Source organism: Winogradskyella jejuensis, assembly GCF_900129745.1.
GTDB classification, from domain to species: Bacteria; Bacteroidota; Bacteroidia; order Flavobacteriales; family Flavobacteriaceae; genus Winogradskyella; species Winogradskyella jejuensis.
This window is the reverse complement of the sequence record NZ_FQWS01000002.1, coordinates 115344-173014: the sequence shown is the minus strand read 5'-3', so window position 1 is coordinate 173014 and position 57671 is coordinate 115344. Positions and strand designations below refer to the sequence as shown.

47 protein-coding genes (2 of these 47 cut by a window edge) are annotated in these 57671 nt (G+C 34.7%); 26 read left to right on the top strand and 21 right to left on the bottom strand.

Annotation, left to right across the window (positions count from 1 at the left end; all coding sequences use genetic code 11):
* Positions 1-345, top strand: the 3' portion of a protein-coding gene (locus BUB95_RS08545) for a DUF3667 domain-containing protein (protein WP_073085509.1). The gene continues 480 nt to the left of window position 1, outside the view; only the last 345 of its 825 coding nucleotides appear in the window; its start codon lies beyond the left edge, outside the window; its stop codon occupies positions 343-345.
* Here the strand turns inward: BUB95_RS08545 and BUB95_RS08540 are convergent.
* On the bottom strand, positions 342-2111 hold the full coding sequence (locus BUB95_RS08540; protein WP_073085507.1) for an ABC transporter ATP-binding protein: 1770 nt from the start codon (positions 2109-2111) through the stop codon (positions 342-344). The genes BUB95_RS08545 and BUB95_RS08540 overlap by 4 nt on opposite strands.
* Before the next feature lie 51 nt (positions 2112-2162).
* Entirely contained in the window at positions 2163-2906 is a 744-nt protein-coding gene (gene truA / locus BUB95_RS08535; RefSeq protein ID WP_073085505.1) for a tRNA pseudouridine(38-40) synthase TruA, read from the bottom strand.
* Positions 2907-3030: 124 nt separating this feature from the next.
* Between truA and BUB95_RS08530 the strand changes: the two genes are divergently transcribed.
* A complete protein-coding gene (locus BUB95_RS08530; RefSeq protein ID WP_073085503.1) occupies positions 3031-3522 on the top strand; it encodes a metallophosphoesterase family protein in 492 nt (163 codons plus the stop codon).
* 179 nt (positions 3523-3701) lie between these two features.
* Here the strand turns inward: BUB95_RS08530 and BUB95_RS08525 are convergent, their stop codons facing one another.
* Positions 3702-4112, bottom strand: coding sequence for a DUF4293 domain-containing protein (locus tag BUB95_RS08525; RefSeq protein WP_073085501.1), 411 nt, complete (start codon positions 4110-4112; stop codon positions 3702-3704).
* A gap of 211 nt (positions 4113-4323) precedes the next feature.
* On the opposite strand from BUB95_RS08525, the gene rho reads away from it, so the two are divergent.
* The gene (gene rho / locus BUB95_RS08520) at positions 4324-5961 is read left to right on the top strand and encodes a transcription termination factor Rho (protein ID WP_073085499.1); all 1638 of its coding nucleotides are present in this window, start codon (positions 4324-4326) and stop codon (positions 5959-5961) included.
* Positions 5962-6033: 72 nt separating this feature from the next.
* On the opposite strand, the gene BUB95_RS08515 is transcribed toward rho, so the two are convergent.
* The 3 genes from BUB95_RS08515 to BUB95_RS08505 all read right to left on the bottom strand — a co-directional run bounded on the left by BUB95_RS08515 (position 6034) and on the right by BUB95_RS08505 (position 16262).
* Positions 6034-11232, bottom strand: coding sequence for a T9SS type B sorting domain-containing protein (locus BUB95_RS08515; RefSeq protein WP_083573354.1), 5199 nt, complete (start codon positions 11230-11232; stop codon positions 6034-6036).
* A gap of 10 nt (positions 11233-11242) precedes the next feature.
* A complete protein-coding gene (locus tag BUB95_RS08510) occupies positions 11243-11698 on the bottom strand; it encodes a hypothetical protein (RefSeq protein WP_073085495.1) in 456 nt (151 codons plus the stop codon).
* 190 nt (positions 11699-11888) lie between these two features.
* Entirely contained in the window at positions 11889-16262 is a 4374-nt protein-coding gene (locus BUB95_RS08505) for a T9SS type B sorting domain-containing protein (RefSeq protein ID WP_073085493.1), read from the bottom strand.
* A gap of 179 nt (positions 16263-16441) precedes the next feature.
* On the opposite strand from BUB95_RS08505, the gene folE reads away from it, so the two are divergent.
* From folE to BUB95_RS08475, 6 genes are all read left to right on the top strand, one after another.
* Positions 16442-17116 carry a GTP cyclohydrolase I FolE gene (folE, locus tag BUB95_RS08500; protein WP_073085491.1) on the top strand — a complete coding sequence of 225 codons (675 nt, stop codon included), beginning with the start codon at positions 16442-16444 and terminating at the stop codon, positions 17114-17116.
* A 45-nt stretch (positions 17117-17161) separates the two neighbouring features.
* The gene (gene cysS / locus BUB95_RS08495; protein ID WP_073085489.1) at positions 17162-18643 is read left to right on the top strand and encodes a cysteine--tRNA ligase; all 1482 of its coding nucleotides are present in this window, start codon (positions 17162-17164) and stop codon (positions 18641-18643) included.
* A 47-nt stretch (positions 18644-18690) separates the two neighbouring features.
* A complete protein-coding gene (yidD, locus tag BUB95_RS08490) occupies positions 18691-18924 on the top strand; it encodes a membrane protein insertion efficiency factor YidD (protein ID WP_073085487.1) in 234 nt (77 codons plus the stop codon).
* A 66-nt stretch (positions 18925-18990) separates the two neighbouring features.
* The gene (gene lgt, locus BUB95_RS08485; RefSeq protein WP_073085485.1) at positions 18991-19827 is read left to right on the top strand and encodes a prolipoprotein diacylglyceryl transferase; all 837 of its coding nucleotides are present in this window, start codon (positions 18991-18993) and stop codon (positions 19825-19827) included.
* Complete coding sequence (locus BUB95_RS08480) at positions 19827-20312, top strand: DUF192 domain-containing protein (protein ID WP_073085483.1); 486 nt, start codon at positions 19827-19829, stop codon at positions 20310-20312. The genes lgt and BUB95_RS08480 overlap by 1 nt, the downstream gene beginning before the upstream one ends.
* A 23-nt stretch (positions 20313-20335) precedes the next feature.
* Positions 20336-20773: a hypothetical protein gene (locus BUB95_RS08475; RefSeq protein WP_073085481.1), complete on the top strand. Its 438-nt coding sequence runs from the start codon at positions 20336-20338 to the stop codon at positions 20771-20773.
* A gap of 74 nt (positions 20774-20847) precedes the next feature.
* Here BUB95_RS08475 and secDF read toward each other — a convergent pair whose 3' ends face one another.
* From secDF to asnB, 5 genes are all read right to left on the bottom strand, one after another.
* Complete coding sequence (gene secDF, locus BUB95_RS08470) at positions 20848-23865, bottom strand: protein translocase subunit SecDF (RefSeq protein WP_073085479.1); 3018 nt, start codon at positions 23863-23865, stop codon at positions 20848-20850.
* 178 nt (positions 23866-24043) lie between these two features.
* Positions 24044-24583: a hypothetical protein gene (locus BUB95_RS08465; protein WP_073085477.1), complete on the bottom strand. Its 540-nt coding sequence runs from the start codon at positions 24581-24583 to the stop codon at positions 24044-24046.
* Positions 24584-24701: 118 nt separating this feature from the next.
* Positions 24702-25628, bottom strand: coding sequence for a malate dehydrogenase (locus BUB95_RS08460; RefSeq protein ID WP_073085475.1), 927 nt, complete (start codon positions 25626-25628; stop codon positions 24702-24704).
* A gap of 142 nt (positions 25629-25770) precedes the next feature.
* Positions 25771-27720: a DNA topoisomerase (ATP-hydrolyzing) subunit B gene (gyrB, locus tag BUB95_RS08455; RefSeq protein ID WP_073085473.1), complete on the bottom strand. Its 1950-nt coding sequence runs from the start codon at positions 27718-27720 to the stop codon at positions 25771-25773.
* A gap of 314 nt (positions 27721-28034) precedes the next feature.
* Positions 28035-29696 carry an asparagine synthase B gene (gene asnB, locus BUB95_RS08450; RefSeq protein WP_073085471.1) on the bottom strand — a complete coding sequence of 554 codons (1662 nt, stop codon included), beginning with the start codon at positions 29694-29696 and terminating at the stop codon, positions 28035-28037.
* Positions 29697-29934: 238 nt separating this feature from the next.
* On the opposite strand from asnB, the gene BUB95_RS08445 reads away from it, so the two are divergent.
* Positions 29935-30474 carry a DUF2911 domain-containing protein gene (locus BUB95_RS08445; RefSeq protein ID WP_073085469.1) on the top strand — a complete coding sequence of 180 codons (540 nt, stop codon included), beginning with the start codon at positions 29935-29937 and terminating at the stop codon, positions 30472-30474.
* A 49-nt stretch (positions 30475-30523) separates the two neighbouring features.
* Here BUB95_RS08445 and BUB95_RS08440 read toward each other — a convergent pair whose 3' ends face one another.
* Positions 30524-31156, bottom strand: a complete 633-nt coding sequence (locus BUB95_RS08440) for a 7-carboxy-7-deazaguanine synthase QueE (RefSeq protein ID WP_073085467.1) — start codon at positions 31154-31156, stop codon at positions 30524-30526.
* 43 nt (positions 31157-31199) lie between these two features.
* Positions 31200-31646: a Rid family detoxifying hydrolase gene (locus BUB95_RS08435; protein WP_073085465.1), complete on the bottom strand. Its 447-nt coding sequence runs from the start codon at positions 31644-31646 to the stop codon at positions 31200-31202.
* 58 nt (positions 31647-31704) lie between these two features.
* Here BUB95_RS08435 and BUB95_RS08430 point away from each other — a divergent pair, with 58 nt between their 5' ends.
* The 7 genes from BUB95_RS08430 (at position 31705) to BUB95_RS08400 (ending at position 37299) form a co-directional block, all read left to right on the top strand.
* Positions 31705-33243 carry a helicase HerA-like domain-containing protein gene (locus tag BUB95_RS08430; protein WP_073085463.1) on the top strand — a complete coding sequence of 513 codons (1539 nt, stop codon included), beginning with the start codon at positions 31705-31707 and terminating at the stop codon, positions 33241-33243.
* A gap of 10 nt (positions 33244-33253) precedes the next feature.
* Positions 33254-33814 carry a hypothetical protein gene (locus BUB95_RS08425; RefSeq protein ID WP_073085461.1) on the top strand — a complete coding sequence of 187 codons (561 nt, stop codon included), beginning with the start codon at positions 33254-33256 and terminating at the stop codon, positions 33812-33814.
* A gap of 10 nt (positions 33815-33824) precedes the next feature.
* The gene (locus tag BUB95_RS08420) at positions 33825-34199 is read left to right on the top strand and encodes a cupin domain-containing protein (protein WP_073085459.1); all 375 of its coding nucleotides are present in this window, start codon (positions 33825-33827) and stop codon (positions 34197-34199) included.
* A gap of 1 nt (position 34200) precedes the next feature.
* Positions 34201-35028: an alpha/beta fold hydrolase gene (locus tag BUB95_RS08415; protein ID WP_073085457.1), complete on the top strand. Its 828-nt coding sequence runs from the start codon at positions 34201-34203 to the stop codon at positions 35026-35028.
* Positions 35029-35049: 21 nt separating this feature from the next.
* Positions 35050-35817 carry a pseudouridine synthase gene (locus tag BUB95_RS08410; RefSeq protein WP_073085455.1) on the top strand — a complete coding sequence of 256 codons (768 nt, stop codon included), beginning with the start codon at positions 35050-35052 and terminating at the stop codon, positions 35815-35817.
* A 70-nt stretch (positions 35818-35887) separates the two neighbouring features.
* A complete protein-coding gene (locus tag BUB95_RS14250) occupies positions 35888-36841 on the top strand; it encodes a YybH family protein (protein ID WP_143185580.1) in 954 nt (317 codons plus the stop codon).
* Between the two features lie 35 nt (positions 36842-36876).
* Positions 36877-37299, top strand: coding sequence for a VOC family protein (locus BUB95_RS08400; RefSeq protein ID WP_073085453.1), 423 nt, complete (start codon positions 36877-36879; stop codon positions 37297-37299).
* Here BUB95_RS08400 and BUB95_RS08395 read toward each other — a convergent pair.
* The 4 genes from BUB95_RS08395 to BUB95_RS08380 form a co-directional block, all read right to left on the bottom strand.
* Positions 37285-38010: a YwaF family protein gene (locus BUB95_RS08395; RefSeq protein WP_073085451.1), complete on the bottom strand. Its 726-nt coding sequence runs from the start codon at positions 38008-38010 to the stop codon at positions 37285-37287. The two genes, BUB95_RS08400 and BUB95_RS08395, sit on opposite strands and share 15 nt — an antisense overlap.
* A gap of 10 nt (positions 38011-38020) precedes the next feature.
* A complete protein-coding gene (locus tag BUB95_RS08390) occupies positions 38021-38902 on the bottom strand; it encodes a bifunctional 5,10-methylenetetrahydrofolate dehydrogenase/5,10-methenyltetrahydrofolate cyclohydrolase (protein WP_073085449.1) in 882 nt (293 codons plus the stop codon).
* 36 nt (positions 38903-38938) lie between these two features.
* Complete coding sequence (gene ffh, locus BUB95_RS08385) at positions 38939-40270, bottom strand: signal recognition particle protein (protein ID WP_073085447.1); 1332 nt, start codon at positions 40268-40270, stop codon at positions 38939-38941.
* Between the two features lie 151 nt (positions 40271-40421).
* Entirely contained in the window at positions 40422-42695 is a 2274-nt protein-coding gene (locus tag BUB95_RS08380) for a hypothetical protein (protein WP_143185579.1), read from the bottom strand.
* Between the two features lie 98 nt (positions 42696-42793).
* Here BUB95_RS08380 and BUB95_RS08375 point away from each other — a divergent pair, with 98 nt between their 5' ends.
* From BUB95_RS08375 to BUB95_RS08365, 3 genes are read left to right on the top strand one after another with little or no spacing between them, the layout of a single operon-like run.
* Positions 42794-43309 (top strand): RNA polymerase sigma factor, encoded by a 516-nt coding sequence (locus tag BUB95_RS08375; protein ID WP_073085443.1) that lies wholly within the window; start codon positions 42794-42796, stop codon positions 43307-43309.
* Between the two features lie 46 nt (positions 43310-43355).
* Positions 43356-44243 carry a FecR family protein gene (locus BUB95_RS08370; protein ID WP_073085441.1) on the top strand — a complete coding sequence of 296 codons (888 nt, stop codon included), beginning with the start codon at positions 43356-43358 and terminating at the stop codon, positions 44241-44243.
* Positions 44236-46539 carry a TonB-dependent receptor domain-containing protein gene (locus BUB95_RS08365; RefSeq protein WP_073085438.1) on the top strand — a complete coding sequence of 768 codons (2304 nt, stop codon included), beginning with the start codon at positions 44236-44238 and terminating at the stop codon, positions 46537-46539. Before BUB95_RS08370 ends, BUB95_RS08365 begins: the two co-directional genes overlap by 8 nt.
* Here BUB95_RS08365 and BUB95_RS08360 read toward each other — a convergent pair.
* Positions 46536-47402, bottom strand: a complete 867-nt coding sequence (locus tag BUB95_RS08360; protein WP_073085436.1) for a Brp/Blh family beta-carotene 15,15'-dioxygenase — start codon at positions 47400-47402, stop codon at positions 46536-46538. The genes BUB95_RS08365 and BUB95_RS08360 overlap by 4 nt on opposite strands.
* Positions 47403-47511: 109 nt before the next feature.
* Here BUB95_RS08360 and BUB95_RS08355 point away from each other — a divergent pair, with 109 nt between their 5' ends.
* Both BUB95_RS08355 and BUB95_RS08350 read left to right on the top strand, forming a co-directional pair.
* Positions 47512-48246: a bacteriorhodopsin-like gene (locus BUB95_RS08355; protein ID WP_073085434.1), complete on the top strand. Its 735-nt coding sequence runs from the start codon at positions 47512-47514 to the stop codon at positions 48244-48246.
* A gap of 111 nt (positions 48247-48357) precedes the next feature.
* The gene (locus BUB95_RS08350; RefSeq protein WP_073085432.1) at positions 48358-48900 is read left to right on the top strand and encodes a YfiT family bacillithiol transferase; all 543 of its coding nucleotides are present in this window, start codon (positions 48358-48360) and stop codon (positions 48898-48900) included.
* Here the strand turns inward: BUB95_RS08350 and argS are convergent, their stop codons facing one another.
* Positions 48901-50679: an arginine--tRNA ligase gene (argS, locus tag BUB95_RS08345; protein ID WP_073085430.1), complete on the bottom strand. Its 1779-nt coding sequence runs from the start codon at positions 50677-50679 to the stop codon at positions 48901-48903.
* Between the two features lie 457 nt (positions 50680-51136).
* On the opposite strand from argS, the gene BUB95_RS08340 reads away from it, so the two are divergent.
* Entirely contained in the window at positions 51137-53188 is a 2052-nt protein-coding gene (locus BUB95_RS08340) for an ATP-binding protein (RefSeq protein ID WP_073085428.1), read from the top strand.
* 1 nt (position 53189) lies between these two features.
* Here the strand turns inward: BUB95_RS08340 and ctlX are convergent, their stop codons facing one another.
* Positions 53190-54122, bottom strand: a complete 933-nt coding sequence (gene ctlX / locus BUB95_RS08335; protein ID WP_073085426.1) for a citrulline utilization hydrolase CtlX — start codon at positions 54120-54122, stop codon at positions 53190-53192.
* 112 nt (positions 54123-54234) lie between these two features.
* Between ctlX and BUB95_RS08330 the strand changes: the two genes are divergently transcribed.
* Entirely contained in the window at positions 54235-55983 is a 1749-nt protein-coding gene (locus BUB95_RS08330; protein WP_073085424.1) for a M14 family metallopeptidase, read from the top strand.
* Here the strand turns inward: BUB95_RS08330 and BUB95_RS08325 are convergent.
* Complete coding sequence (locus BUB95_RS08325) at positions 55980-56561, bottom strand: NUDIX hydrolase (protein WP_073085422.1); 582 nt, start codon at positions 56559-56561, stop codon at positions 55980-55982. The two genes, BUB95_RS08330 and BUB95_RS08325, sit on opposite strands and share 4 nt — an antisense overlap.
* Positions 56562-56682: 121 nt before the next feature.
* Here BUB95_RS08325 and pyrE point away from each other — a divergent pair, with 121 nt between their 5' ends.
* A complete protein-coding gene (pyrE, locus tag BUB95_RS08320) occupies positions 56683-57327 on the top strand; it encodes an orotate phosphoribosyltransferase (protein ID WP_073085420.1) in 645 nt (214 codons plus the stop codon).
* 28 nt (positions 57328-57355) lie between these two features.
* Positions 57356-57671: the 5' portion of an orotate phosphoribosyltransferase gene (locus tag BUB95_RS08315; RefSeq protein WP_073085418.1), read on the top strand. 80 nt of this gene lie beyond the right edge of the window; the window shows 316 of its 396 coding nt (coding positions 1-316); its start codon is at positions 57356-57358; its stop codon lies beyond the right edge, outside the window.

The window sequence follows — 57671 nt, the reverse complement described above, 5'->3', positions numbered from 1 at the left end:
CATCTAGTTATATATATGTATTTGTTAGCCCAATTAAGCATTATAGGCTTTTTTATAGTAATCATTAGTGCTATGTGTGGTCTCTCTTTTGGGCAAGTATCATTTATTTCTGGACCGCTGCTATTAATCTATATAGGCTATTCTTTAAAACGAATTTTTAACCTCGATTGGTTAAATTTTATAATGCGTACTTTAATTTTTATCTGTGTTCTTATTGTATTTGGTATCATTGCATCAATAATAATGTTTGGTGTAATGTACTTCAATGGAGACTTCGAGAAAATGGTTGAAGCACAAAGAAAAGCTATTGAAGCTCAAAAAGTTCTAAAAGACACTATTAACTAAACCGCTTCGGCATTCAAAAACTGAACTTCGTAAAGGTTGCGGTAATATCCATCTTCTTTTTGCAATAAAGTTTGATGTGTACCAATTTCTACAACTTGTCCTGCATCCATAACAATAATCTTATCAGCCTGCTGTATTGTAGCTAAGCGATGCGCAATAATTATAGATGTTCTGCCTTCTGTAATTTTGTCCGTAGCATCTTGCATAAGTTGCTCTGAATACGAATCTACTGAAGAGGTGGCTTCATCTAAAATTAATATACTTGGATTAGTCATGTAAGCTCGTAAGAAAGAAATCAGTTGACGCTGACCAGAAGACAGCATAACACCACGCTCCTTTACGTTATAATGATAACCATTAGGTAAACTCGAAATAAAATCATGTATACCTATAGCTTTAGCTGCTTTTACAACATCTTCTTCAGATATATCTGGATTATTAAGCGTAATATTATTAAGAATCGTATCTGCAAATAAAAACACATCTTGTAATACAACAGCTATCTGCTCACGCAAGGAATTCAAAGAAAATTTCTGAATATTTGTGCCATCTATTTCTATGCTTCCAGATTTAATATCGTAAAACCGATTAAGAAGATTTATGATGGTTGATTTTCCTGCTCCTGTTGCTCCAACAATAGCTATGGTTTCACCTGCTTTAATATCTAGAGATACGCCTTTAAGTACTTCTTCACCTTCTACATAAGAAAAACGTACATCATTAAACTTAATATGTCCATTTAAGTGGCCAGCTTCAAGCTCACCTCTGTCATCTATCTGAGATTCTGTATCTAAAACTTTAAACACACGGTCTGCAGCAACCATACCCATTTGCAAGGTATTGAATTTGTTTGCTATTTGATTCAGTGGTCTAAAAAGCATTGGAATGAACATGGTAAATGACACCAAATCCCCAACAGTTGTATCTGGTACCTGGCTCACAATATCATAACCACCCACTAAAATAACCATAGCCATAGTAAGAGAAGATAAAAATTCTGCTATTGGAAAGAATATAGAATTATACCAAACCGTTTTTAACCAGCCTTTTTTATGACGCTCGTTTATTTTGGTGAAGTTCTTATACTCTGTTTTTTCACGTGTAAACAGTTGTAAAATCTTCATTCCCGTGACACGCTCTTGCACAAAAGAATTTAAATTAGATACTTCGGTACGTACATCCTCAAAAGCACGTTTCATGTACTTCTGAAAAATCTTGGTTGCAAAAACAATAAGCGGGAGCGTCACAAAGACAATTAAACTAATCTTCACATTAATATACAGCATCACACCAGCTACAACAGCCATTTTAAGAATATCACTAAAAATCATAAATAAGCCTTGACCAAATATGTCTGCAATGCGCTCCATATCTGTCACTGCTCGCGTAATTAAAACACCTACAGAAGACTTATCATAATAGGTCATTTTAAATTTAAGCATGTGCTTAAACAACTTAACTCTAATGTCTTTTACAACCGACTGCCCTAACCAGCTTGCATAATAAATGAAGAGTAACTGACAAATCACTTCTAAAATCAGAAGCCCAATCATAGCAACGATAAAAGGCATAAATCCTTCAAAAAGTCTAGGCTTAATGTTAGAGTCTATGGCCATTTTAAGTACATAAGGTCTAGCCGCGCTAAAAACAGCTAAACCAATAACGCACATTAAGGATACTATAAAAATAAGTCGATAAGGCCTTATATAATTTAGCAATCGCTTAAATAAGCTAACATCAAATATTTTTTTTTGCTTTTCTGCCATGCTTGTACCGAACTTATTTCGGTATCTTTTTAAATCTATTTCTATTTTTAATTATTCAAATATCTCATCAGGATAAAGAACCTGTGTCAAATATAAACCTTTTGCCGGGACAGAAAATCCTGCTTCTCCCCTATCTTTTGAAGCTATGATACTATGCATATCCTCAACTTCTAACTTATCCAATCCAATATTCACTAAAGTTCCCACAATGGCGCGTACCATATTACGTAAAAAACGGTCGGCACTAATTGTAAAAACAAGCATATCATAATCTTTGTTCCATCGTGCATATTCAATTTTACAATTGTAGGTTTTTACATCCGTATTACTTTTTGAAAAACACTGAAAATCTTCATATTGTAATAAAATTTCTGAAGCAGCATTCATTTTATCTACATCTAGTTTTTGATGCATGTAGTATGCATAGTCATACTGAAAAACATCTTTTTTCAAGGTAATTTTATAATCATAACTTCTTCTAATGGCATGAAAACGCGCATGCGCATCATCGGCTACTTGAAATATAGATTGAATAGCTATATCCTTTGGTAAAAACGAGTTGAGTTTATAAACTAAATTATCAGTGTCTATAATTTCATCGAAATCAAAATGAGCATACATCTGAGAGGCGTGAACGCCAGTATCCGTGCGTCCAGCGCCAGTAATACTCAGTGTTGTATTCAAAAGTTTTGAAAGTGCATCTTGAATGGTTTCTTGTACCGTTACAGCATTTGGCTGAATCTGCCAACCATGGTAAGCGGCGCCATTATATGACAACTGAATAAAATACCTCAAAAACCTTTACTTTTGCTATTAAAAGCCACAAAGATAGTGGTTTTTAATCCTAAAGAAATCTTAAATAAACTGTAAATAGATTTCCGCTTTCATGCAAATAGATACTGAAATAAATCCAGCATAAATGAAAAAAATCCTACTACTCTCCGATACGCATAGCTATATTGACGACACCATATTAAAGCATGTTAAGCAAGCGGATGAAGTTTGGCATGCTGGAGACATAGGAGATTTAGACGTTACAGATGCTATAAAAAAACTAAAACCGCTTAGAGCTGTTTTTGGCAATATAGATAATGCTGAAGCTAGAGCTGAATTCCCAGAACATAACCGTTTTATATGCGAGAGCGTAGATGTTTGGATAACGCATATTGGAGGCTATCCTCCTAATTACAATAACAGAGTACGAGAAGAAATAAGGTTGAATCCGCCTCGTTTATTTATATGCGGGCACTCACATATTCTAAAAGTAATGCCCGATAAAAAACTGAATGTACTACATATGAATCCTGGTGCTGTAGGCAAACATGGATTTCATAAAGTACGCACCATGCTTCGTTTTACTATTGATGGACGAAAAATTGATAATCTTGAAGTCATTGAGTTTCCGAGATAAGAGCCCATCCTAAATCCTTCTCAAAGGGTAGGGCTTTCACTGTTGTCTATAAATAAAAGGTTAAAACTTTGCGCCCGAGTAAGAGTTCCTTTCCTTGAAAAGGCTAGGGTAGGCAAATAAAAAACCCGAAGCTTTCACTTCGGGTCTTTTCGCACTAATACTACTAAGATTTTAGGTGTTTATCGTAATCTATCCACAGATTTTACAAGATCTTCATCCTTTTTAATTGCCTTATTTGCTAAGACTAAAAACACGATAGAAAAAATAGGAAGAATCATCCCAATACCTTTCTCAGAAACCGTAGCTTCTCCAGATAAATTTAGAGATTGATACACGAACACTCCTAGTAAAATAAAGTTTAATATTATATTAAGTCGTCCCAATACAAACTGAGACTTTCTATTTTTATAACTAAATATTGAAATCAAAGATAATAAAGCAGAACCTAAAAACAAGCCTAAATACAAGTAGTTATCTTTCGCAAACACAAGCGTCTGATTCTTATCTGTATACAAATCGAAAACAAATATTAATCCCGCAGAGATTGCAATGGCAACAAGTAAATAAAGGGTTTGTATGCGCTGAATCATAATATTAATTAAAATGAAAGCACAAAATTAGCAGTTTATTTTAAATGATATATTAAATTTTAAATAAAAATTGTATTATTGCAATAGAGATGTAGCAATCAAACCGTTGCATTTCTTTCTTCCGATTAAATTTCTCATTTTCTTTTATTGAATTTCATTAGAAAATTTTAATTAATCAAACCTTATACTATAATACTTTACACACATACTAATGTTCGAAATTTCACAGTTAAAAGCAAAAAAACTGCCTGAATTACAGGAAATTGCTAAACAACTAAAAGTTCCAAAGTACCGTTCTCTAAAAAAATTAGATTTAGTTTATCAAATCTTAGATTATCAGGCTGCAAATCCTAGTGCAGTAAAGGCAGTCGCTAAAGAAGATAATTCTTCATCAAAAGACAACACGCAAAATCAGGGACAACAACGCCAAAAAAGAGAGCGCGTGCAAAAACCTCAGCAAAACAAAGAAGAACAAAAAACTATTGACTTTGCTGAAGACAAAGAAAAAAAGGAAGCGCCTCAAAAACAGCAGCATTCTAAAGATTCTAGAAATGACCAAAAGCATTCTCAAAATAAGGATGATAATCGTCGTAACCAGAATCAAAAAAACGATAATAAGCGTGGTAAAGACAATAGCCACAATAAGGGAAGTCATAACAAAAATCAAAACCAGAATCAGAAAAACAACGGTAATAAGGATAACAGAAACCGTTACCGTGAGCCAGATTTTGAGTTTGATGCAATTATAGAAAGTGAAGGTGTCTTAGACATTATGCAAGACGGCTATGGTTTTTTAAGATCTTCGGATTATAATTATTTAACCTCACCTGATGATATCTATGTATCTCAGTCTCAAATTCGTTTATTTGGGTTAAAAACTGGTGATACCGTTTTAGGACATGTTCGCCCTCCAAAAGAAGGCGAAAAATATTTCCCTTTAATTAAAGTCAGTAAGATTAATGGTCAAAGTCCACAGGTTGTAAGAGACCGCGTTGCTTTTGAGCACTTAACACCACTTTTCCCAAAAGAAAAATTTAATATTGCCGAAAAGCAAAGCACCATTTCTACGCGTATTATGGACTTGTTCTCACCAATTGGTAAAGGACAACGTGGTATGATTGTATCGCAACCTAAAACGGGTAAAACCATGTTATTGAAGGATGTTGCCAACGCTATTGCTGCAAACCATCCAGAAGTTTATCAAATGATTTTATTAATTGATGAACGTCCTGAAGAAGTTACAGATATGCAACGTAATGTTCGTGGTGAAGTTATTGCTTCAACATTCGATAAAGAAGCGCATGAGCATGTAAAAATTGCAAATATTGTTTTAGAAAAAGCAAAACGTCTGGTAGAATGTGGACATGATGTGGTTATCTTACTTGACTCAATAACACGTCTAGCGAGAGCATACAATACGGTACAACCAGCTTCTGGTAAAATTTTATCTGGTGGTGTAGATGCCAATGCTCTTCATAAACCAAAGCGTTTCTTTGGTGCTGCGCGTAATATTGAAAATGGTGGTTCTTTGACTATCATTGCTACAGCATTAACAGAAACAGGATCAAAAATGGATGAAGTTATTTTTGAAGAATTCAAAGGTACTGGTAATATGGAGCTTCAGTTAGATCGTAAGATTGCTAACCGTCGTATTTTCCCAGCAATTGATTTAACGTCGTCTAGTACACGTCGTGATGATTTATTATTAGATGAAACAACGATTCAACGTATGTGGGTGATGCGCAAGTATCTTGCAGATATGAACCCTGTTGAAGCTATGGAGTTTATCAATGATAGATTTAAACAAACACGTAATAATGAAGAGTTTTTAATCTCAATGAATGGTTAAAAACTTCATTTAACAAAATAAAAAAAGGCTTAGAGTAGAAATTCTAAGCCTTTTTTAGTTATTAATTATAACTTATCGTTTTAAAGCAAAATGCGCACTGAATGATTTCATTTCTCCAGTTGTGGGCTCGCTATACTGTAGAGTAAACCAATAATCGCTACTCGGCATTAGATTACCATTATATGTTCCATCCCAACCTGGACTTGTAGGACTTAATTGTTTTAGCAACTTGCCATAACGGTCGTGAATATAAATTACAGCAGTAGGCTGTGTATCAATGCCTTTTACGGTCCAAGTATCATTATTTCCATCTCCATTTGGCGTAAAGAATTTTGGATAATCTATAACTGTGATATCTCTCGATAAAATACCACAACCGTTGACGTCTCTAACATAAACGGTATGCTCTCCACCAGTAACATTCTCAAATTCACCAACCAATTCCCATGGACCATTGTCTAGACTAAATTCATACGTGCTATTACCTGTTGCTGTAGCAATAATCATATTATTACTTGTAAAAGCTAGTGAAGTAACATTAACATCAAATCCATCTGGTATTCCACTTTCAATAACTTCTGCAGAATCAAAATTTTGGCACATCGTAACTGAAGATGTACTTATATCAGTCACCACGACATCATAAGTTCCTCCTTGTGTTGGTGTTAAACTAGAACCTGTTTCTGTTGGTAATACTGTTCCGTTTAGACTCCACTCAAACGTATAATCTGCATCTGATAATCCAGTATCTAAAACAGGTGGAATAGGCACTACAGCCTCATTATTACTCGTTAGACATAATATATACTCATCATCTAAATCGAATATTGGTAATAAGTTAGTTTGAAGGGTTAATTCAGCAACTACAAAACACTCATCAGGTCTAATATTACTACTTACACGTGCATAAATAGTTTGCGGATTTGTTAAGTTCTCGTATAAGAGAGGTAATGGGTCTTCATTATCAAAAGCATCATTAAAACTAAAATGATAACTTATACTAAACTCCGTTGGGTCTTGACCATTTAAAATTATGGGCGACCTTGATGCTAAGTCAAATTGGGTAGAACCATCATTATCTCCTACAACATCACACTCTTCATAAAAATCATCTACTGGATTTGCTCCTTCTTGAACCTCGATATTAAAGCTAATTGTACTCACTGAACAACCTGTAGCATTATTTGTGATAGCTACATAAATAGTCTGAGGATTCATCATATTTTCATAAAGACCAGTAATAGGATTTGCCAAATTATCTGCATCTAACTGATTTTCATGATAAGTAACCGTAAAATCCATTGGGTTTTGCCCATTAAGGATTTCGTCAGTTTTGGATTCTAAATCAAAATCAAAAAGAAAATCAGTGTTATTCTCACATTCAAAGAAATCTGTAACTACTGCACTATCGTCTGGTAATGGATTAGCCGTAAATGTTACTACACTACTATTAGGACAAATATCCGAAACTGAGTATTCTATAGCATAAGTTTCGCCTGGTGTACCGTTTGTAACCTCGCCAGTACTTGTATCAATAATTGCCCCATCAGTCGGTGGAACATTGAAAGTAAATATCCCGCCTGCTAATCCCGTAATGGTAACGACACCACCGTCACAAGTTGGACTCACTGTAAAGCTTGCGTCATCTGCCGTAATCACAGTGAGATTTTGAGTCGAAGCTTGAAAGCAAGTTCCTGCTGTAGTATATTCTATAGTATAAGTTGTCGCTGAAGTAGCATTAGTAACTTCACCGGTTGCAGCATCTATTACAGCACCATCTGTAGGTAGTGGATTAAAAGCAAAAGTTCCTCCTGTATCACCAGTAATAGTTGCCGTACCACCATCACAAGTCGGTGTTACTGTAAAGGTTGGGTCGTCAGCTGTTAGAACTGTTATATCTTGTGTTGATGTATCAGGACATGCACCTGCAGTTGTATACTCTATAGTATACGTTGTAGCTGAAGTACCATTGGTGACTTCTCCTGTTGTGGAATTAATTACTGCACCATCTGTTGGTAGCGGATTAAAAGCAAATGTTCCTCCGGTATCACCAGTAATAGTTACTACACCACCATCACAAGTTGCGGCAACCGTAAAACTTGCATCATCTTGAGTTAAAACAGTCAAATTTTGTGTGGTCATCGTAGGACAAGTACCAGCCGTTAGATATTGCACTGTATAAGTAGTACCAAACGTACCACCTGTCACGTCTCCTGTAACTGCATCAATGACTGCGCCATCTGTTGGGACAGGATTTAAAGAGAAAGTTCCACCAGCAGCTCCCGTAATAGTTGCTACTCCTCCATCACAAGTTGGCGTCATTGTAAAGCTAGAATCATCAGCAGTAATTACTGTAAGATTTTGAGCTTGCGTTTGCGGACAAGTACCCACAGTTGTATATTCTATAGTGTATGTTGTTGCTGAGACACCATTAGTAACTTCACCAGTAGCTGAATCTATAACTGCGCCATCAGTTGGCACAGGATTAAAAGCAAATATTCCGCCAATATCTCCTGTTATTGTTGCGGTACCGCCATCACAGGTTGGTGTCACCGTAAAACTTGGGTCGTCAGCCGTAAGTACAGTAACATCTTGTGTTGAAGATTGAAGGCAAGTTCCTGCAGTTGTATATTCTATTGTATAAGTTGTCGCTGATGTACCGTTAGTCACTTCACCTGTAACTGTATCTATTAATGCTCCATCAGTAGGTACTGGATTAAAAGCAAATGTTCCTCCTGCATCACCAGTAATAGATGCAGTACCACCATCGCAAGTGGCCGTTATAGTAAAACTCGGATTATCTGCTGTAAGAACCGTCACATCTTGTGTAGATGTATCTGGACAAGTTCCTGAAGTCGTATATTCTATTGTGTATGTTGTAGCTGATGTGCCGTTAGTGACTTCCCCTGAGGATGCATCAATTACTGCACCGTCAGTAGGTATAGGATTAAAAGAAAATGTTCCTCCTGCATCGCCTGTAATTGTTGCAGTACCACCATCACAAGTCGGCGTCATTGTAAAACTTGCATCATCTTGTATCGCCACCGTTAAATTCTCTGTACCTACGGTTGGACAAGTACCTGAAGTTGTGTATTCAATCGTATATGTGGAACCTGACAAACCATTAGTAACTTCACCTGTGACTGTATCAATTACCGCACCATCTGTTGGCATAGGGTTAAAAGCAAAGGTTCCTCCTGTAGCACCAGTAATTGTTGCTGTACCTCCATCACAAGTTGGTGTTACTGTAAAACTTGAATCGTCAGCTATAATTACAGTAACATCCTGAGTTGAACTTAATATACATGTTCCAGAAGTTGTATACTCTACAGTATAAGTAGTCCCAGAAATTCCATTAGTTACTTCTCCAGTAGCAGCATCAATTGTAGCGCCATCTGTTGGTACTGGATTAAAAGTAAAAACACCACCTGTATCTCCTGTTATAGTTACTGTTCCACCATCACATGTTGGTGCTATTGTAAAACTTGGGTCTACATCGGACACAAGAGTTGTTAAATTTTGTGTACTTGTTTGTGGACAAATTCCTGCTGTGGTATACTCCACAGTATAGGTAACGGCAGATCCTCCACCAGTAACCTCTCCAGTTGTAGGATTAATTACAGCACCATCAGTTGGTACTGGATTTAAAGCAAAAGTTCCTCCTGGGTCACCAGTTATACTTGCAGTACCTCCACCACAAGCAGGAGTTACCGTAAAGCTAGGATTATCTAAATCAACTACATCTATACAAACCTCTTCAGTATACTCACAACCAAAATCATTAACTGCTCTGTAGGTATAACAATGCTGCCCTAAAGTAGCAGGCTCAACTGTTATAGTATTACCAGTTGTATTTGTAATAGATGGGTCTGTATCCCAAGACTCTGAGACAATTACTGGTGTAAATGATAGCTCAGGCGGAACAATACTTGGATCAAACTCAATATCCCAAGAAAAAATTGTACCATCATCTTGAGAAAAATTATCAGTTACCCTAATTATCCATGTACCATTTAATGGGCTTCCTACTAAATTAGCAAAACTCTCTACAGGCAAATAAGTTCCTGGTTGAAATGTATTTACAGGTGGACTCCCAGCAGTTATTATAGGTGCGGCAGTAAGAGGAACAGCCGCCCCCATAGAAAAACAGTAGTCACTACCGACCCCTGGAACACCATCATCAGCTCCATTTGACTCTCCAACTGACTCTCCAAATGCAAGACTGCTTTGAAATAAATCTGCTTCCTGGCCATTTGGAGAAACTATAGTTATATCTAAATCACCAACATATGAATGCTCCATATTAATACAAATGTTTAAAATCTCTGAAGCATCAGTAAGAACAGCAGAAGAATCAAAACAATCAACTATAGTTTCGGTCTGATATACATCACCACTCCCATCTGGTAAATCGACATTATTATCAAATGGTGGTGTACAGCTGTCTGGTTGCAAAACACCCACTACTTGTCCAGTTATTGTTGTAGACTCACCTATACATATTTGAGTTTGTGCAGCTTCAGTACCTGTAAAATCTGGTTCATTACTAACCTGTATAACTTGGTTGATAAGATTATTGTTTTGACAACCCAAAGGATCTATATCTGTATTTGCATCTCTTACGTTGAGATTAACGATATAAACGCCTGGGTCTGGGTAAGAAAAAGTCGCTGTGGTACCATCTATGGTATTGCCATCTCCCAAATCCCATTGATATGTTGCTCCAGTCCCGTCATCTGAAAACGTAGCACTACCTGTTAATGTAATCTCTTCGTTTGGACAAACTCTTATATAACCGTCTCCATTAGGAGAAGGAGAAGCAGTGTCAATTTGCGAGTTTATTATTTGACAATTAGTAATACACGATATATCAGCAGCCCAACCCGTTGTATTTCCAAATCCATTAGAAACAAATTGAACAGTTATACAACCCGTTGTATTGTCTTGAGTAGCTTGAACAGTATTTGGGCTTGTAGTACCAGTAAAATCCCCAAATGGAGGGGCTGTTTCATCATCACCATTAAAAATAGTCATGATGTCCACACCATCTTCAGTATTAAAAGCTGTAAAGTTCAACCTTACCAAATCTCCTGGTGTGTCAGGACAAATTGTTATAATAATATCTTCATTACTCGAGTAATTTCCTGTACCGCCACCACTATCAAAGAATGTTCCTGTACATTGATTAAATGTACCAGGTTGCATAATTAAATCTTGACTGAATATTATAAATGAATTAAATACAAAAAAGAGGGTAATTATATTCTTCATACTATTGAATTTATAGGTACTGAGACTTTATTACGATATAATAGTTTGTATCATCAACATGATAAATTACACTATTGGTACCGTAAAATTCAAAGTTGAATTTTAATGGATTGAAAGTTTTAGGATTAAAAACTTTATCTCTTTTTAGATTAGAGACAAAACCTGTTTGTAATGGAACATTTGATAATTCAGTATACTCTTTCTCTATCTTAGATGAACTTACATTTTCAATTACCACTCTATTTCTGAGAATATGTTTAATTGCTTTGAGTCTATGAGCATTTTCATAAACAAATTTATTAGCATACTCTCCATAAACCTCATCAATAAAGGAACGTTCTTTGGCAGTTAAAGGGTGACTTAAATTATCTCCATATTTAGCTAAAGGCAAAATCTGCTTTTGAGATTGTCCGTAAATGCTGAGTCCTATACAAACAAAAAGCAGCAGTAAAATTCTCTTAATCATAGCGAGTTCTTAAATAATCTTGGAATTTAATAAAATTTTAACAAACATATAGCCAAATCCACATGCTTATCGATATAATGATATATTTAAGTATATAACAGGTAGACTTGAGAAATTCCTAGCCTTTAAACTAAAAAAGCCTTTGAATGTTTTCAAAGGCTTTTTTCGATAATCATAATTTGAAATTTTATCAACGTTTAAGTGCAAAGTGCGCACTAAAAGTTCTAGTTTCATTATTTGTTGGTTCTGTATATTCTAGAGTAAACCAATAATCGCTGCTTGGCATTCGGTTACCATTAAATGTTCCATCCCATCCTGGACTTGTAGGACTTAGTTGTTTTAAAAGTTTTCCGTAACGATCATATATATAAATAACCGCTGTAGGCTGTGTATTTATCCCTTTAATAGTCCAAGTATCATTATTTCCATCACCATTTGGTGTGAAGAATTTTGGATAATCTATAACTGTAATATCTCTTGACAAAATACCACAACCGTTAACGTCTCTGACGTAGACCGTATGCTCGCCTCCTGTAACATTTTCAAATTCACCAACTAATTCCCAAGGACCATTATCTAGACTAAATTCATAAGTACTGTTACCTGTTGCAGTAGCAATAATCATATTATTACCTGTAAAAGCTTGTGAAGTGACCTCAAGATCAAAAGTATCTGGAAGTCCACTTTCAATAACCAATGCAGAATCAAAATTTTGACACATTGTAACCGTAGATGTAGCGATATCTGTAACTACAACATCATAAACTCCGCCTTGTGTGGGAATTAAACTAGAACCTGTTTCTGTTGGCAATACAATACCATCAAGACTCCACTCAAATGCATAATCTGTATCTGATAAACCTGTATCTAAAACAGGAGGCACATCTACTGTGGCCTCATCATTACTGGATAAACATAATATGTATTCTTCTTCTAAATCAAATATTGGGAGTAAATTAACTTGAAGTGTGACTTCTGCAATATCAAAACACTCATCTGGTCTAATATTATTACTAACGCGAGCATAGATAACCTGAGTATTCACCGTTAAATTTTCATATAATAGTGGTAATCTCTCTGGCAAATTATTGTTAAATGCATCATCAAAATTATCGTAAAAATCAATACTGAATGCCGTTGGGTCTTGACCGTTAAGCACTTCTGCTTCTACCGATGCTAAATCAAATTGAGTGAAGCCATCATTATCTCCAACAACATCGCATTCTTCATATAAAATATCTGTAGCATCTGCGCCTTCTTGAACATCAATATTAAAACTAATAGTACTAATTGAACAACCTGTTGTGTTATTTGTTATCGCTACAAAAATCGGCTGAGGATTACTTATTGTATTTTCGTAAGGACTAGCTAATGGGTTTGTTAGGTTGTCTGCATCTAATTGCGTCTCATGATAAGTCACCGTAAATTCCATAGGGTCTTGACCATTTAGTATTTCATCTGTTTTAGATTCTAAATCAAAACCAAAAACAAAGTCGGTATTGTTTTCGCATTCAAAAAAATCTGTAACTACTGCACTATCATCTGGTAAAGGGTTAACTTGAATATTTAACTCTACAATTGCATAGCAAGTTGTGGTAGTGTTTGTTACTCTTACAAAAATGGTTTCTGATGGGTTTGTATTATTATAAGTTGTAGGAGACGGAATAGAATTATCATTCGCATTTGCACCGGCAAAAGTAGTATGATAGGTTGCATTTACATTTGTATCTCCATTGAATATAAAAGCCTCTCTAATAGTAAGATCAAATTCTTCTGATAAATCACCTACTGTAACATCATCACAAAGAATGATTGGATCTGGATTTAGATTTGGTGTTGGATTTATGGTTCGTAAACGCACGTGCAGTCCTAAACCAACACAGGCATTATCTACATCGCTGTCTACTCTTACATAAATTTCTTGTTCAAATGGTGAAGCATCATTTCTATGATTTGAGATATCTGGAATAGCATTAAGCTCTGCCAGAGCATCAGCTTCAGATTCATAAAATGTAAAGGTTAAGTTTTGACCTGTTGGTAGTCCAGCCTGAGCTCTAATTTGCGCTTCAGCATCACTAAAATCAAAAGTTGTGATACCGTTTGTAATATCTGCATCTGCTACATCAACCACATCGCATTCTTCATATAAAATTTCAATGTTTGCTGGAATCTGAGTTGCAGATACAAATAAGTCTAACTGCGCTACTCTAAAACAAGTATCATTGTTTTCTACCCTAACAAATAAAATATCTGGGTTAGAAGATGGGTCTGTATTGGCGTAAGCTGTTGGGTTTATAATAGCATTAGCTCCACTAACCGCATCAGCAGGATTTATATGATAAGTAAATGTTTCGTTTGCAAAATTTGTAGAAATTAAAACTTCTGCCTCGGTTAAATTAAAGTTTGATATCCCATCTGTATCATCGTCACATTGTAATAATTCTACCATGTTAGTAATTACAGGAAGTGCGTTAACTTCTAAATTTACTTCAACGGTTTCATAACAATCAGTATTATCGTTATTCTCCACACGGGCAATAATTTGAGCGTCGTCTGTATATAAGTTAGTGATTGCTCCTACATTGTTATCTGCATCATTTTGATTTAAATGATACGTCACCGTAAATTGTGTTGGGTCTTGACCATTCAATACAAAACTATCAATATCAGTTGGAGTTAAAGGAAAATCAACAAACCCGTTAGTATCATCTCCATCTGTACTGTCATCGCATAATTCATAGGTGTAAGTCGAAGGTGTTGGTTGTTCAAAGACATCAATAAGGAATTGCGAAATATCATAACACTCTCTATTATCTACGTTTTCTACTCTCACATAAATGATATCATCTTGATAAGCTACAAGATTTGTAAATGTGTTAGGCAATGGATTAGTTGTAGAGCTTGTATTTGAATCTGAAGGGTCTAGATGAAATGAAACTTCAAACTGAAGCGGGTCTTGCGTACCTAAAGCAATTGACCTTAAAGCATCTAAATCAAAATCCCAGAAACCATCATTATTGTCATCACATATTAGTTGTGGAGCTATAGTTTCTGCTGCTGGTTGGTTAAAAACATCTATATCAAAGCTTATAACCTCAAAACAAGCATTTGCATCAGCACTTGTGATATTTTCTATTCTTACCCATATTGTATCTTCATCGTAAGCGACCAAATTTGTAAATGTATTTGGCAAAGGATTTGTAGTAGAGCTTGTATTTGCATCCAACGGGTCTAGATGAAATGAAACCCCGTATACCATTGGGTCTTGTGTTCCTAGTACTATTGGACGCAAGGCATCTAAATCAAAATCCCAAAAACCGTCGTTGTTATCGTCACAAATTAATTGGTTATCAACTGGATTAGCAGCAGGACTATTAAAAACATTAATATCGAAACTTCCGGTACTAGCACAATCTCTATTTATTGTATTCTCAACTCTTATAAAAATAGGCTCTGCGGTGTAAGCTGTAGCATTAGTATAAAGCCCCATTATAGGATTCACACCATTCATTGCATCATTCATTGAGTTATGATAAGTAACATCAACATTTGTTTGAGCACCAATAATTGTAGCATCCAAAATAGTAAAATCAAAATCGAAAAAACCATCGTTATTGGCATCACAAATAAACTGATTATCAACTGTATTAACAGTTGGTAAAGCTGTAACTGTAATTTCAATAACATCTGTATCAGAGCCACCAAGATTATCAGTTATTGTCACCTGATATTCTCCCGCATTAGAAACAGAAATAGAGGATAAACCATCTGTTCCCGGAATTGGGGCAAAACCTGTTCCATCATTAAATTCCCACGCATAATCAACAAAAGTAGGGTCACTACTAGGATTAGCATCTAAGGGAATTGAAGACATGTCACAAATATTCTGATCTGGACCCAATATTCCATTGATATCTATAATGCTACAATCTGTCGAACCACCTCCAGGAGTTCCAAAATTTGTTTGTACTATTTCTATTGCTCCTGGCACACCAGGATTACCAGGCCCATTACCATAATTAGCGATTAATAGTAAATAGAACTCTCCAGATTGCGCACCATTTATAGTTAAGGTTTCTGTTGGTTGTGGAGACCAGCTACAATCTATGATGTTGGAATTATCTAAATCATTTGGATAAAATGTTGGATTTGCTGTATTATCAGGACATCCTGGACAATTGATGTTAATATTATTGCAATTGCCTGTATCCGAAGCAAATGGTCCCCAAGCTATAAAATCTACGTCGATACCTGTACCAGGTCCGTCGTTATTAATTCCGTCATTATTATTATCCTGCCACTGATTTATAGTAAAAGCTAAATCTCCTGTTTGGTCAACTTGTAAAAAGAACCACGATGGTCTAGGAGCATCTCCTAAGCAGCCCACCTGCATGTTAATATTTGTAGTGTTATCTGTATTATTTTCAAAAACATAAGTTCCAGAATTATCCGAACAAATCGGAGCAGCTTGATTACAAGTAATACCTCCAGGTACGCTAAATTGTCCAAAGGACAAATAAGATAAACTTAAAAACAGCAGTAGGAATATATTTTTATTTGGCATTGACAACAAAATTAAGTCTATAAAGTTAATGAAATTGCAGCGAATACCTCCAGTATTGCTAACAAGTTAACGCTACAAAACGGTATTTACTTATATAACAGCTATATTTAAGAAAACCCTAACCTATTTATACTATTTTATTTAGTTATCTTTGCACTCTCATTTTACACACCATATAAATGAAAATAGAAAACGATTTTGATATCGATGCCATTGGCGATGATCATGTAAGTTCTTCGAGTGAAACACCTCTTAGAGACGATGCTTTTACATTAAGTAATTCTGAAAAGATTGACAGCATAAAAGCAGACGTTAAACACATTATGGAAACTCTTGGACTAGACCTTACAGACGATAGTCTTAAAGGCACGCCTAACCGCGTTGCAAAAATGTTTGTCAACGAAATTTTTGCTGGCCTACATCCAGATAATAAACCAAGTGCGTCAACTTTTGACAACAAGTATAAGTACGGCGAAATGTTAGTGGAAAAAAACATTACGGTATATTCTACTTGTGAGCATCACCTACTCCCTATAGTTGGTAAAGCGCATGTAGCATATATATCTAATGGTAGCGTTGTTGGATTATCAAAAATGAACCGTATCGTAGATTACTATGCTAAACGCCCTCAAGTACAGGAACGTTTAACTATCCAAATCGTAAAAGAACTTCAAGACGTTTTAGGCACTAAAGATGTTGCTTGTGTTATAGACGCAAAGCACCTTTGTGTAAACTCTCGTGGTATTAGAGATATTGCTAGTAGCACTGTGACTTCAGAATTTGGTGGAAAATTCAAAACAAAAGAAACACGTCGAGAATTCCTAGATTATATTAAATTAGACACTGAATTCTAAATCTCATTTTAGTTTTCATCGTTTTAAATTCATAACTTAAAGGACATGCATCTTTACGAAAATCAACAGATAAAGATTTACAATTCCCTTTCTGGGGAAAAAGAAGTTTTTCAGCCCATAACCAAAGGCTATGTTGGCATGTATGTGTGTGGACCTACAGTTTACAGCAATGTGCATTTGGGTAACGTAAGGACGTTTATGTCTTTTGACATGATATTTAGATACCTAAAACATCTGGGTTACAAAGTACGTTATGTGCGAAATATTACAGATGCTGGGCACTTAGAAAATGATGCCGATTTAGGTGAAGATAAAATCACAAAAAAAGCCCGTGTAGAAGAAATTGAACCAATGGAGGTTGTACAACGCTATACTGTTGACTTTCATAATGTTTTACGAACGCTTAATTTTCTATCACCTAGTATAGAGCCTACAGCAACGGGTCATATTATAGAACAGATAGAACTTATTCAGACCATAATAGATAATGGATTTGCATACGTGGTCAATGGTTCAGTTTATTTTGATGTCCATAAATACAATGAATCTAACGAGTATGGTATTTTAAGTAAACGTAAGCTCGAAGACCTTATACACAATACCAGAACTTTAGATGGTCAAAGTGATAAGAAAAATCCACAAGATTTTGCACTTTGGAAAAAAGCCGAACCTACGCATATTATGCGTTGGCCAAGTCCTTGGAGCGATGGTTTCCCTGGCTGGCACTTAGAGTGTACTGCAATGAGCACAAAATATTTAGGCGAATTTTTTGACATTCATGGTGGCGGAATGGATCTTAAATTTCCTCATCACGAATGTGAAATTGCACAAAACCAAGCTGCAAAAGGAAAAACACCAGTAAAATATTGGATGCATGCCAATATGCTAGAGCTTAATGGTGCGCGCATGAGTAAATCAACAGGAAACTATATAAATCCTGCTGAATTATTTTCAGGAGAAAATGATAAAATGTCTAAAGGGTTTACACCTGGCGTTATTCGTTTTTTCATGATGCAGGCATCCTACAGAAGTATTTTAGATTTAACCAATGATGGATTATTAGCTGCTGAAAAAGGGTTTAACAGACTCATGGAAGCTCTTGGAAATCTTGAAAATCTAAGAACTAGTGAATCGTCCTCTTTTGATGTTTCTGAATGGAAACAGAAGTGCTACGATGCTATGAATGACGATTTTAATACGCCTATTCTTATAGCTCACCTGTTTGAAGCTGTTAAGTACATCAATCAAGTAAATGATAATAAAGCGAGTATTACTGAAAAAGATTTAGAGCTATTAAAATCGACTTTAAACACCTTTACTTTCGATATACTTGGTTTAGTAAATAGTCAAGCTTCGGATGCAGGAACAGACAAACTCAATGCAGCAGTAGAATTATTAATTAAGCTAAGGAAAGAAGCCAGAATTAACAAAGACTTTGCTTTGTCTGACCAAATTAGAGACGAGTTAGCCCAAGCTGGTATTACATTGAAAGATGGTAGAGATGGGACAACATTTTCTGTTAAGTAAAAGCTTATCCTAAATCCTTTCCAAAGGAAAGGACTTTTAAAACTGTTATGAAAAAAGTTCTGATTGCTCCCTTTCTATTTCTAATTAAGATTTACCAGAAATTTATTTCACCATTAACCCCAGCAACTTGTAGGTACCAACCAACCTGTTCTCACTACGCTAAAGAGGCTTTAGAAGTTCATGGTTTTTTTAAAGGCGGATGGCTAGCTATCAAACGGATTTTTAGTTGTCATCCTTTTGGAGGTAAGGGCTACGACCCTGTTCCACCAAAAGACCTTTAATTAAGTATAAATTCAATTTTCTTTAGTCTCTAAAATCTTATATTTACAGCATAAACAGAAAATTATATGTTCGCTTTAGAAATTGTTTGGGACCCTTTAAAATATCTTGATTTAGGTTTTTTTAAACTTCACTTTTATAGTGTAATGTGGATTGTTGCCTTCGTACTAGGTTTTTTTATTACAAAACGTATCTACAAAAACGAAAATCAATCTGAGGAGTCGCTAGATTCATTATTTATCTATTCGGTTTTAGGAATTATGTTGGGGGCACGTTTGGGGCATGTCATTTTTTACCAACCAGATTTAATTACAGAAGATTTCTTTAGCATTTTTCTCCCTTTTAAATTTAAAGGTGGATTTGAGTTTACTGGATTCCAAGGTTTAGCGAGTCATGGTGCAGCTATAGCGATGATAATCTCTATGTATTTATACAATAAAAAAGTACTTAAGAAAACTGTATTATGGATTCTAGACCGCGTCGTAGTGGCTGTCGCTTTGGGCGCAATGTTTGTACGCTTTGGTAATTTTATCAATTCTGAAATCATAGGAAAATATACAGGTACAGATTTTGGTGTTGTTTTTAAACAACTTGGAGAAACTGCACCAAGACATCCCAGTCAACTCTATGAAGGTTTTGCTTATTTAGTTGTGTTTTTTATTCTATTTTACACCTATTGGAAGACAAAAAAATCGGAACAGCAAGGCTTCTTATTTGGTCTCTTTTTAGTTCTACTTTGGTCTGTTAGATTTGTTGTTGAATATTACAAAGAGCCGCAAAGCGGTGAATATTTGTCTGATGCTATTGGTAATGTTTTAAATAATGGACAAATTTTAAGTATTCCGTTTATTCTTATTGGGCTCTACTTTATGTTTATCTACAAACCAAAGACTAAAATAGACTAATGCTTAAAAAAGTAGTTTTTAGACTCTCATGTATTGCATTGACCAGTATTGCACTAATTGGATGCAACTCTGACTCTAAAAGCAAATCGATATCCAAAGGCATTTCATTTAAAAAGGAAGCTACACTTCAGCTTAAAAAAGCTAGTAACGATTCTGTTATAAAAACCCTTGATATTGAAATTGCTGATGATGAATACCAAACGCAAACAGGTTTGATGTATAGAGATAGTATGGAGGAATTACAAGGCATGCTATTTATTTTTCCTAATGAAGCGCCTCGTAGCTTCTATATGAAAAACACACGTATTCCATTAGATATTATTTACATCTCAGCGGATAGTACTGTTGTAAGTTTTCAAAAAAATGCTAAGCCTTTTGATGAAACTTCTCTCCCATCAAACTACCCTGCTAAATTTGTTTTAGAAATTAATGGTGGACTCTCCGACCAATGGGGAATTAAAGTTGGTGATAAAATTTCGTTTTAAAAATTGTATTAAATACAACTACCATGGTATTGAAACTTTTTAAATATACAACAATACTACTTTTTACTATTCTTGTTTGCACTTCTTTTTCTGGTAAAAAAGACAAATCCTACATTGGTAAATGGAAAGGAAGAGATAAAGGTGATGTTGGTTATTTAACATTAACCAAAGACCGTTATGCCACGTTTGAGTTTGGTGGAGAAATCATGGGTGGCACTTCCTATAATCACAGCGGAATAAATGCGTCTTTAAAATATAAGATAAACACAAAAAAAGACCCTCACGAAATAAACTTTGTGATTTGGGATAAAAAGAAAGCCAAAGAAGTTGGCCGTATGAGAGGTATCTTTAGAATGATTGATAAAGACAAAATGCAAATGGCTATAAACTTTACCGGAAGCAATACTAGACCAACGGATTTCAATTCAGACAGTATTATTTTTTATCGCATATCTGAATAAATATTCTTAAATTAATTAAATAAAAAAAAGACTGCCAATTAGCAGTCTTTTTTTATTTAAGTGCAAGAGAAGAATTAAGCTTCTTCCTCTTCTTCTTTAACTTTCTTCTTTAAAGACTCAGCAGCATCACCTTTCTTAGCTGTATCGTACATCACTGGAGTTGCAATAAACAACGAAGAGTATGTACCTACTAGCACACCAACAATTAATGCAAATAAGAATCCTTTAAGAGAATCTGCACCTAAGAAGAACATGGCTAATAACACCACTAAAGTTGTTAACGATGTATTTAATGTTCTACTTAATGTACTGTTTAATGAAGCGTTGATTGTTTTTCCAAACTCCCAACTTGTGTGCTCATTAAGGTACTCTCTAATTCTATCGAATACTACCACAGTATCATTCAGCGAGTAACCGATTACTGTTAAGATGGCTGCGATAAACGCCTGGTCAATCTCCATACTAAATGGCATAAACTTCCAAGCTAATGAGAAGATACCTAACACGATTAATACATCGTGGAATACCGCCGCAACAGCACCAAGAGAGAATTGCCATCTCTTAAAACGAATTAAGATATATAAGAATACAACTACTAAAGAACCTAGGATTGCCCAGAACGATGATTTCTTAATGTCATCTGCAATCGTTGGACTCACTTTACTGGATAACATCTTACCAATTTTAGCATCTCCAGAACCATCTAAGAATTCTTGGTATGTAATACCATCTGGCAAATATGTTCTCAAAGCTTCATATAATTTAGATTGTACTTCTTCGTCTGCTTCAGTTGAATTATCGTCAACTTTATATTTCGTAGAAATCTTTAACTGATTATCATTACCAATAGTCTTAACCTCAGCACTTCCAAATACTGCTGGGTCATTTAAAGTTTTAGCAACTTCTTCTGTAGATACAGACTGTGCAAAACGCACTTGGTAAGTTCTACCTCCAACAAAATCGATTCCTTCATCTAATTTGTTTGTAAATAATGAAGCAATACCAGCTGTAATTAAAATACCAGAAATCACATAAGCAATCTTACGCTTCCCTAAGAAGTTGATATTAACATTTTGTAAGAATCCTTTAGTAATAGCTGTAGAGAAATCTAACTTTCCTCCACGACCTACATACCAATCGATAAGTAATCTTGTAATAAAGATTGCTGTAAATAACGATGTTAAAATACCAATGATTAACGTAGTTGCGAAACCTTTGATTGGTCCTGTACCAAATACAAATAAGATTAATGCAGTTAAACCAGTTGTAATGTTAGCATCTAAAATTGAAGATAATGCATTAGCAAAACCGTCCTTAATGGCTATTTTCTGGTCTTTCCCTTTTGCTAATTCTTCGCGAATACGCTCAAAGATAAGTACGTTAGCATCTACAGAGATACCAATAGTTAATACGATACCTGCAATACCAGGTAAAGTTAATACAGCTCCTAATCCTGATAACACACCGAAGATTAAAAGAATATTAAATAGTAATGCAATATCTGCAAAACCACCAGCTTTACCGTAGTAAAAAATCATCCATAATAAAACGAATAATAAAGCCAAACCAAATGAGACCATTCCGCTATCGATAGCTTCTTGACCTAAAGATGGCCCAACCTCATCTGCTTGAACGATTTCAGCAGATGCTGGTAATTTACCAGCTCTTAAGACGTTTGCTAAATCCGTTGCTTCTTCTAAAGTAAAAGAGCCTGAAATTTGAGAATTACCTCCAGAAATTGGCCCTGTACTTACACCTGGTGCAGAATACACAGTACTATCTAATACTATCGCAATGTTGCCTCTTGTTTCGTAAGCAACTTTAGTCATTGCTTCCCATATTTTAGCCCCTTTAGCATTCATTTGCATGCTCACCGCTGGTCTATTTAACTGATCATAATCTTGTCTTGCATCAGTGATAACAGCTCCACTTAACTCTGGCTCTCCATCTCTATTACTTTTAAGCGCGTATAACTCTACAAACTCAGAATCTTTATCTGCTGGTTTTCCCCAAGCAAAAAAAGCATAACGCTGTTCCACAGGTAATAAGTCACGATTAGCGTTAAGCTTCTTAAGAATATCATCTTTATCCTTAGCTAAGAACATACCAATAACTGGTCCGCCTTGTCCAATACTTTGTATTCCAAGAGGATTTACATTCTCTCGAACATCTGTAGAATCATTTTCAATCTGTCCTGTCAAGTTTTCAATAACACTAGATGTAGAGTCTACCTCTTCCGTAGCTTCATCTTGCTCAGTGGCATCTTCAGTAGTTTCTGTTTTAGCTTTTTGAGCCTCAACTAATCTTTGGTTAACTTGAAATAAATACCCCGCTAAATCTTGCGTGTTGTAAGTTTCCCAAAACTGTAATTGTGCTGTTTTTGTAATGATATCTACAACACGTTTCTTGTCTTTAGCTCCTGGTAATTCAATTAAAATACGACCGCCATTTCCTAATCGTTGAATATTTGGAGATGTTACACCAAAACCATCGATACGATTACGTAATACCTCGAAAGCTGAGACAATAGACTCATCTACTTTTCTTGTAATGACACTTTTCACCTCGTCATCTGACATATTAAATTTTACGTCGTCACTTAGCGTACGGTTGGCAAAAATATCTGGAGATGCTAATTTTGTATCACCTTTAATTTCATCAAAAGCAGTATAAAAACTCTCTAGATAAGAATCTTGAGAATCTTTCTGTAGCTCTTCTGCTTTTTCTAAGGCTTGATTAAATATTGGGTCTTTACTATTGTTTGCTAGACCCTTTAAGATATCTTTTACAGAAATCTCAATAATGGCGTTAATACCTCCTTTAAGGTCAAGACCTAAATTCATGGCATTATCTTTAACATCGCTATATGTAAATTGCTTTACACCTAGCATGTTATAAACTTCTTGGTTGTTAAGTGAATCTAAATAGCGTAATTCTCCTGCAGCGATTTCACTACTTTCTGTGTACTTAGATTGGGCAAATTGTTTTGCTTCTTTTTCTATTTGATTTGCCTTGAACGTAAATGATAATTGGTAGATACTTACCAATCCAAATAGTAAAGCAAATAACTTTACTAATCCTTTGTTTTGCATTGTTTTTGGTTTTATATCGAACTAATGTCGATAATAGTTAAATTAAAAATTTAAAGAGTATTTCTTCCGATTGTCATGCTGAACTTGTTTCAGCATCTAAATTGTATGGTATGAAATTCTGAACAACACTTCGACTGCGCTCAGTGTGACAGTTCAAAATAACACTATTGTGATGTAATTATGCTAAAGGCCCTGCTCGGACTTCTGGAATGTTATGAGATGTATTGTCTGAAACAAATACTACCTGTCGGTTAGCATTGTAGGCTACTTTTAAATCAAACGTAATTTTCCCTGCTTCCACTAAAACTGGAAACTTAAAAACGTCAGGGTTAAAGGAGCGGTCGCTCTTAAGGTTTACTATTGGCACTTCTTGTGCTTCAAAATCCCAAGAATTAGAAGTTGCTGGCTCAATTTTTAAAACATCAAAATCGAATTTTCTACTTTCTTTTTCACTTGAGTCAGAACTATCACTCAGTGAAATTCCAACAGTTTCCGAAAGTAATTCTTTAATGTTCTTGGCGGCAGATTTGCTATAGTAGGAAATGCGATATAAACCATTATCCGAAGTAATTGTAATCCCATCGACTCCAATTTTTTCCAAAGAAATTGAAATCTCCTCTAAAGATTGTTGCGCTTCAGTATCTGTAAGTTGCTCTTCAAACTGAAGGACAACTTCTTGATTGGCCTTTGGATTTTGGGATTGTTGAACAATACCCATTACCGTAAGACAGAATAGATAACTAAATATGTACCATTTTATTCGCACGCGCCAAATATAAACAAAAAGACCACTTTCCAGTGGTCTTTTTGAAACTTTTTATTCTAAAATTTGATTATTAAAACTCTAATAATCCATTAGTTTTCTGAACACCTTCGGCACTTTCTGCCATGTGTGCTTTTTCAGCATCACTTAAAGGTACATCAACAATTTTTTCGATACCATTTCTACCTAAAATTACAGGCACACCAATACAGAGGTCACTTAATCCATATTCGCCATCTAATAATGTAGAGCATGGGTAAATTTTCTTTTGGTCACAGGCAATAGCTTGTACTAGTCCAGAAACTGCTGCACCTGGTGCATACCAAGCGGATGTTCCTAATAACTTGGTTAGTGTTGCACCACCAACTTTAGTATCTGCAGCGACTTGCTCTAAGCGCTCTTCTGATAAAAATTCCGATACTTTGATTGAGTTACGTGTAGCATGAGATGTTAATGGCACCATACCTTTATCACTATGACCACCAATTACCATGCCGTCAACATCACTAATTGGTGCTTCAAGAGCTTCAGCTAATCTGTACTTAAAACGTGCTGAGTCTAATGCGCCTCCCATACCAATAATTCTATGCTTTGGTAAATCTGTAGTTTTATGAACCAAATACGTCATCGTATCCATTGGGTTACTTACTACAATTAAAATAGTGTTTGGAGAGTGCTCAACTAAACTAGCAGAAACAGACTTAACGATACCTGCATTGATACCTATTAATTCTTCACGTGTCATACCAGGTTTACGAGGAATACCCGATGTAATAACACAAATGTCACTATTTGCAGTTTTAGAATAATCGCTTGTACTTCCAGTTATTTTAGTATCAAAACCATTTAAAGATGCTGTTTGCATCAAATCCATAGCCTTACCTTCTGCATAACCTTCTTTGATGTCTAATAAAACAACTTCAGAAGCAAAATTTTTCATTGCGATATACTCTGCACAACTTGCACCTACGGCACCTGCGCCTACTACAGTAACTTTCATTTTTATATTTTTTTGAGTTATTAAATTTTGAAGTACAAATTTAAGGTTTTAATGAGGAAATTCCATGATTTATATCATACTATCTAAGAAATAAAAAAGAGCTACTAATAGTAGCTCTTTTTTAGTGTTTTAAGATTATATCTTACGCATCAATATTTGCATAAATAGCATTTTTCTCAATAAACTCACGACGTGGCGGCACCTCATCCCCCATTAACATTGAGAAAATACGGTCTGCTTCTACACCGTTTTCAATCTGTACTAGACGCATTGTTCTAAACTCAGGATTCATTGTGGTATCCCAAAGTTGTTCAGCGTTCATCTCTCCGAGACCTTTATATCGCTGAATTTTAGAGCCATCTCCAAAAGTTTCGATAATCTCATCACGCTCTTTATCAGACCAAGCATATTGCTTTTTAGCACCTTTCTTAACTAAATATAAAGGTGGTGTTGCAATATAAATATGGCCATTTTCTACCAACTCTTTCATATATCTAAAGAAGAACGTTAATATAAGTGTTGCAATGTGAGAACCGTCAATATCGGCATCACACATGATTACAATTTTATGATACCTTAATTTAGATAGATTTAATGCGCGAGGGTCTTCTTCTGTTCCAATAGTAACACCTAGTGCTGTAAAGATATTTTTGATTTCTTCATTCTCAAAAACCTTGTGTTGCATGGCTTTTTCAACATTAAGAATTTTACCTCTTAATGGTAAAATAGCTTGGAATGCTCTGTCACGACCTTGTTTAGCGGTTCCACCTGCCGAATCTCCCTCAACAAGGAATACTTCACATTTTGCTGGATCTTGCTCAGAACAATCTGAAAGTTTTCCAGGTAAACCTCCAATGCTCATTACCGTTTTTCGCTGCACCATTTCACGGGCTTTTTGTGCTGCGTGACGCGCTTGAGCTGCCAAAATCACTTTCTGAACAATTATCTTAGCATCGTCAGGATGCTCTTCTAAGTAATCAGTCAACATCTCAGAAACCGCTTGAGATACAGAAGCCGAAACTTCACGATTACCCAATTTAGTTTTTGTTTGCCCTTCAAATTGAGGTTCTGCTACTTTAACAGATACAATAGCAGTAAGACCCTCACGGAAATCGTCTCCTGAAATATCAAACTTTAATTTGTCTAACATTCCAGAACCGTCAGCATATTTTTTTAACGTATGCGTCAATCCACGACGAAAACCAGATAAATGCGTACCACCTTCATGGGTGTTGATATTATTTACATAAGAATGTAAATTTTCTGCATAGGATGTGTTGTAAACCATTGCCACTTCTACAGGTACTCCGTTTTTTTCACCTTCAAAAGCAATAACATCTTTCATTAAAGGTTCGCGATTACCGTCTAAAAACTTAACAAATTCTGTTAATCCATTTTCAGAATGAAATGTTTCACCTTCAAAAGAGCCATCTTCTTTTTTATGACGTCTGTCTACTAAGTGAATAGTAATTCCCTTATTAAGATACGCCAGCTCACGCATACGACTTGCAAGCGTATCGTAGCTATACTCTAAAGTCTGCGTGAATATTGTAGAATCTGGCTTAAACGTGACTGTCGTGCCTCTTTTATCTGTTGTACCAACTTGCTTAACAGGATACATAGCTTTACCACGCTCGTACTCTTGCTCATAAATTTTACCTTCTCTAAAAACTGTGGCCTTAAGATGTTCTGAAAGGGCATTAACACAACTCACACCAACACCGTGTAAACCACCAGAAACCTTATAAGAGTCTTTATCGAACTTACCACCTGCTCCAATTTTGGTCATCACCACTTCAAGGGCAGAAACACCTTCTTTTTTATGTAAATCGACAGGAATTCCACGTCCATCATCCTCAGTGGTTATGGAGTTGTCCTCATTAATGGTCACTGTAATATTATCACAATGCCCAGCTAATGCTTCATCTATAGAGTTATCTACAACCTCGTAAACCAAATGGTGCAAACCTCTTGTTCCTACATCTCCGATGTACATCGAGGGACGCATACGCACGTGCTCCATACCTTCTAAGGCCTGAATACTGTCTGCTGAATAATTGTGCTTGTTAAATTCTTCTTTCTTTTCGCTCATATTATTTTGAAATAAGATTTAGTTCTAAATTTATATACACAAAAAAAGACGCTTTTTGCGCCTCTTTTGAGTACTATCAAAGATAAGAAATATCGAAGCTATTTTAAAGCTTTTTGTTAGTTTTAAGCAATAATTATCAACATTTGTTAATTACCTAAAAGTCGCTTAAATCGCTTTAAAATGACCTTAAATTAAATTTTGAATGTTTTTTATTTTGTCTGAAAATTGAAAATTGAAAAAATCCCGCAGAAGCGAGATTTTTGAATTAAATTAATTAATATTTGTAAAGAATTTCTACTGATATGCTAGTTTAATTAATAGCTATCATCATGCACGTTAGCAATAGCTCTTCCAGATGGTTCATTCATGTTTTTAAAAGCTTCGTCCCATTCTAAAGCTATTGCCGTACTACAAGCCACACTTGCTTCTTGTGGAACGCTTAAAGCCGCTGCATCACTTGGGAAATGCTCTTCAAAAATAGAGCGGTAGTAGAACTCTTCTTTGTTTAATGGTGTGTTTATTGGGAATCTAAACTTAGCATTTGCTAATTGCTCGTCTGTCACTTCTTTATCTACAATTTCTTTCAAGGTATCAATCCAGCTGTAACCAACGCCATCACTAAATTGTTCCTTTTGTCTCCATGCAACGCTTTCTGGTAGCATATCTTCAAAAGCCTTACGGATTACCCATTTTTCCATGCGCTCGCCATTAATCATTTTATCTTTTGGATTGATGCGCATCGCTACATCCATAAATTCTTTGTCCAAAAATGGTACACGACCTTCGATTCCCCAAGCCATTAAACTTTTGTTTGCTCTTAAACAATCGTACATGTGTAATTTGTCTAATTTACGCACAGTTTCTTCATGAAACTCTTGAGCATTTGGTGCTTTATGGAAGTATAAATAGCCTCCAAAAATCTCATCTGCACCTTCACCAGATAACACCATTTTTATTCCCATTGATTTAATAACACGTGCCATTAAATACATTGGTGTCGATGAACGAATGGTAGTAATATCATAAGTTTCGATATTGTATATCACATCTTTTATGGCATCTAATCCTTCTTGAATGGTAAATTTAATTTCGTGATGAACCGTACCAATATGGTCAGCTACTTTTTGAGCAGCTGCTAAATCTGGTGAGCCTTCTAATCCTACAGAGAAACTATGCAATTGTGGCCACCATGCTTTTTCTTTATCGTCTGCCTCGATACGTCTTTCAGAATATTTTTTTGCGATGGCAGAAGTCACTGAAGAATCTAATCCACCTGAAAGCAATACTCCATAAGGCACATCACTCATTAACTGTCTGTGCACGGCATCTTCTAAGGCTTGTTTAACCTCGGCAATACTTGTTTCGTTTTCTTTTACAGCTTCATATTCCGCCCAATCACGCTTGTACCATTTTACCAATTTTCCGTCCGAGCTACTCATGTAATGTCCTGGAGGAAATAATTCAATCTTAGTACAAACACCTTCAAGCGCTTTTAATTCTGAAGCGACGTAAAACGTTCCGTCTTTGTCCCAGCCCATGTATAATGGAATAATTCCCATGTGGTCTCGAGCTATGAAATATTCGTCTTTTTCGACATCATAAATAGCGAAACCGAAAATACCATTCATATCATCAACAAAATCGTGACCTTTTTCTTGGTATAAGGCTAGAATAACTTCACAATCACTTTCAGTTTGAAACTTGTAATCTGGAAATTTAGCACGTAACTCTCTATGGTTATATATTTCACCGTTTGCTGCCAAGATTAATTTTTTATCCGCAGAAAACAAAGGTTGCTTCCCAGAAGCTGGGTCTACAATCGCCAAACGCTCATGCGCCATAATCACTTTTTCATCACTATAAATACCGCTCCAGTCTGGACCACGATGTCTAATAGATTTTGCCATCTCTAAAACCTGAGGTCTTAAATCTTCAGCTTTTTGTTTTATATCGAACGCACATACAATACCGCACATAATCTTTTCTTTTAAATATTATTATGAAGCAAATATGGAATTAAACTTTCATTTATTAAACATAAAAACACTTATTAGTTTCAATATGTAGATAAAAACTATGTAATTAATATAATTTTAAACTTAACTTGATTGATTTTAAACTAATTGCTATCAATCTGTAAATTTTAATACTTTTTTACGACAGATGCCTTTAAATACAACCTAATTTTAGATCTTATTATTTAATAAACCACTTATGAAAAATTTTAGACTACTTACAACCGTTGCTTTTGCTTTTATGATGTTAGTATCATTTAATGCTGAAGCTCAAAAATTTAGAGGCCTAGACAAAAGCCCTATGGATGCTGCCTCAATAGGACGTGGTAACAAACAATTAGCAAAAGTTTACTACAGTAGACCACAACTTAAAGGTAGAACTGTTGGTGAAGACTTAGCGCCTTATGGAAAAGTTTGGAGAACTGGAGCTAATGAAGCTACTCAATTGATATTGAATGTAGATATGAATCTCAACGGAACAAAAATAAAAGCTGGAACATACTCTTTATTCTCTATTCCAGGAGAAAAAGAATGGGAAGTCATTGTTAGTTCTGACCTAAATAACTGGGGAGCTTCTGGATACAAAAAGGAGAATACTGTTGCTAGCATTAAAGTGCCTGTAACTATGGGAGATGAATCTTTAGAAGCATTTTCTATGGCTTTTGAACCTTCTGATGATGGTGTACATTTACATATGGGCTGGGACAAAGTTAGAATTGCAGTGCCTTTTACGAAATAAGAAACATGCTCTTAAAAATAAAAAGCCTTGATTTCTCAAGGCTTTTTATTTATGGTATATTCAAATATTTATGCGTCTGTAGGCTGACTTTCCATTTAGGATTAGCCATAACGTAATCTACAATTTGTGGCATCATTTTGTCGCGTTTAGACCATTCTGGCTGTAAATACAAAATACAATCTTTATTGACTTGTGCTGCTTGTTCTTCAGCAAATCTAAAATCGTCTTTGTTATAGATAATACATTTTAGCTCATGAGCCTTCGCAAATACTTCTTCCGTTGGTAGTTTATTCTTTTTTGGAGATAAACAAATCCAATCCCAATCACCACTTAACTTGTAAGCGCCAGAGGTCTCAATATGCGTTTGTACACCTTTGGCTTTTAATTGTTCTGTTAACGGATTCATATCCCACATCAAAGGCTCACCTCCAGTAACTACAATGGTGTTGCTATACTTTACAGCATTTTCAACAATTTTTTCGGTTTCTGTCGGAGGATGTAATTCGGCTAACCAACTTTCTTTAACGTCACACCAATGGCACCCAACATCACAACCACCAATACGCACAAAATAAGCAGCAGTGCCTTTGTGATAACCTTCACCTTGAATGGTGTAAAATTCTTCCATCAAAGGCAAAAGCAATCCCTTGTCAATCAATTCTTGTCGTTCTCTTCTCGTCATAGCGGACAAAGATAGTTTAAATGTTTAAAGTTGGAAGATAAAATTACTTCGCCGCAATAACATCAATCTCAATGCTTGCTCCACCAGCAAGACCAGCTGCTGCAAAAGTTGTTCGTGCAGGTTTATTAGTAAAGTATTGTGTGTAAACTGAATTGAATGCTTTAAAATCATTAATATCCTTCAAAATAACAGTGCATTTTACCACATTATCTAAAGTCAAATTGTGTTGTTTTAGCACATCTTTGATATTTAAAATCACCTGTTTGGTTTCTACCTCGATGCCGCCTTCAACTAATTTACCAGCTTTATGGTCTTTTCCTATTTGCCCAGTTAAAAAGAGTAAATCTTCAGTTTCTACAGCATCACTAAATGGAACATTAACACGACTTGGCTCGTGAGACTTATGGAAAAGTATTTCGGATTTTGAATCGTTACAAGAAAAATTCAGCATCATAAGAGAGAGACATAAAACATAAATATATTTTGACATGATTTTGATGTTTTTAACTTGATTAAAATTACAGTATTTTTATAAAAATTTTGAGATAATGAGCAACAAAGACACTTTTATTAAACATATAAACGACGGCAATACTTTTAAAGGCGACTACATCACGCTTGGCGCGGCAATGCTTGAAGGCGAAACCATGACTAATGCCTTTGTAAATGTTCCTTTAAAAACCATGAACCGTCACGGTTTAATTGCCGGTGCAACAGGTACAGGAAAAACAAAAACACTTCAGGTTTTAGCCGAAAATTTATCCGAAAAAGGAATCCCTGTATTGCTTATGGATATTAAAGGCGATTTAAGTGGTTTGGCACAACCAAGTCCTGGGCATCCAAAAATTGATGAGCGCCACGAAAAAATCGGATTACCGTTCGATGCTAAAAAATTCCCAGTGGAAATTATGACGCTTTCCGAGCAAGATGGTGTGCGCTTACGTGCTACTATTAGTGAGTTTGGTCCAGTATTAATTTCAAGAATTTTAGATGTTACCGAAACTCAAGCGGGAATTATCTCAGTAATTTTCAAATATTGTGATGACAACCAATTACCACTTTTAGACATTAAAGATTTCAAAAAAATTCTACAATATGCTACAGGCGAAGGCAAAAAGGAATTTGAAGAAGCTTACGGGCGTATTTCCACTGCTTCGACTGGCGCTATCTTGAGAAAGCTTATTGAAATTGAACAACAAGGTGGCGACCTCTTTTTTGGCGAAACGTCTTTTGACACTCAGGATTTACTGCGTATTGATGAGAATGGGCGTGGTTACATTAATATTATTCGTTTGACGGATATACAAGATAAACCGAAATTATTTTCGACATTCATGTTGAGTTTACTGGCCGAAATTTATTCCACATTCCCTGAGCAAGGTGATAGCGGTCGACCAGAATTGATTATGTTTATTGACGAAGCACATTTAATATTTAATGAAGCCTCGGATGCGCTTTTAAATCAGATTGAAAGTATTGTAAAACTCATCCGTAGTAAAGGTGTTGGCTTATATTTTGTGACGCAAAATCCTACTGATGTTCCAGAATCTGTTTTGGGACAATTAGGTTTAAAGGTGCAACATGCGCTAAGAGCATTTACAGCCAAAGACCGAAAAGCCATTAAACTGACTGCACAAAACTATCCGGACACAGACTATTACGATACAGCCGAAGTACTAACTTCTCTCGGGATTGGTGAAGCTCTAGTCTCTGCCTTAAACGAAAAAGGAAAGCCGACGCCATTAGCCGCCACTATGATGCGTGCACCAATGAGCCGAATGGACATTTTAACTGAGTCTGAATTAGGTAAATTACTCTCAGACTCAGAACTAGCAAAAAAATACAATAAGGAGATTGACCGTGAGAGCGCCTACGAAATGCTCAATGAAAAAATAAAGCAAGCTGAGGCTGAAGAAGCTAAAGAAAAGGCTAAAGCAGAAAAAGAAGCACTTAAAAAAGCAGAATCTAAACGAAAAACATCGACAAGCCGAAGACGTTCTTCTAGACAGAATCCTTTACTTAAGGTTTTAACGAGTCCAACAGTAATTAGAAGCGTACTTGGGATTTTGACCAAAATGATGCGATAACATATAAATAATGGCAAAGCGTTTTGCATTTCACTTTATTCTATTTGTTATTATATTCGGTTGTAACGGAAATGCTGAAAAAGAAGATACGCGACAGTTTCTCATTGGTAAAAACTTTGTTGGTTACGTCACAGATTCTACACAAGTAAAAGACTTAAAATTAATTTTTAAAAACGACTCCATTTTTAACTATGAGGAAGACGATAGCTTTATAGGTGGTATAAATCCAATTGGTATTTATTCTAAATCTGGTGCTCTTTTACTTCACATTTTCCCCAACGACGCTCACGATTCAACATCCACTATTAATTATATTCATATTAAAAATTCAATTTATAAGACAGCTATGAATATTTCAGTTAATAGTTATTTTAAAGATATCAAATCAACCTATACTATTTCAGAGATTAAAAATGAAATGAACTATATCGAAGTCTATGTTGATAGTTTAAAATCTATCTTTGCATTTCGTAAATTAGGGTCACTTAAAGATTTTGATTTCGGAACTGAAATTAATCAAAACCAAATCCCAGATTCAACTTCAATTGATTACTATATAAAGTACTTTTAAATAAAGACAAATGTCCAATTCAAAAAAATATACCATTCAAAATTCACCTTTTATAGTTCCAACAAACGATGGTAAAATTATAAAGGAGCATTTTGGTAATGCCACAGACGGAAATACTGAAATTAGTATTGCACATATGATTGCACCTTCAGGTTGGTCTGAGCCTTTTCAAACTCCAGAATTTGATGAATATACCTTCATTATAAAAGGAAAAAAGCAATTTATTATTGACGGTGAAACCGTAATTTTGGAAGCTGGTCAGTCGATAAAAGTAGAAAAGAATACGAGACTACAATACTCAAATCCTTTTACAGAACCTTGCGAATATTTAGCCATATGTCTACCTGCTTTTTCGATAGACTCCGTAAATAGAGAAGCCCAATAGTATGAGTAGTTTTGTTATTAAATCTATTGGAAACGCCCTTAATGCAACGAGTTATATTTCTCCTAAATATGCTTCAAATAAGGCTTTACAACTCTTTGCAACGCCGAGAAAAGGGAGTTATACTGATGCACAAAAAGCTATAATAGAAGACGCTGAGCAAAGCTCTTTTTCTTATAAAAACCTTTCTATATCTGTGTACAATTGGAAAGGTAAAGGCAAAACTCTTTTACTTGCTCATGGCTGGGAGAGCAATGCCTCCAGATGGAATTATCTACTAAACGATTTAAAATCTCAAGACTATAATATTGTAGCACTAGATGCTCCTGCGCACGGAAACTCAGAAGGTAAACAATTTAATGCTGTTTTATATTCAGAATTTATAAATGTGGTTGCTAAAGCTTTTCAGCCAGAAGTTTTTATTGGACATTCTGTAGGCGGAATGGCAAGTATATTCTGTTTGCATAATCACGATTTACCTTCTGTTAAAAAACTTATCACTTTAGGAGCTCCGGCACATTTTACTGGTGTATTTAGCAGATACAAGCAAATGATGGGCTACAACAAGCGTATTTCAAATGGATTAGACAATATTGTATTAGAACGCTTTGGGCAGAAAACAGATTATTTTTCAGCAGCTAATTTTACCAAAAATTTTGAAGTTGAAGGCTTGATTATCCATGATAAAAAAGATAAAATCATCCCATACGAGGATGCTTTATTATTTACCAATCGTTATAAAAAAGGTGAATTGCTCACCACAGTAGGTTTTGGACATGGATTAAAAGACAAATCAATTACGCCAAAGCTAATTGAGTTTATTAATCGCTAATCTTTATTGTACTTTTGCAGCATGTCTGATTACTTAAAACGACTTAATAAATTTCTTAGTGAAGCTGGCTATTGCTCACGTCGCGAAGCTGACCGCCTTATCGATGCGGGACGAGTGACCATTAATGATGCTGTACCAGAAATGGGAACTAAAGTCGCTCCAGAGGATGTTGTAAAAGTTGATGGCGAAATTATTGGTGAACGCAAAAAAGACTTTACCTACTTAGCATTTAACAAACCTGTTGGTATTGTTTGTACTACAGATACGCGTGTTGAGAAAGATAATATCATAGATTTTATAGGATATCACAAACGGATTTTCCCAATTGGAAGATTGGATAAACCAAGTGAAGGGTTAATCTTACTTACCGATGATGGAGATATCGTTAACAAAATTCTTCGTGCTAGTAATAATCACGAAAAAGAATATATAGTTACTGTAGACCGACCTATATCTCAAACATTTATTGAGCGTATGTCTGGAGGCATCTACATAAAAGAACTTGAACAGAAAACAAAGAAATGTAAAGTAAGGCGTATAGATAAATATACCTTTAGCATTATACTTACTCAAGGCTTAAACCGACAAATACGTCGTATGTGCGATTACTTAAATTATGAGGTGCTAACCCTAAAGCGTATCCGCATAATGAATATTGAGCTTGATGTCCCTGTTGGAAAATACCGTGAACTCACTAAAGATGAGTTTAAAAAATTGAGCGATTTGATTAGTGACTCTAAAAAAACTTTTGAAGAAAGAAGAGAAACACCTAGACGCCAGAGACGTTAATTAATTCCTAATTCCACGAAGTTTTGTGTAATGATTTCTAAATTTAGTTGATAATCAATCAATTCAACTAATGAAATCACTTTTATTTTTCGCTTTAACCGTATTTTCTATTTTTAGCTTTTCTCAAAACAATTATTCAGTATCAGACAGCTATCCCTACGGTTTACCTAACCCTGAAGCACCAGAACAAATTAAAGACTTTGATGGTTTAATAGGCAAGTGTAACTGCAAATCTATGACACGAAACCAAAACCAATCTTGGGCAGAACCTGTTGATATGACTTGGGAATGGAAATATATTATGAATGGAATGGCTGTACAAGACGAAACCATAAAATCGGATGGCGGCCACTCCGGAAGCATACGACAGTTTATTGCCGACAGTAGCAAATGGTATGTACACTACTACTCTTCTAACGGACCTACAACAAAACTACCCACATGGGAAGGCACAAAAAAGGAAAATGGAAATATAGTATTGTACAGAGACCAAAAAGCACCCAATGGCATGGAAGGTTTTTATAGATTAACTTTCTATGACATCAGTAATTCTGGATATAAATGGATTGGTGAATGGGTAGATAGAACTGAGAAAATCACTTTTCCTACTTGGAAAATTGAATGCACCCGAGACTCTAAAACAAAGTCAGATTTAGATATTATAAAAGAAAACACCTTAGCCTTTTCTAGAGCCTACATGGATGGAGATATTGACGGTTTAGTGAATATGTATACTGAGGATGGTAAAATTTTTCCAAATAATTTAAATATTCTCTCAGGAAAAACCGAATTAAAAAAATATTGGAACTTGCCAGAGGACACAAAAATCCTTCACCATAAAGTGACTCCTAGTGAAGTGAAGATTGAAAATGACACTGCTTATGATTATGGTTACTACGAAGGGAAGACTTTGACAAAAGACAAAAAAGAAGTGCAATGGCAAGGTAAATACATTATCATATGGAAAAAAGTAAATGGAGATTGGAAAATTTACCTAGATATTTGGAATAACGTAAGAGACTAATCATTAATTTTATAAAATTAATTTTAGTATTCAATATGTCCACGCTTTCTCCTTTTCACCTAGCCATTCCTGTTCATGACTTAGAATTATGTCGTAATTTTTATACGAATACTTTAAACTTTGAGGAAGGTAGAAGTAGTAATCATTGGGTAGATTACAATTTCTTTGGACATCAATTGGTTATTCACCTCAGCGATAAAAAATCTGTAGAAGCACCAACCAACGCTGTCGATGGAAAAGATGTTCCTGTGCCTCATTTTGGTGTGGTTTTGCCTTGGGACAATTTTAATGAGTTTGCAGAACTTTTGAAATCTAGAAATATCAAATTTATAATTGAGCCTTACATAAGGTTTGAAGGCTTGGTAGGGGAACAAGCTACTATGTTTTTTAAAGACCCTGCAGGTAATGCTCTAGAGTTTAAAGCCTTTAAGGATATAAATCAACTATTTGCTAAGTGATTTCTTCCTAGCCTTTTTATTTAAAAAATGAAAGGGCAAATAGATTAAGAGTAAATAAGGAATAACCATCAACTCTACTTCTAAAATATAATAAGGCCATTCATCCAGATAGTCTAGCAAAGATGCTGAGTTAGGTTTACGATTTAGATATGAATAATTTGAGCCTAATATCGCATTTAAAATCATCATAACAATTATGTAACCTTGAAGTATGATGAGAGATTTAAAAACACTAGTAAACTTTGGCCTCATCTTAAGTACTACTGTTGCATAGGCAATAATGGTCAGTAATCCCATATGTACTATCCAATACCTAAAATAATTTGGGTTTGGGAAACCATCGGGAATATCTGGTGTTATAATTCCATGTGTTGTACCCCCAATTATCCAAAAGAATAAGATTTCGTACATCCAATATTTTCTTTTAAAAGTGAAAATAGGAACTACCAAAGCCATAAAACTGCATAAGAATAAAGGCAAATCTGTTCGGAAATTATAATCGCCTTCATAGATTTTGAAAACATGATAAGATATAAGACCCAAAAACACAGTAACTCCAAGGCCTTGAAATACGACAACCTTGTATTTATAGCTTAATTTGTATCTCGAAAAAATTATTAAAACTGTTGCAAAAAGTACAGCAAAGCCTATGGGAAGTAAATGCTCTTTACTCCCAATTCTGACTGAATCTAAGATGAGTGAATACAACACAAAGAGCCAACTATTTGTTAAGTCTATGCTGCTCTCTCGCCAACAACGTGTTTTTTAGCAGCATGGCAATTGTCATTGGACCTACACCACCAGGAACTGGTGTAATAAAGCTCGCTTTTTTACTTACGTTTTCAAAGTCTACATCACCGGTTATGTAATATCCTTTTTCAGAATCATCTGGTACTCGAGTTATCCCTACATCAATAATTACAGCATCGTCTTTAACCATTTCTGCTTTTAAGAACATCGGTACTCCTAAAGCAGAAATTATAATATCTGCTTGTGAGGTAATCTGGGTGATATTTTTAGTATGGCTATGCGTTAAGGTCACTGTAGAATTTCCTGGAAACCCTTTACGTCCCATTAAAATACTCATTGGGCGACCAACAATATGAGAACGACCAATAACAACCGTATGCTTTCCTTTGGTTTCTACACCATAACGGTCTAACAATTCTAAAATACCAAATGGGGTTGCCGGAATAAATGTTGACATATCTAATGCCATTTTTCCAAAGTTTGTTGGGTGAAAACCATCAACATCCTTGTCTGGATGAACTGCCATTAAAACTTTTTGAGTATTTATCTGTGGTGGTAAAGGTAATTGAATAATAAAACCGTCGATATTATCGTCATTGTTTAATTCTTCAATTTTATCTAGAAGTTCAATTTCACTAGTCGTATTAGACATACGTACCATTGTAGACTCAAAACCAACACGCTCACATGCACGAACTTTACTGCCAACATAAGTTAAACTTGCACCATCGTTACCAACAATTACAGCTGCAAGATGTGGTACTTTTTCACCATCGGCTTTCATTTTATCAACTTCGGCCTGGATTTCGTTTTTTATGTCGTTACTGGTTTTTCTTCCGTCTAAAATTGTCATGTTGTTGTATTGTTGGTTGTTGTTGTAAGTGTTGTATTAGCGTGGCATGTTCTTCATCATTTGCATCATACGCTTTCCGCCACCGCCTTGCATCATCTTCATCATTTTACTCATTTGCGTAAACTGCTTTAATAATTGGTTGACTTCTTGTACTGAGGTACCAGAACCTTTTGCTATTCTTTTTTTACGACTTGCATTCATTAATCCTGGATTAGAACGTTCAGTCGGTGTCATGGAATGTATAATAGCTTCGATGCCTTTAAATGCATCATCATCAATATCTACGTCTTTCATCATTTTTCCAGCACCAGGTATCATCCCAATCAAATCCTTCATGTTACCCATTTTCTTGATTTGTTGAATCTGCTTTAAGAAATCATCAAACCCGAACTGGTTTTTTGCAATCTTCTTCTGAAGCTTTCTCGCTTCCTCTTCGTCAAATTGCTCTTGAGCACGCTCTACAAGAGAAACCACATCTCCCATCCCTAAAATACGGTCTGCCATACGTGAAGGATAGAATACATCAATTGCTTCCATCTTTTCGCCTGTACCAATAAACTTAATTGGCTTATTAACTACAGACTTAATAGAAATCGCCGCACCGCCTCTTGTATCACCATCTAATTTGGTAAGAATAACGCCATCAAAATTTAAGATATCATTGAAAGCCTTAGCCGTATTAACAGCATCTTGACCCGTCATAGAATCTACAACAAACAATGTTTCTTGTGGCTCTATAGCTTTATGGATATTAGATATCTCCGTCATCATAGCTTCATCAACAGCCAAACGACCAGCGGTATCTATGATTACTACATTATGTCCATTAGCTTTTGCATGAGCAATACCAGCTTTTGAAATAGCTACTGGGTCATTATTTCCTCTATCACTAAACACCTCAACGCCTATCTGCTCTCCAACAACATGCAATTGATCTATCGCCGCAGGACGATAAACATCACATGCTACTAATAAAGGTTTTTTTGTTTTTTTGTTTTTAAGATAGTTAGCAAGCTTACCTGAAAAAGTCGTTTTACCAGAACCTTGCAAACCAGACATTAAAATAACACTTGGATTACCAGAAAGGTTAATGCCTTCTGCATCGCCACCCATAAGTTCGGTGAGCTCGTCCTTAACGATTTTAACCATTAACTGTCCTGGCTGAAGTGTTGTTAAAACGTTTTGTCCTAATGCTTTTTCTTTTACTTTATTGGTAAACTCTTTTGCTATCTTAAAGTTAACATCGGCATCTAAAAGCGCTCGTCTTACTTCTTTAAGTGTCTCGGCAACATTTACTTCTGTAATGCTACCATGACCTTTTAAAACGTGTAACGCTTTATCTAACTTATCACTTAAATTATTGAACATAATCTCTATTGGTATTTAACAAGTGGCAAATTTAAGAATTTACAATAGATAAATGAAGTTGTTATTGCTAAATAAACACAAAAAGAGTCGCTGTAAAAGCGACTCTTTTCAAACTACAAACTAAAAGCCTGTAAGCGGTATATTTTTCTTTTTATTCACATACTCTATCTAAAGTCATTTGATCACTATCTCTGTGGAAAATTAATTGTTCTGCCGTACATTCTACAACCGTCCAGTTACCAACAATCGATTGAATATCTGGCGCAGAAATACCATCGAAAAGCACATCAACTCCACCATCATTATTTGTGGATGTAGACCATGTACCTGTTACCGTTTCATCATTTTCAGTATTTGTAATTATTAGCTCTTGACCATCGTTGAAATCTAATCTGTAAGTAATTAAATTATCATCTCCATTAAGCTCTACAACTTTCCACTTACAAGCCATTAAGATACCATCTACATCGCCTTCAGTACACGAGCCTGATGTACAATCTTCTAATTTCAGACTTAGCTCAAATACTTCAAAATCATCTCCTACCTCTACTCTAACGTAAATGGTTTGCGGAGCGCTTGTATTTATAAAAGACTCTGGGTTTGCTATAGGGCTTGCATTAGCTTCTGCATCTGCTAATGATGTATGATAGCTTACTGAATCTGCAAATGGTGTACAGTTGGCATAGGCTAATGTTAAGTTAAATGTTTCATATCCGTCATTACCTTCATCACACAACTCAATCACAGCGTCAAAACTATCGAAGCAGTCAAAAGGATTAGGCTCGCTACAATCTTCTACGATTAACTTAACTGTATAAATTAAATTTTCATCTGGGTTACTAAACAATGCCACTTTTACATACACAGTCTGAGGATTTGTGATATTTGTATAAGCTGTCGCTCCTTCTAAATAATCTGAGTCATTTTGAGCACCTTCTAAACTGGTATGGAATGAAATTATAACTGGTGTTTCATTATTACATGCTGGTACAGCTTCATAGATATTAAATACTGCAAATCCATCACCATTGTCATCACACTTTTCTAACTCTACGCCTTCTTCTGGATAACAATCAAAAGGATTTTCGTCATCAAAACATTCTTGCTCTAAATGAAGCACAACATCTCCCATTACTAGACCAAAGAAACCTTCATCACATTCTGTAACTTCCCATACTCCTGAAAGCACTTCATAATCTCCAGTAAGATTTAATACTAATGTCAATGTGTCTGAATCAACACCAACATTCCAAGTTCCTATTTCAACAAACTCACCACTAGTGTATACTTTTACGTTTCCATCTTCGGTAAATACAAACTTATTATCTAAATCGCCGATAACACTAGAACCAGCAAACCAATAGCATTCAACTAGCTCATCAGTTAAGTCTTCTGCGTCACAATCTAAATCATTTTCGCAATAACGCTCTAATTCTATTTCCAAATCGCCTCTTACAATTTCAATTTCATCTTCATCACAATCTGTAATTAACCACTCTCCACCTAAATCGTCTTGAAAAGCAGAAAGCTCAGTTATAACTAAATAGGTTCCGTTATCAGTCTCTATAACTGTCCAATTTCCAGTAACAGGTTCTGCTAAATCTCCACCATTAATTTCTAAAGTAAAGTCATCGTTAAATGTTGCAATAAGACCATCAAAGTCGTTGAGATTATCATCAAATTTCCAGACACATTCTTTTAATGAAGCTTTAACCTCATCAACATCACAGTTTTCATAATCGTCATCATCACAATCGTCTCCTACAGCTTCTATAGCATTAGACAATTCTTCGTTAGAGTTTACCGTAATTGTTTCTCCATCTGCATACACTAAGGTTACAGGGAAATTTAACGCAACGAGGTTAACTTGGTCATCATCTAAATCTTCTAAAAAGTCATGTAGGGCTTCATTACTTTCTATGGTTACTGTATCTATGATAACAAAATCTGAATTTAAAACTGAAAAGGAAATTGGGTATACAAAATCCACACATTCTATAACATCTGGGTCTTCAATACAGTTTTCCAAAATATTTTCGAGCTGTTCTTGATTTTCGATAACTTGCTCTGTATAATCTGAAGAAATTACAGTTATAGGAAAAACAAATTCAGGAATTTCACCCTCAAATTCCTCTAACAATTCTTCTAATTCTTCTAGACCTTCTTCGTTTTCGATAATAATAGTAATATTACCAACTATAACAGTTACGGGTAACTCTACTGAGAAACAGTCTGAATTATCTATAACATTATCTTCTGAAACGGCATTTGCTGATGTACGGAGCATTAAGTTAGATAAAGCCGAATTAGCAGCGATGGTTTGCTGCTCGTTTGGATTATTTATCTGAATAGCTTCATCTTGACATGAGGCAAAAAAGAGCATTGCGAAACATAGTAAAAAGTAGGATTTAATGTAGGATTTCATGATTATTGGTTTTAGTAATTTCTTATAAAACAACTGAATTTATTTTATTCCTACCCTAAGTACTATTTTTTTTTAAATTTACGACAATTGAAGTGCTTATGACCAATCCAATACACCAGAATAGTTGTGAAGAACATGTGTTTTCTGCGCTCTTTAAAAAGCACTCTAAAAACCTTCATGATTTCTTATATTATAAATTTGGAAGTCAACTCAATCCTAAAGACAAAGTACAAGACGCTTTTATAAAGCTTTGGGACAACTGCGCTAAAGTGCCTCCAGAAAAAGCCAAAAGTTTTTTATTCACTACAGCAAATAACTTAATGCTCAATGCTGTTGCACACCAAAAAGTAGTGCTGAGACATCAGCAAAAACCTCAAAAGAAGAGTACTAATGAATCTCCTGAATTTGTATTGGAAGAAAAACAATACAGTGAGAAGCTTCAAAAAGCACTAGAAAACCTAACCGAAGCGCAACGTGTTGCATTTTTAATGAACCGAGCTGAAGGCAAGCGCTTTAAAGAAATTGCCGAACTTCTAGATATATCGGTTAAGGCTGTTGAAAAACGTATTTATGGGGCATTAAAAAAATTAAGAGAAGATATTGAAGAACTTTAGGTAGGGGATTTTACAACTTATCTGTTATATAGATAGAATATTGAAAATGGAACGCGAAGATTTAATAAAAAAATGGTTGGATTATAATCTTAATCCCGAAGAGCAAAAGGCTTTTGAAGCCCTTGAAGACTACGAACAATTAATAAAACTATCGAAATCTTCAGAGGCATTTAATGCGCCTAGTTATGACTCTGAAGCAGAATATGAGACTGTGTCATCAAAATTGCAGCCTAAAATTTCTAAAAACTGGATACGTCCATTAATGAGAATTGCAGCGGTTTTATTAATTGGGTTCAGTGTGTTTTATTATACCTCTAATCTAAATAGTACAACTTCTACACTCATCGCAGAGCAAGCAACTATCGAATTACCTGACGCCTCCACTGTTGAGCTTAATGCCGTTTCTAATTTATCTTTTAACAAAAGAACTTGGTCAGATAAACGTGAGGTTTCATTAGAAGGTGAAGCCTACTTTAGAGTTGCCAAAGGCTCAAAGTTTGATGTAATTACAAAAGAAGGAAAAGTATCAGTTCTTGGTACAGAATTTAATGTTATACAACGTGACGATTATTTTGAAGTGACTTGCTTTGAAGGTCTCGTCGCAGTTACTTATGATTCTAAATACATAGAGCTGAAACCTACTCAACGTTTTACAGTACATAATGGTGTTATTAGAAATAATGTTGAAAACCAAACAGCTCCTAGCTGGATTAACAACGAAAGCTCATTTTCTAGTTCTGCTCTTGAACTTGTTTTAGAGGAACTTCAGAGACATTATGAAATAACAATTGACGCAAAACAAGTAGACACCAAACAAATATTCACTGGAAGTTTTACTCATAACGATTTAGACTTGGCATTAAAATCAATAACATTACCTTTAGGTATAACCTATACTAAAAATGATGCTGTTATTGTTTTAAAAGGTGAATAGTTTACAAAAATATATTTTACTCCTACTATTAGGTTTATCTACATTTTGCTTTTCTCAAGAGAAGAGTGAACAAAGCCCTTTAGCCGCTATATTAAAACAAGTTGAAAACAAATTTAACGTCAAGTTTTCCTATGCTGACGAGACTATTACATCTGTAAAAATAAAACCACCTAGTAATTCATTTACACTAGAAGAAATACTAAACTATCTAGAACGAAATACTAAACTAAAATTCACGACTTTAAGCTCTAGATTTATTGCTATTGAAAAACAAGACTCTATAGTCAATAAGACTTTTAATCTTCAAAGATTAGATGAAGTTTTCATTCAAAATTACCTTACTAAAGGTTTATCAAGAACAATAGATGGTAAAGTAGAAATATCTCCACAAAAGTTCGGTATTCTTCCTGGACTAAGTGAACCTGATATTTTACAAACCATACAAGCCTTACCAGGCATAAAAAGTGTTGATGAACGCATCTCTAATATTAATATAAGAGGCGGAACCAATGACCAAAATCTTATTCTGTACGAAGGTATTCGGATGTATCAAACTGGTCATTTCTTTGGACTTATATCTGCATTCAGCCCATATCTTATTGAAAATGTAGATGTCACAGTTAATGGCTCAAAAGCTAAATATGGTTCTGGTGTTTCAAGTATTATAAGCATTAGCAACTCCAACGAGATAAGTAAAAAACCTGAATCAGGAGTTGGTTTCAATCTTTTAAGTATTGATGGTTTTTCAAAATTTCAACTATCAAAAAAAACTGAGCTTCAAATTTCTGCACGTCGGTCTTATACAGATGCGCTTATTACCCCAACTTATGATACCTATTTTGAACGCGTTTTTGGCAATTCTAATCTAGGTTCTGGTCAATACCAAAATCCGCAAGCGCAATTACGACAAGACGAACGTTTCTTTTTTTACGACACCAACATTAAATTTTTATACGACATTGATAAAAACTCTAAGATAAGAGCTAATGCCATTGCTATATTTAATCGTTTAGATTATGATGTCAATACAGATAATCAATTATTAACAGCTAGTGAGTTGAGCCAGAAAAGCTATGCGGGTAATATTAGCTATTCTCGAAATTGGTCTCCGTCAATGCGTATGGATGCACAGATTTATTATTCTAACTACGAGCTGTATGGAAATAATATAGTTTCATCTACCACTCAAGAATTAACACAAGATAATGAAGTCCTTGATATAGGAGCCCGAGTAGATTTTCTAAAAACCGTAGACCAAAACTTAAATTTTAATTTTGGCTATCGTTTTAACGAAGTGGGTGTTTCAAACCTCGAAGATGTTACCATACCAACCTTTAGACGATTTATAAAAGAGGTGGTTAGTACACATGCTATATATGGTGAAGCTGAGTTTAAATCTAATTCAAAAAACACCTACGGTAGAATTGGTCTTAGAGGAAATTATCTTGAAGATTTTGGAATGTTACTATTTGAACCACGGTTTAGTTTTTCTCAAAAATTTCTCAATCATTTTAGGTTAGAAGTTTTAGGAGAAGTAAAAAGTCAATCCATCACTCAAATTATAGATTTACAACAAGACTTTTTTGGAGTTGAAAAACGAAGATGGCAACTCTCAAACAATAAGGATGTCCCTGTAGTAAAGAGTAATCAATTTTCAGTTGGACTCAACTACAAACAAAAAGGCTGGCTTATAAGTGCTGAAGGTTACGTTAAAAATGTTATAGGAATTAGCACACGTTCTCAAGGGTTTCAAAATCAATTTCAATTAGTTAATACTTCAGGAAATTATAGCGTTAAAGGCATCGATTTTTTACTTAACAAACAATTTAAAAACCTAAGTACTTGGTTAAGTTATTCTTATAGTAAAAATGATTATGACTTTGAGAGTTTAAATAACGGCGAGGAGTTCCCCAATAATTTTGATATAAGACATGTCGTCAATTTTTCGACAACTTATGAAATCGAAAACCTTAAAATCTCAGCTGGTATTAACTGGAACTCAGGCAAGCCTTACACAGAACCTGCAACCAATCAATTTAATTCGGGTAGTATCGTTTATAATACACCTAATGCTAAAAGGATTCCTGATTATTTAAGAACCGATGTTTCTGCTCGATACGCGTTTCAAGTTGCAGATGATGTTATCGCGGAAGTTGGAGCCTCTGTATGGAATATTCTTGACGACAGAAATATCATTAATAGATTTTACAGTAGGGACGATAATAACGCAATTATCGAAAACAATGAAGTTGCTCTTGGTTTAACTCCAAATTTTAGTTTTAGATTAACGTTTTAATGCTTGAAAATTTTAGTCATCACTATAACATGCGGAAATGTTATTGCAGCCAGAAAAGAAAAAAACACGGCGTAAAATAAATCTTCTTGTTTTACAAGAAAATTTAAAAGAAGAAAGAGTCCTACTACAGATACTATCCAATAAATTGCTGAAGATTTAACATACTCTAAAACAGACCGTTTATTTACTTCTTTAAATAAGTATTTTACTTGGTCCAAAACAGATGGTAAAGAATGCCACAGAACAAAATAAATAGCAAATGCCCAAAGTAGTGATGCCGTTTTAAAAACTATAAAGAAAACAAGAATATTAAATAACTCTCTAATGGGGTTTGTTATACTCTTGTAGAGTATTACAAAACAACTTACAAATACCATTAATGAAGAAATTAAACTTACCATAAGGAAGTTTATGGTTATACTTTCTCCTGTTATCTGGGATATAATTTCTATACTTTCTTGAGCATTAGTATACAACAATAGAAATATTATTGCACACCCATAACTTACATATAATGACTTCTTAATCCATTTATATTGAAATCTTACCTCATGAAAATGTTGCTCTCCAAAATGAAATCCACTAACTAGAATAAACAAAATGAGTGCGATTTTGGGTATTAAAAAAAACATTAACGCTCCAAATAACACTACCATTATATATAAAATGAGCGTTTTGTAATAACTAATACTACTGTTATTGTATACACGCTTAATAATTTTTATATCGTTAGACCCGTGCATTAATCCTACAGTAAGAATAAAGAAACACGCCAAGTATTGCTCTAAACTAGTAGTTAAATAGACCGCTAGCCATAAGCATAGAAAGGTAGAAACGATATTAAAATTTTGTATATTTCTCAAAATGCAGGCTTCAAATTATTGTTTGTTTAAAAATTTTCACAAAATTTTATGTATTATGTGTCTAACCTTTTGTAAATTTACTTAAACAAAATAACTAATTACAAATATTATGAACAATTTATTACTTGCAATCGGAGACGTAAGCAAAATTGCTACTGACGATTATGTAGGCTTTACATTTTTTGTAGGATGTATGGCAATGATGGCGGCCTCAGCCTTTTTCTTTTTATCAATGAATAGTTTTGATAGAAAATGGAGAACCTCAATCTTAGTTTCTGGGTTGATTACCTTTATTGCAGCTGTACACTACTGGTACATGCGTGATTACTGGGCAGCTAATGCTGAGTCACCTACATTCTTCAGATACGTTGATTGGGTATTAACGGTACCATTAATGTGTGTTGAGTTTTACCTCATCTTAAAAGTCGCAGGAGCGAAAAAATCTCTAATGTGGCGATTAATCTTTTTATCAGTTGTTATGTTAGTAACAGGATACTTAGGTGAAGCTGTTTACAGAGACCAAGCTCAGATTTGGGGATTAATCTCTGGTATAGCCTATTTCGTAATTGTTTATGATATTTGGTTAGGACAAGCAAAGAAATTAGCGGTACAAGCAGGTGGTGCAGTACTCAAGGCACACAAAACATTATGTTGGTTTGTACTTGTAGGATGGGCAATTTATCCAATCGGATATATGGCAGGAACTCCAGGTTGGTATGATGGCATCTTTGGCGGTTTAGCTATGGATGTAATTTACAACATCGGTGATGCTATAAACAAAATAGGATTTGGTTTAGTGGTCTATGCTGCTGCAGTAGCATCAAGTTCTACTTCTGAGGCATAGTTAGATTTTATTAGTTAGTAAATCGGTAAGAGACCGCCATAATGGCGGTCTTTTATTTTTTCTAATTGTCTTAAAGTTCTATTTTTAGATATTAAAATCAATCTACAATTCATGCACACCTCTGAACTCCAAAAACTAAAATATCCTATTGGAGAATTTATAAAACCCGAAATAATTACAAAACAACATATTAAAAGTTGGATATCTGATATTGAAAGCTTTCCTGATACTGTTGAAGAGACCACAAAACATCTTAACGAGATAGAGCTCAATTACGCTTACAGGCCAGATGGCTGGACAATAAAACAAGTTGTACATCATTGTGCTGATAGTCATATCAATAGCATTACGAGGTTTAAACTCGCCTTAACTGAAGACTTGCCAACAATTCGCCCATATTTTGAAGACCGCTGGGCAAAACTTATCGATTATTCAGAATCTCTTGAAGCGCCAATTCATATATTAAAAGGTGTACATTATAAACTTGGTGTACTTCTTAGAAGTTTTGATGACAACGATTTGAAAAGAGAGTTTATTCATCCAGAGCACGGCAAACGCTTTTCTTTAGAAGAAACAATCGGCACCTATGCTTGGCATAGCAATCATCATTTAGCACATATAAAACAGGCCTTAAAATATAAGGGTCAATTTTAGCTACATGCGCTCAGGAACATCTATTCCTAAAACGTTGAATGCATTTTTAATAGTTTCGCCAACCTTTTTAGAAAGGAGAACTCTAAACGTTTTTTCAGCTTCAGAATCTGCTCCAAGTATAGATACATTTTGGTAAAACGAATTAAAATCTTTAACCAAATCGTATGTATAGTTTGCAACCAACGCAGGACTATGTTGTTCCGCCGCATTTTGGATGATAGTAGGAAATTGCTCTAGTTGCTTTAGTAATTGCTTCTCTTTTTCATAAAGAGACACTTCGATATTATCTAAGTTTATAATAGCTTCAGAATTAAACTTCCTTAAAATTGATTGAATTCTAGCGTAAGTATACTGAATAAATGGGCCTGTATTACCCTGAAAGTCGATAGATTCTTTTGGGTCGAATAAAATTCGCTTTTTAGGATCTACTTTAAGTATATAATACTTTAAGGCTCCTAGACCAATAACTTTATAGAGTTCTTTTTTCTCAGCTTCTGAGTAGTCATCTAGTTTACCTAATTCTTTAGAAATCTCCTCAGCAGTAGTTGCCATTTCTTCAATTAAATCATCGGCGTCTACAACGGTTCCTTCTCTACTCTTCATTTTTCCACTAGGTAAATCTACCATACCATAACTTAAATGAAATAGGTTTTTAGCCCAATCGAATCCGAGTTTCTTCAAAATTAAAAACAGAACCTTAAAATGGTAATCTTGCTCATTACCTACAGTGTAAACCATGCCACCTACATCTGGATAATCTTTAATTCTCTGGATTGCTGTACCTATATCTTGGGTCATATACACAGCTGTACCATCGCTACGCAAAACGATTTTTTCGTCAAGGCCATCTTCAGTTAAATCGCACCAAACGGAACCATCTTCTTTTTTGAAAAACACTCCAGATTTTAAACCTTCTGCAATAAATTCTTTTCCTAATAAGTACGTTCGGCTTTCGTAGTAATATTTATCAAAGTCTACACCAATATTTTTGTAAGTCGCTTCAAAACCATCATAAACCCAACCATTCATCTTTTTCCAAAGTGCTACAACATCTTCATCACCTGCTTCCCATTTACGTAGCATATCTTGAGCTTCTAAAAGAATAGGAGCATTCTTTTTGGCTTCAGCTTCAGTCTGTCCTTGAGCAATTAAATTTTTTATTTCGGTTTTGTAAGCCTTGTCAAATTCTACATAATAATTTCCAACAAGCTTATCACCTTTTAGATTTTCAGAAGGCACTTCCCCATTACCAAATCTTTCGTATGCCAACATACTTTTACAAATATGTATACCTCTATCGTTAATAATCTGAGTTTTGTAAACTTTTTTGCCCGAAGCTTTTAATATTTCGGCAACACTATAACCAAGCAATACATTTCTAACATGCCCCAAATGTAAAGGCTTATTGGTATTTGGAGAAGAATACTCCACCATGACAGCTTTGTTATCCTTTAAATCAGCATATCCAAAGTCTTCCTTATTTTTTATAGCATCAAGAAAATTAATGTAATGTGAATCATCAATCTCAATATTTAAAAAGCCTTTTACAACATTGAAACCCTTAACCAGAGACACATTATCGACTAAGAACTGCCCAATTTGTTCACCTATAACTACTGGATTTCCTTTCACTACTCTCAACATAGGAAAAACCACAACAGTAATATCCCCAGCAAATTCTTTCCGAGTTGCTTGAAATTCTACAGATTCTAAATTAGCATCAAACAGTTCTGCAACTGCTGCTTTTACATTTAGTTCTAATGTATTTTGAAGACTCATACGTTAGTGTTTTTATCCTTTTTTAATGCCTGCAAAGATAGGCCTTTTATTATTTTATAATAACCGTTGATTGGGTTTAATTATTAGACATTATTTCTGCAAAAAACAGTCATAAAGTTTAACTAAGAATTTGTCTAGACTTTATTAAATTATTATTTTTAAGTATTTATTAATCAGTAGATTACATTAATAGTGCATTTCATCGATAAAAGTGTAATTCTGCCGAAAATTATGCTGTTGGTCGATTGGTCTAATTTTTTTTGATTTTTAACCATCAGTTTGTCTGATTTTTTGGTCGTAAATCTTAAAAATTAGCAAATCTAATTGCATTTAATCATTTTTGGTCTGCTATTAATTAAAACGTCCGAAGCGAAAAGTTGCTGAAGACATCTTTCCTATCCCTCTCAGAAAGTTGGCCAAAACTAAATATAAAACTGTGCGTTGTAGTCACTGCTTTATGAAGCAACTTATTATTTATGCCATCTGCCTGTTTGCTGTTATAAGCTTTGCCCAAAATGCAAAGATAGACAGCCTTACTGTACGTTTAGCATATCAAAACCAAGATTCTACTAAAGTAGAGACATCATTGCTGCTTATCAATGAACTCTACAAAGTAGAAGACTACAAAAAAGCATTACTTTTTATTGCCCAAACTTCTGAGCTCTCTAAGTCTCTTAATTACGATAAAGGTTTAGCGGAAACAAACTACATCAAAGCATTAATTAATAGCGAGCAAGATGATTTAGGTAATGCTGTTAGCAATTTTGAAATAGCCCGTTCGTATTTCTCAACAATAAATGACACACTTGGTATTGCTAAAGTGAACAATAATCTAGGTGTTATAGAAATACAAAGAGGCAACTATAAAAAAGGACTTCAAAACTCACTTTCTGCCATTTCAATATTTGAAGAGAAAGATTTAAAAGACGATTTAAGTAAAGCCTATAATAACTTAGCTGAAGCCTATTTTAATACTGGTAAATTAGACAAAGCACTCCAATACAATAAAAAAGCATTAAGCGTTAGAGAAGAATTGGACGACATGGAAGGCATGAAGTCTTCCCTTAAAAATCTTGGACAAATCTATGCGCTCAATGATGACTATAGACGCTCCATAGATAATTATGAGCGTATGCTTACGCTCTTAGACTCAGACGAAAAAGATATCCGAGGAGCGGTTTTACCGAGTCTTGGAAAATCCTATTTGGCTATTGAGGATTTAGATAAAGCTTCTGACTATTTAAGAGAAGGATTGCGATATAGCAGATTTCAAAAAGATGAATTGGGCATACTCAAATCCTTAAATGCATTTGGGGAACTCAACATTAAAAATAAAAGACTAAAGCTAGCAGAAAATCAACTTCTAGAAGCTTTAAAACTCGCCAAAAAATTAGGTGATGATGAGGAGTTACTCTACAATCTTAAACTCAATACAGATTTAGACTCTAAACGTGGATTTTACGAAGATGCATTTAATTGGCAAAATCAATACTATGCGTTAAAGGACAAACTTGATAAAGAACGTGCAGCAGCAGTAAAAATTCCTGAAACTTCTATAGACGATACTATTGAAGACACGCCTCCATTAATAGAGAAAAAAGAAGCTGTAGAGGCACAAAATGAAGCTTTAGCAACTACCGAACAAGAAGACCAAAAGAAGCAAGATACATTATTAATTTATGGCTTAATAGCAGGATTGGTGTTTATTACAGCATTATTAATATTTAGCTATCTCAAGAGTTCTAAAGATGGAAAAAGCAACAAGAAATTTGCAAAAGAAAACAAGGAATTAGCTCTTAAAAATGCACAGCTCGAAGAAGTGAATCAAGTAAAGGATAAGTTGTTTTCTATTGTATCTCATGATTTAAAAGATTCTATTTCCTCTATAAAAGCGTTTTTAGATTTACTGAAAGATGGAGGTATTAGCAAAGAAGAGTTTAATGAGTTAATTCCTGAATTAAGCGAAAATGCCAACAATGCATCATCGCTATTATTTAACTTACTCAACTGGTCTAAATCGCAAATGCAGAACTTGCAACCAAAGCCAGAGCTTTTTAATATTCAAGAAATCTTTCAGATTAAGATATCACTTATCGAAAAGAAAGTTAATGACAAAGGTATTATTCTTATTGACGAATCTCGCCGTGAGTTTGTTTACGCAGACAGAAGTATGCTCGAAATTGTTATCCAAAATCTAATTACTAATGCTGTAAAGTTTACAGGTAAAGGTGACGTTATCACGGTATCTAACCAAGACTACAATGGTAAGGTTCTAATTTGTGTAGAAGATACAGGTATTGGTATTTCTGAAGAAAATCAGAAAAAATTATTCAACGCTAAAAAGAACTTTACAACCATCGGAACCGAAAACGAAAAAGGTACTGGATTAGGTCTTACCATCTGTAAAGATTTAGTTGAGCTTAATAACGGTCGTATTTGGGTAGAGAGTACTCCAAATATTGGAAGTAAATTCTTTATTGAATTACCAAAAGCCGCACTTTCGGAGTAGATTAAGTCTTAGGTAAAAACACCTCAGCCATCATGCAACGCGCGCTACCACCGCCACAAGTTTCTATGGTTTCTAGAGAACTTGATAAGATTGGACAGTGTTTTTCTATAGCTTTTATTTGCTGAGCTGTTAAACTCTTATGGGCAGCTTCGCTCATCACTAGATAGCGCTGCTTATTTTCGCCTCTTAGTTGTAACATATTCCCTGCAAATTGATGCATTTGTGCTTCGGTAATCGATATGATTTCTTTACCATCTTGCTTTAGATGCTTCACTACATTTTTACGTTCTTTTTTATCATCAATAGTGTCTAAACAAATAACTGCAAAAGTCTCGGCCAAACACATCATAACGTTTGTATGATAAATTGGTAATCGTTTACCTTCCACAGTTTGGTTAGCGGTAAAAACTACAGGAGTATATTCAAAATCTTCGCAGAACTCAATAAACAAATCTTCGTCTGCTCGTGGCGATAAAGCACAATAGGCCTTACTATTTACACGGTCTAAAAGTAAACTTCCCGTACCTTCTAGAAATATACCTTCGTTTTCTGCGGAGGTATAATCTACAATATTTTCAATCTTAAAACCTTCTTGCTCTAATCTTATAAACACTTCGTCTCGGCGCTCTTTTCTTCTATTTTCTGCAAACATAGGATACAATGCCACATCGCCGTTGCTATGAAAACTCACCCAATTGTTAGGGAAAATCGAGTCTGGCGTATCCATTAATTCATCATCATTTTCTACAACAATATTAATCCCAACAGCTCTAAGCTTGTAAACAAACGCATCAAATTCTTCTTGCGCTTTTTTATTAATTTCAGCATTTTTTAAATCTAAATCTTCCTGAAAGTAATTATTTACTGCAGTTTCTTCATTCATCCTAAAATTTACTGGACGAATCATCAAAATAGTATCTGTTGTTTGTTGCATAGATTTGTTTATAAAGTGATGCAAAATTAGTCATTTTTATAATCTGAAATTTGGACTACAGAAAGTTTTTCTGCTTCAAAATGCCTAAGTTTGAAAAACAAGAATGTACATCATGAAAAAACTCCTAATTCTCTTTATAATTATTGTTTCTTGTTCTCAAGAATCAAAAAAAACAGATTTTGATTTCACCACAACTTTCGAAAAAAGTAACGGATTAGAAACAGCTACTTACGAGGAAACCATAGCATACTACTCTGTTCTAGCTGATAACTATAATAATATTAATATTGAAGCTATTGGCGAAACCGATTCTGGAAAGCCACTTCATATCGTTACACTGAGTCCTCGAGGCAATGTCTTTGATTTTGAATCGCTACGAAAGGAGAATCGTATTATGCTTATTAATAATGGCATCCATCCTGGAGAGTCAGACGGTATTGATGCAACAATGCTACTTTTTAGAGATATTGCCAACGGAACAATTGAAGCACCAAAACACACAGTTTTGGTCACCATTCCTATTTATAATGTTGGTGGTAGTTTAAATAGAAATTCTGGTACACGTACGAATCAAAATGGCCCAAAAGAATACGGTTTTAGGGGTAACGCGCGTAATTATGACCTTAATCGAGATTTTATAAAAACAGACACTAAAAATGCAAAAACATTTTCTAAAATTTACCACTTGGTACAACCCGATATTTTTATAGATAATCATGTAAGCAATGGAGCAGATTATCAGTATACTTTGACACATTTGTTTACACAACATAATAAGCTTGGAGGCGTTTTAGGAAGTTATTTGCATACCGAAATGATGCCTCAACTCGAAGAAAAACTTGAAGCTAAACAGTGGGACATAACACCTTACGTTAATGTTTTTAATCGCACACCAGAAAGTGGCTTTTCTCAGTTTAAAGATTCGCCAAGATATTCTACAGGTTATACAACCTTATTCAACACATTAGGAATGATGGTAGAAACACATATGCTAAAACCTTACAAGCAACGTGTAGAAGGCACCTATGAGCTTATGAAAAGTATGGTTGAGATTACTGAAGAGCAAGGTGATAAAATTTCAAACTTAAGAAAGCAGCAAACTAAGACATGGTCCGCTGGAGATACTTATCCTTTAGAGTGGCAGATTGATACATCAAAATATTCAACTTTAAATTTTAAAGGCTTTGAAGGTAACAGAGTAGAAAGTCAACTAACTGGGGCTAAACGTTTGAAATACGACCGCTCTCAACCTTTTGAAAAGGAAGTAAAATATCAAAACTTTTTTAAAGCAACTACTGAAGTTACTATTCCTAAAGTTTACATTATTCCTCAAGGGATGCACCATGTTATTGAGCGTTTAAAGTTGAACAACATTGAAATGACTCCACTTGAAAAAGACAGTCTAGTCTTAGTACAATCTTATAAGATTTCCGATTACAAAACACGCCAATCTCCTTACGAGGGCCATTATTTGCATTATAATACGACAGTAGAAACCTCTGAAACAGAATTAAAATTTATGGCTGGTGATTATTTAGTAAAAACTAACCAAAAAGGAATTCGATATCTTCTTGAAACTCTTGAACCAGAAGCTCCAGACTCATTTTTTAACTGGAATTTCTTTGACACTATTTTACAGCAAAAAGAAGGATTTTCACCATACGTTTGGGAAGATAAAGCACAATTATTATTAAGGCAAAATCCAAGATTACAAATAAAATTCAATCTAAAGAAAAGCTTAGAACCAGATTTTTCAAATAATTGGTATGCCCAGTTAGATTGGCTTCACAAACAATCTGAACATTACGAAAAGGCGCATATGCAGTATCCTATTTATAGAATAATAGAAAATAAAAACTAGACCAGAAGCTTAATATTGGCATAGCTATTCTCCATAGCTTTTTTAATTTTCTTTTCGCTTAACCATTTTACTTTAGTAATACCTTCATTGGTTTGAGGTTTTAGCTTACCATCGTAATCTGTTTTCATTTCAAACCAATACGTAATTTTTATTTTATACCTACCGTTGCGCTTAAAGATATGGTAAGTTGTTGGTAAAGGCCTAGTAATTTCTAAACCACTAACCTTAGTTTCCTCTTCAACTTCTCTAATAGCTGTCTCTTCAATAGATTCTTTTTTCTCGGTTTTTCCTTTTGGTAAATCCCATTTATTATTTCTGTAAATAAATAAAACTTTGCCTTCTCTATTGTATACCTTTCCGCCGCCCGCAATAACATTTGGGAGTTTTTTTAAGAAGTTTTTGAGGAGTTTATGTTCTTTTTTACCAACAAGGTAAACGGATTTTAAATCTGTTCTGTTAAGCATCCTAATCACCTTTGGTAGGTCAACCGATTTTAATAAAAAGACTTTAAAATCCTTTTCTTTATCAACCTCAGTTGTTAAGTAAATAGGTTTATCACCAACAAAAATAGTATGCATAAGTCTGTTTGACTTTTAATTTCTGAATTGTAAATGTATTCTTTTTTACAATACGGTTTTTGAATTAAAATTTATTTTGAATTAAAATTTAACTCACTTCAAATTTCATTAATTTTGTTGCATGATTTTTAACAAAGACATCGCTAAGAAAACCGCTGAGTTATTACTTCAGATTAACGCCATTAAATTACAACCAAAAGACCCTTTTACTTGGGCTTCTGGATGGAAATCTCCCATCTATTGTGATAACCGTATCGTACTATCTTATCCGCAAATAAGAAATTACGTGAGAGAAACTTTAGCAAAACAGATTGAAGAGAAGTATGGCAAACCAGACGTTATTGCTGGGGTAGCTACTGGCGCTATTGGTATAGGTGCACTAGTTGCCGAGTATCTTAACTTACCTTTTGTATATGTAAGACCTGAAGCAAAAAAACATGGAAGACAAAACCAAGTTGAAGGTTACATTGAGAAAGGCCAAAGTGTCGTGGTGGTAGAAGATTTAATTAGTACTGGTAAAAGTAGTCTTAATGCCGTTGAGGCTTTAAAAGCTGCTGAAGTTAATATCAAAGGTATGGTTGCTATTTTCTCCTATGGTTTTGATGTTGCGGAACAAAACTTTAGCAAAGCTGACATTGAACTAAACACTTTAGGAAATTACGAAAACCTCCTAGAACAAGCCCTTGACACCAAATATATTACCCAAGAAGAGCAAGACATTTTAGCACGTTGGAATGCAAATCCTAGCGAATGGAACGCTAATTGATACTCAAAGAAAAAAATAATATTATAAAATGAATTTAGAATCACCTAAAGTGGCTGTTGATAAATCTGCCGAAGATACTTTTAACTTTTTATCTGATGTAAAGAATTTTGAAAAGCTAATGCCAGAAAATATTAGCAAATTTGAAGTTTTGGATACAGACAAATTTTTATTTGCATTAAAAGGAATGCCAGAAATTGTACTAAAAAAGAAAGAAGCTACACCAAATAGTAAAATTGTTTTAGGAGCTGCTGGTGGAAAATTAGACTTTTCTTTAACTGCAGATATCACTGAAATTGAGCCTAATAAAAGTGAAGTAAAACTTAATTTTTCTGGAGAGTTTAATG

Bases quoted from the DNA above. Each gene is read 5' to 3' on its own strand.
- BUB95_RS08540 (WP_073085507.1), bottom strand. From the start codon at position 2,111: ATGGCAGAAAAGCAAAAAAAAATATTTGATGTTAGCTTATTTAAGCGA.
- BUB95_RS08530 (WP_073085503.1), top strand. From the start codon at position 3,031: ATGAAAAAAATCCTACTACTCTCCGATACGCATAGCTATATTGACGAC.
- BUB95_RS08525 (WP_073085501.1), bottom strand. From the start codon at position 4,112: ATGATTCAGCGCATACAAACCCTTTATTTACTTGTTGCCATTGCAATC.
- rho (WP_073085499.1), top strand. From the start codon at position 4,324: ATGTTCGAAATTTCACAGTTAAAAGCAAAAAAACTGCCTGAATTACAG.
- BUB95_RS08515 (WP_083573354.1), bottom strand. From the start codon at position 11,232: ATGAAGAATATAATTACCCTCTTTTTTGTATTTAATTCATTTATAATA.
- BUB95_RS08510 (WP_073085495.1), bottom strand. From the start codon at position 11,698: ATGATTAAGAGAATTTTACTGCTGCTTTTTGTTTGTATAGGACTCAGC.
- BUB95_RS08505 (WP_073085493.1), bottom strand. From the start codon at position 16,262: ATGCCAAATAAAAATATATTCCTACTGCTGTTTTTAAGTTTATCTTAT.
- folE (WP_073085491.1), top strand. From the start codon at position 16,442: ATGAAAATAGAAAACGATTTTGATATCGATGCCATTGGCGATGATCAT.
- cysS (WP_073085489.1), top strand. From the start codon at position 17,162: ATGCATCTTTACGAAAATCAACAGATAAAGATTTACAATTCCCTTTCT.
- yidD (WP_073085487.1), top strand. From the start codon at position 18,691: ATGAAAAAAGTTCTGATTGCTCCCTTTCTATTTCTAATTAAGATTTAC.
- lgt (WP_073085485.1), top strand. From the start codon at position 18,991: ATGTTCGCTTTAGAAATTGTTTGGGACCCTTTAAAATATCTTGATTTA.
- BUB95_RS08480 (WP_073085483.1), top strand. From the start codon at position 19,827: ATGCTTAAAAAAGTAGTTTTTAGACTCTCATGTATTGCATTGACCAGT.
- BUB95_RS08475 (WP_073085481.1), top strand. From the start codon at position 20,336: ATGGTATTGAAACTTTTTAAATATACAACAATACTACTTTTTACTATT.
- secDF (WP_073085479.1), bottom strand. From the start codon at position 23,865: ATGCAAAACAAAGGATTAGTAAAGTTATTTGCTTTACTATTTGGATTG.
- BUB95_RS08465 (WP_073085477.1), bottom strand. From the start codon at position 24,583: ATGGGTATTGTTCAACAATCCCAAAATCCAAAGGCCAATCAAGAAGTT.
- BUB95_RS08460 (WP_073085475.1), bottom strand. From the start codon at position 25,628: ATGAAAGTTACTGTAGTAGGCGCAGGTGCCGTAGGTGCAAGTTGTGCA.
- gyrB (WP_073085473.1), bottom strand. From the start codon at position 27,720: ATGAGCGAAAAGAAAGAAGAATTTAACAAGCACAATTATTCAGCAGAC.
- asnB (WP_073085471.1), bottom strand. From the start codon at position 29,696: ATGTGCGGTATTGTATGTGCGTTCGATATAAAACAAAAAGCTGAAGAT.
- BUB95_RS08445 (WP_073085469.1), top strand. From the start codon at position 29,935: ATGAAAAATTTTAGACTACTTACAACCGTTGCTTTTGCTTTTATGATG.
- BUB95_RS08440 (WP_073085467.1), bottom strand. From the start codon at position 31,156: ATGACGAGAAGAGAACGACAAGAATTGATTGACAAGGGATTGCTTTTG.
- BUB95_RS08435 (WP_073085465.1), bottom strand. From the start codon at position 31,646: ATGTCAAAATATATTTATGTTTTATGTCTCTCTCTTATGATGCTGAAT.
- BUB95_RS08430 (WP_073085463.1), top strand. From the start codon at position 31,705: ATGAGCAACAAAGACACTTTTATTAAACATATAAACGACGGCAATACT.
- BUB95_RS08425 (WP_073085461.1), top strand. From the start codon at position 33,254: ATGGCAAAGCGTTTTGCATTTCACTTTATTCTATTTGTTATTATATTC.
- BUB95_RS08420 (WP_073085459.1), top strand. From the start codon at position 33,825: ATGTCCAATTCAAAAAAATATACCATTCAAAATTCACCTTTTATAGTT.
- BUB95_RS08415 (WP_073085457.1), top strand. From the start codon at position 34,201: ATGAGTAGTTTTGTTATTAAATCTATTGGAAACGCCCTTAATGCAACG.
- BUB95_RS08410 (WP_073085455.1), top strand. From the start codon at position 35,050: ATGTCTGATTACTTAAAACGACTTAATAAATTTCTTAGTGAAGCTGGC.
- BUB95_RS14250 (WP_143185580.1), top strand. From the start codon at position 35,888: ATGAAATCACTTTTATTTTTCGCTTTAACCGTATTTTCTATTTTTAGC.
- BUB95_RS08400 (WP_073085453.1), top strand. From the start codon at position 36,877: ATGTCCACGCTTTCTCCTTTTCACCTAGCCATTCCTGTTCATGACTTA.
- BUB95_RS08390 (WP_073085449.1), bottom strand. From the start codon at position 38,902: ATGACAATTTTAGACGGAAGAAAAACCAGTAACGACATAAAAAACGAA.
- ffh (WP_073085447.1), bottom strand. From the start codon at position 40,270: ATGTTCAATAATTTAAGTGATAAGTTAGATAAAGCGTTACACGTTTTA.
- BUB95_RS08380 (WP_143185579.1), bottom strand. From the start codon at position 42,695: ATGAAATCCTACATTAAATCCTACTTTTTACTATGTTTCGCAATGCTC.
- BUB95_RS08375 (WP_073085443.1), top strand. From the start codon at position 42,794: ATGACCAATCCAATACACCAGAATAGTTGTGAAGAACATGTGTTTTCT.
- BUB95_RS08370 (WP_073085441.1), top strand. From the start codon at position 43,356: ATGGAACGCGAAGATTTAATAAAAAAATGGTTGGATTATAATCTTAAT.
- BUB95_RS08355 (WP_073085434.1), top strand. From the start codon at position 47,512: ATGAACAATTTATTACTTGCAATCGGAGACGTAAGCAAAATTGCTACT.
- BUB95_RS08350 (WP_073085432.1), top strand. From the start codon at position 48,358: ATGCACACCTCTGAACTCCAAAAACTAAAATATCCTATTGGAGAATTT.
- argS (WP_073085430.1), bottom strand. From the start codon at position 50,679: ATGAGTCTTCAAAATACATTAGAACTAAATGTAAAAGCAGCAGTTGCA.
- BUB95_RS08340 (WP_073085428.1), top strand. From the start codon at position 51,137: ATGAAGCAACTTATTATTTATGCCATCTGCCTGTTTGCTGTTATAAGC.
- ctlX (WP_073085426.1), bottom strand. From the start codon at position 54,122: ATGCAACAAACAACAGATACTATTTTGATGATTCGTCCAGTAAATTTT.
- BUB95_RS08330 (WP_073085424.1), top strand. From the start codon at position 54,235: ATGAAAAAACTCCTAATTCTCTTTATAATTATTGTTTCTTGTTCTCAA.
- BUB95_RS08325 (WP_073085422.1), bottom strand. From the start codon at position 56,561: ATGCATACTATTTTTGTTGGTGATAAACCTATTTACTTAACAACTGAG.
- pyrE (WP_073085420.1), top strand. From the start codon at position 56,683: ATGATTTTTAACAAAGACATCGCTAAGAAAACCGCTGAGTTATTACTT.